The organism is Buttiauxella sp. AC142, from assembly GCF_979253435.1.
On sequence record NZ_CEEDCH010000003.1, the window covers coordinates 1 to 57,671 of the forward strand.

Annotated in this window: 61 protein-coding genes (1 of these 61 running past the window's edge); 16 read left to right on the plus strand and 45 right to left on the minus strand. The window is 42.6% G+C overall.

Annotation, left to right across the window (positions count from 1 at the left end; translation table 11 throughout):
• Positions 1–334 precede the first annotated feature (334 nt).
• From AC0IWZ_RS22950 to AC0IWZ_RS22975, 6 genes are all read right to left on the minus strand, one after another.
• On the minus strand, positions 335–823 hold the full coding sequence (locus AC0IWZ_RS22950; protein WP_471679287.1) for a hypothetical protein: 489 nt from the start codon (positions 821–823) through the stop codon (positions 335–337).
• Between the two features lie 86 nt (positions 824–909).
• Positions 910–2,169 carry a translesion error-prone DNA polymerase V subunit UmuC gene (gene umuC, locus AC0IWZ_RS22955; protein WP_471679288.1) on the minus strand — a complete coding sequence of 420 codons (1,260 nt, stop codon included), beginning with the start codon at positions 2,167–2,169 and terminating at the stop codon, positions 910–912.
• An 8-nt stretch (positions 2,170–2,177) separates the two neighbouring features.
• Complete coding sequence (umuD, locus tag AC0IWZ_RS22960; protein ID WP_471679346.1) at positions 2,178–2,597, minus strand: translesion error-prone DNA polymerase V autoproteolytic subunit; 420 nt, start codon at positions 2,595–2,597, stop codon at positions 2,178–2,180.
• A gap of 137 nt (positions 2,598–2,734) precedes the next feature.
• Positions 2,735–3,226: an Hcp family type VI secretion system effector gene (locus AC0IWZ_RS22965; protein WP_471679289.1), complete on the minus strand. Its 492-nt coding sequence runs from the start codon at positions 3,224–3,226 to the stop codon at positions 2,735–2,737.
• 263 nt (positions 3,227–3,489) lie between these two features.
• Positions 3,490–4,017, minus strand: a complete 528-nt coding sequence (locus tag AC0IWZ_RS22970; protein WP_471679290.1) for a DUF2778 domain-containing protein — start codon at positions 4,015–4,017, stop codon at positions 3,490–3,492.
• 198 nt (positions 4,018–4,215) lie between these two features.
• Positions 4,216–4,473: a hypothetical protein gene (locus AC0IWZ_RS22975; RefSeq protein ID WP_471679291.1), complete on the minus strand. Its 258-nt coding sequence runs from the start codon at positions 4,471–4,473 to the stop codon at positions 4,216–4,218.
• A gap of 598 nt (positions 4,474–5,071) precedes the next feature.
• Between AC0IWZ_RS22975 and AC0IWZ_RS22980 the strand changes: the two genes are divergently transcribed.
• The 5 genes from AC0IWZ_RS22980 to AC0IWZ_RS23000 all read left to right on the plus strand — a co-directional run bounded on the left by AC0IWZ_RS22980 (position 5,072) and on the right by AC0IWZ_RS23000 (position 7,687).
• Positions 5,072–5,458, plus strand: a complete 387-nt coding sequence (locus AC0IWZ_RS22980; protein WP_471679292.1) for a hypothetical protein — start codon at positions 5,072–5,074, stop codon at positions 5,456–5,458.
• 56 nt (positions 5,459–5,514) lie between these two features.
• Complete coding sequence (locus AC0IWZ_RS22985) at positions 5,515–6,615, plus strand: DGQHR domain-containing protein (protein WP_471679293.1); 1,101 nt, start codon at positions 5,515–5,517, stop codon at positions 6,613–6,615.
• Between the two features lie 61 nt (positions 6,616–6,676).
• A complete protein-coding gene (locus tag AC0IWZ_RS22990) occupies positions 6,677–6,961 on the plus strand; it encodes a hypothetical protein (protein WP_471679294.1) in 285 nt (94 codons plus the stop codon).
• A gap of 142 nt (positions 6,962–7,103) precedes the next feature.
• The gene (locus tag AC0IWZ_RS22995; protein ID WP_471679295.1) at positions 7,104–7,385 is read left to right on the plus strand and encodes a type II toxin-antitoxin system RelE/ParE family toxin; all 282 of its coding nucleotides are present in this window, start codon (positions 7,104–7,106) and stop codon (positions 7,383–7,385) included.
• Entirely contained in the window at positions 7,385–7,687 is a 303-nt protein-coding gene (locus AC0IWZ_RS23000; protein ID WP_471679296.1) for a HigA family addiction module antitoxin, read from the plus strand. The genes AC0IWZ_RS22995 and AC0IWZ_RS23000 overlap by 1 nt, the downstream gene beginning before the upstream one ends.
• A 71-nt stretch (positions 7,688–7,758) precedes the next feature.
• On the opposite strand, the gene AC0IWZ_RS23005 is transcribed toward AC0IWZ_RS23000, so the two are convergent.
• On the minus strand, positions 7,759–8,706 hold the full coding sequence (locus AC0IWZ_RS23005; protein WP_471679297.1) for a hypothetical protein: 948 nt from the start codon (positions 8,704–8,706) through the stop codon (positions 7,759–7,761).
• A gap of 1,507 nt (positions 8,707–10,213) precedes the next feature.
• Between AC0IWZ_RS23005 and AC0IWZ_RS23010 the strand changes: the two genes are divergently transcribed.
• The 4 genes from AC0IWZ_RS23010 to AC0IWZ_RS23025 are packed head-to-tail and all read left to right on the plus strand — an operon-like array spanning position 10,214 to position 12,693.
• Entirely contained in the window at positions 10,214–11,314 is a 1,101-nt protein-coding gene (locus tag AC0IWZ_RS23010) for a DNA-binding protein (protein WP_471679298.1), read from the plus strand.
• A gap of 17 nt (positions 11,315–11,331) precedes the next feature.
• A complete protein-coding gene (locus AC0IWZ_RS23015; RefSeq protein ID WP_471679299.1) occupies positions 11,332–11,838 on the plus strand; it encodes a hypothetical protein in 507 nt (168 codons plus the stop codon).
• Positions 11,828–12,397, plus strand: coding sequence for a hypothetical protein (locus AC0IWZ_RS23020; RefSeq protein ID WP_471679300.1), 570 nt, complete (start codon positions 11,828–11,830; stop codon positions 12,395–12,397). Before AC0IWZ_RS23015 ends, AC0IWZ_RS23020 begins: the two co-directional genes overlap by 11 nt.
• A gap of 2 nt (positions 12,398–12,399) precedes the next feature.
• Positions 12,400–12,693: a hypothetical protein gene (locus AC0IWZ_RS23025; RefSeq protein ID WP_471679301.1), complete on the plus strand. Its 294-nt coding sequence runs from the start codon at positions 12,400–12,402 to the stop codon at positions 12,691–12,693.
• Between the two features lie 74 nt (positions 12,694–12,767).
• Here the strand turns inward: AC0IWZ_RS23025 and AC0IWZ_RS23030 are convergent, their stop codons facing one another.
• Together AC0IWZ_RS23030 and AC0IWZ_RS23035 are read right to left on the minus strand one after the other, a co-directional pair.
• Positions 12,768–13,475, minus strand: a complete 708-nt coding sequence (locus tag AC0IWZ_RS23030; protein WP_471679302.1) for a nucleotidyl transferase AbiEii/AbiGii toxin family protein — start codon at positions 13,473–13,475, stop codon at positions 12,768–12,770.
• Positions 13,468–13,668, minus strand: coding sequence for a hypothetical protein (locus AC0IWZ_RS23035; RefSeq protein WP_471679303.1), 201 nt, complete (start codon positions 13,666–13,668; stop codon positions 13,468–13,470). Before AC0IWZ_RS23035 ends, AC0IWZ_RS23030 begins: the two co-directional genes overlap by 8 nt.
• Positions 13,669–14,072: 404 nt before the next feature.
• Here AC0IWZ_RS23035 and AC0IWZ_RS23040 point away from each other — a divergent pair, with 404 nt between their 5' ends.
• Complete coding sequence (locus AC0IWZ_RS23040; protein ID WP_471679304.1) at positions 14,073–14,969, plus strand: hypothetical protein; 897 nt, start codon at positions 14,073–14,075, stop codon at positions 14,967–14,969.
• 2 nt (positions 14,970–14,971) lie between these two features.
• Entirely contained in the window at positions 14,972–15,136 is a 165-nt protein-coding gene (locus tag AC0IWZ_RS23045; protein WP_471679305.1) for a hypothetical protein, read from the plus strand.
• 104 nt (positions 15,137–15,240) lie between these two features.
• On the opposite strand, the gene AC0IWZ_RS23050 is transcribed toward AC0IWZ_RS23045, so the two are convergent.
• The 6 genes from AC0IWZ_RS23050 to AC0IWZ_RS23075 form a co-directional block, all read right to left on the minus strand.
• Positions 15,241–15,423, minus strand: a complete 183-nt coding sequence (locus tag AC0IWZ_RS23050; protein WP_471679306.1) for a hypothetical protein — start codon at positions 15,421–15,423, stop codon at positions 15,241–15,243.
• Between the two features lie 21 nt (positions 15,424–15,444).
• Positions 15,445–15,765 (minus strand): hypothetical protein, encoded by a 321-nt coding sequence (locus AC0IWZ_RS23055; RefSeq protein WP_471679307.1) that lies wholly within the window; start codon positions 15,763–15,765, stop codon positions 15,445–15,447.
• 33 nt (positions 15,766–15,798) lie between these two features.
• The gene (locus tag AC0IWZ_RS23060) at positions 15,799–16,074 is read right to left on the minus strand and encodes a hypothetical protein (protein ID WP_471679308.1); all 276 of its coding nucleotides are present in this window, start codon (positions 16,072–16,074) and stop codon (positions 15,799–15,801) included.
• 4 nt (positions 16,075–16,078) lie between these two features.
• Positions 16,079–16,753 carry an AAA family ATPase gene (locus tag AC0IWZ_RS23065; protein WP_471679347.1) on the minus strand — a complete coding sequence of 225 codons (675 nt, stop codon included), beginning with the start codon at positions 16,751–16,753 and terminating at the stop codon, positions 16,079–16,081.
• Positions 16,754–16,907: 154 nt separating this feature from the next.
• Entirely contained in the window at positions 16,908–17,678 is a 771-nt protein-coding gene (locus AC0IWZ_RS23070; protein WP_471679309.1) for a Dcm methylase, read from the minus strand.
• 3 nt (positions 17,679–17,681) lie between these two features.
• Positions 17,682–17,903, minus strand: coding sequence for an Hha/YmoA family nucleoid-associated regulatory protein (locus AC0IWZ_RS23075; RefSeq protein WP_471679310.1), 222 nt, complete (start codon positions 17,901–17,903; stop codon positions 17,682–17,684).
• A gap of 170 nt (positions 17,904–18,073) precedes the next feature.
• Between AC0IWZ_RS23075 and AC0IWZ_RS23080 the strand changes: the two genes are divergently transcribed.
• Together AC0IWZ_RS23080 and AC0IWZ_RS23085 are read left to right on the plus strand one after the other, a co-directional pair.
• Entirely contained in the window at positions 18,074–18,628 is a 555-nt protein-coding gene (locus tag AC0IWZ_RS23080) for a hypothetical protein (protein WP_471679311.1), read from the plus strand.
• 184 nt (positions 18,629–18,812) lie between these two features.
• Positions 18,813–19,424, plus strand: a complete 612-nt coding sequence (locus tag AC0IWZ_RS23085) for a hypothetical protein (RefSeq protein ID WP_471679312.1) — start codon at positions 18,813–18,815, stop codon at positions 19,422–19,424.
• A 92-nt stretch (positions 19,425–19,516) separates the two neighbouring features.
• Here the strand turns inward: AC0IWZ_RS23085 and AC0IWZ_RS23090 are convergent, their stop codons facing one another.
• From AC0IWZ_RS23090 to AC0IWZ_RS23140, 11 genes are all read right to left on the minus strand, one after another.
• Positions 19,517–19,945 carry a hypothetical protein gene (locus tag AC0IWZ_RS23090; RefSeq protein WP_471679313.1) on the minus strand — a complete coding sequence of 143 codons (429 nt, stop codon included), beginning with the start codon at positions 19,943–19,945 and terminating at the stop codon, positions 19,517–19,519.
• Positions 19,946–19,991: 46 nt separating this feature from the next.
• Positions 19,992–21,854 carry an ArdC family protein gene (locus tag AC0IWZ_RS23095; RefSeq protein ID WP_471679314.1) on the minus strand — a complete coding sequence of 621 codons (1,863 nt, stop codon included), beginning with the start codon at positions 21,852–21,854 and terminating at the stop codon, positions 19,992–19,994.
• Between the two features lie 32 nt (positions 21,855–21,886).
• A complete protein-coding gene (locus AC0IWZ_RS23100) occupies positions 21,887–22,066 on the minus strand; it encodes a hypothetical protein (protein ID WP_471679315.1) in 180 nt (59 codons plus the stop codon).
• 7 nt (positions 22,067–22,073) lie between these two features.
• A complete protein-coding gene (locus tag AC0IWZ_RS23105; protein WP_471679316.1) occupies positions 22,074–24,494 on the minus strand; it encodes a DNA topoisomerase in 2,421 nt (806 codons plus the stop codon).
• A 5-nt stretch (positions 24,495–24,499) separates the two neighbouring features.
• Positions 24,500–24,865, minus strand: a complete 366-nt coding sequence (locus AC0IWZ_RS23110; protein ID WP_471680538.1) for a hypothetical protein — start codon at positions 24,863–24,865, stop codon at positions 24,500–24,502.
• A gap of 63 nt (positions 24,866–24,928) precedes the next feature.
• Entirely contained in the window at positions 24,929–26,476 is a 1,548-nt protein-coding gene (locus tag AC0IWZ_RS23115) for a toprim domain-containing protein (protein WP_471679318.1), read from the minus strand.
• A 1-nt stretch (position 26,477) separates the two neighbouring features.
• Positions 26,478–26,900, minus strand: coding sequence for a hypothetical protein (locus AC0IWZ_RS23120; RefSeq protein WP_471679319.1), 423 nt, complete (start codon positions 26,898–26,900; stop codon positions 26,478–26,480).
• The gene (locus AC0IWZ_RS23125; RefSeq protein ID WP_471679320.1) at positions 26,897–27,379 is read right to left on the minus strand and encodes a hypothetical protein; all 483 of its coding nucleotides are present in this window, start codon (positions 27,377–27,379) and stop codon (positions 26,897–26,899) included. Before AC0IWZ_RS23125 ends, AC0IWZ_RS23120 begins: the two co-directional genes overlap by 4 nt.
• Positions 27,372–27,956, minus strand: a complete 585-nt coding sequence (locus AC0IWZ_RS23130; RefSeq protein WP_471679321.1) for a hypothetical protein — start codon at positions 27,954–27,956, stop codon at positions 27,372–27,374. Before AC0IWZ_RS23130 ends, AC0IWZ_RS23125 begins: the two co-directional genes overlap by 8 nt.
• Positions 27,953–28,438: a hypothetical protein gene (locus AC0IWZ_RS23135; protein WP_471679322.1), complete on the minus strand. Its 486-nt coding sequence runs from the start codon at positions 28,436–28,438 to the stop codon at positions 27,953–27,955. Before AC0IWZ_RS23135 ends, AC0IWZ_RS23130 begins: the two co-directional genes overlap by 4 nt.
• Complete coding sequence (locus tag AC0IWZ_RS23140; protein ID WP_471679323.1) at positions 28,422–29,330, minus strand: hypothetical protein; 909 nt, start codon at positions 29,328–29,330, stop codon at positions 28,422–28,424. The genes AC0IWZ_RS23135 and AC0IWZ_RS23140 overlap by 17 nt, the downstream gene beginning before the upstream one ends.
• A 94-nt stretch (positions 29,331–29,424) precedes the next feature.
• Here AC0IWZ_RS23140 and AC0IWZ_RS23145 point away from each other — a divergent pair, with 94 nt between their 5' ends.
• Positions 29,425–30,951, plus strand: a complete 1,527-nt coding sequence (locus AC0IWZ_RS23145; RefSeq protein ID WP_471679324.1) for a DUF5710 domain-containing protein — start codon at positions 29,425–29,427, stop codon at positions 30,949–30,951.
• A 22-nt stretch (positions 30,952–30,973) separates the two neighbouring features.
• On the opposite strand, the gene AC0IWZ_RS23150 is transcribed toward AC0IWZ_RS23145, so the two are convergent.
• From AC0IWZ_RS23150 to pilM, 11 genes are all read right to left on the minus strand, one after another.
• Positions 30,974–32,089 (minus strand): site-specific integrase, encoded by a 1,116-nt coding sequence (locus AC0IWZ_RS23150; RefSeq protein ID WP_471679325.1) that lies wholly within the window; start codon positions 32,087–32,089, stop codon positions 30,974–30,976.
• A gap of 1,009 nt (positions 32,090–33,098) precedes the next feature.
• Positions 33,099–34,382, minus strand: coding sequence for a shufflon system plasmid conjugative transfer pilus tip adhesin PilV (gene pilV, locus AC0IWZ_RS23155; RefSeq protein ID WP_471680539.1), 1,284 nt, complete (start codon positions 34,380–34,382; stop codon positions 33,099–33,101).
• A gap of 75 nt (positions 34,383–34,457) precedes the next feature.
• A complete protein-coding gene (locus AC0IWZ_RS23160) occupies positions 34,458–35,399 on the minus strand; it encodes an ATPase, T2SS/T4P/T4SS family (protein WP_471679327.1) in 942 nt (313 codons plus the stop codon).
• A 17-nt stretch (positions 35,400–35,416) separates the two neighbouring features.
• Positions 35,417–35,947, minus strand: coding sequence for a type 4 pilus major pilin (locus tag AC0IWZ_RS23165; RefSeq protein ID WP_471679328.1), 531 nt, complete (start codon positions 35,945–35,947; stop codon positions 35,417–35,419).
• A 69-nt stretch (positions 35,948–36,016) separates the two neighbouring features.
• A complete protein-coding gene (locus AC0IWZ_RS23170) occupies positions 36,017–37,102 on the minus strand; it encodes a type II secretion system F family protein (RefSeq protein ID WP_471679329.1) in 1,086 nt (361 codons plus the stop codon).
• Positions 37,103–37,135: 33 nt separating this feature from the next.
• Positions 37,136–38,638 carry a GspE/PulE family protein gene (locus AC0IWZ_RS23175; RefSeq protein ID WP_471679330.1) on the minus strand — a complete coding sequence of 501 codons (1,503 nt, stop codon included), beginning with the start codon at positions 38,636–38,638 and terminating at the stop codon, positions 37,136–37,138.
• Positions 38,639–38,649: 11 nt separating this feature from the next.
• Positions 38,650–39,252 (minus strand): type IV pilus biogenesis protein PilP, encoded by a 603-nt coding sequence (gene pilP, locus AC0IWZ_RS23180; protein WP_471679331.1) that lies wholly within the window; start codon positions 39,250–39,252, stop codon positions 38,650–38,652.
• Positions 39,236–40,750, minus strand: coding sequence for a type 4b pilus protein PilO2 (pilO2, locus tag AC0IWZ_RS23185; RefSeq protein WP_471679332.1), 1,515 nt, complete (start codon positions 40,748–40,750; stop codon positions 39,236–39,238). The genes pilP and pilO2 overlap by 17 nt, the downstream gene beginning before the upstream one ends.
• Positions 40,751–40,757: 7 nt before the next feature.
• The gene (pilN, locus tag AC0IWZ_RS23190) at positions 40,758–42,500 is read right to left on the minus strand and encodes a PilN family type IVB pilus formation outer membrane protein (protein ID WP_471679333.1); all 1,743 of its coding nucleotides are present in this window, start codon (positions 42,498–42,500) and stop codon (positions 40,758–40,760) included.
• Positions 42,493–43,704 carry a toxin co-regulated pilus biosynthesis Q family protein gene (locus AC0IWZ_RS23195; protein WP_471679334.1) on the minus strand — a complete coding sequence of 404 codons (1,212 nt, stop codon included), beginning with the start codon at positions 43,702–43,704 and terminating at the stop codon, positions 42,493–42,495. The genes pilN and AC0IWZ_RS23195 overlap by 8 nt, the downstream gene beginning before the upstream one ends.
• Before the next feature lie 88 nt (positions 43,705–43,792).
• Positions 43,793–44,254, minus strand: coding sequence for a type IV pilus biogenesis protein PilM (gene pilM, locus AC0IWZ_RS23200; protein WP_471679335.1), 462 nt, complete (start codon positions 44,252–44,254; stop codon positions 43,793–43,795).
• An 86-nt stretch (positions 44,255–44,340) separates the two neighbouring features.
• On the opposite strand from pilM, the gene AC0IWZ_RS23205 reads away from it, so the two are divergent.
• Positions 44,341–44,814: a lytic transglycosylase domain-containing protein gene (locus AC0IWZ_RS23205; protein ID WP_471679336.1), complete on the plus strand. Its 474-nt coding sequence runs from the start codon at positions 44,341–44,343 to the stop codon at positions 44,812–44,814.
• Complete coding sequence (locus tag AC0IWZ_RS23210; protein ID WP_471679337.1) at positions 44,811–45,491, plus strand: prepilin peptidase; 681 nt, start codon at positions 44,811–44,813, stop codon at positions 45,489–45,491. The genes AC0IWZ_RS23205 and AC0IWZ_RS23210 overlap by 4 nt, the downstream gene beginning before the upstream one ends.
• A 1-nt stretch (position 45,492) precedes the next feature.
• Here AC0IWZ_RS23210 and AC0IWZ_RS23215 read toward each other — a convergent pair whose 3' ends face one another.
• The 8 genes in view from AC0IWZ_RS23215 to AC0IWZ_RS23250 are tightly spaced (at most 60 nt apart) and all read right to left on the minus strand, a layout consistent with a single transcriptional unit that may run on beyond the window.
• Positions 45,493–47,088: a hypothetical protein gene (locus AC0IWZ_RS23215; RefSeq protein ID WP_471679338.1), complete on the minus strand. Its 1,596-nt coding sequence runs from the start codon at positions 47,086–47,088 to the stop codon at positions 45,493–45,495.
• A gap of 8 nt (positions 47,089–47,096) precedes the next feature.
• Positions 47,097–48,221: a M23 family metallopeptidase gene (locus AC0IWZ_RS23220; protein WP_471679339.1), complete on the minus strand. Its 1,125-nt coding sequence runs from the start codon at positions 48,219–48,221 to the stop codon at positions 47,097–47,099.
• Positions 48,221–49,363, minus strand: coding sequence for a hypothetical protein (locus tag AC0IWZ_RS23225; protein WP_471679340.1), 1,143 nt, complete (start codon positions 49,361–49,363; stop codon positions 48,221–48,223). Before AC0IWZ_RS23225 ends, AC0IWZ_RS23220 begins: the two co-directional genes overlap by 1 nt.
• A gap of 9 nt (positions 49,364–49,372) precedes the next feature.
• On the minus strand, positions 49,373–50,509 hold the full coding sequence (locus AC0IWZ_RS23230; RefSeq protein ID WP_471679341.1) for a hypothetical protein: 1,137 nt from the start codon (positions 50,507–50,509) through the stop codon (positions 49,373–49,375).
• A 2-nt stretch (positions 50,510–50,511) separates the two neighbouring features.
• A complete protein-coding gene (locus tag AC0IWZ_RS23235) occupies positions 50,512–51,255 on the minus strand; it encodes a hypothetical protein (RefSeq protein ID WP_471679342.1) in 744 nt (247 codons plus the stop codon).
• A 9-nt stretch (positions 51,256–51,264) separates the two neighbouring features.
• Entirely contained in the window at positions 51,265–51,978 is a 714-nt protein-coding gene (locus tag AC0IWZ_RS23240; RefSeq protein ID WP_471679343.1) for a hypothetical protein, read from the minus strand.
• A 1-nt stretch (position 51,979) separates the two neighbouring features.
• The gene (locus AC0IWZ_RS23245) at positions 51,980–52,453 is read right to left on the minus strand and encodes a type IVB secretion system protein IcmW (protein ID WP_471679344.1); all 474 of its coding nucleotides are present in this window, start codon (positions 52,451–52,453) and stop codon (positions 51,980–51,982) included.
• Between the two features lie 60 nt (positions 52,454–52,513).
• Positions 52,514–57,671, minus strand: partial view of a strawberry notch C-terminal domain-containing protein gene (locus AC0IWZ_RS23250; protein ID WP_471680541.1) — the 3' portion only. Its footprint extends 1,130 nt past the window's final position; 5,158 of the gene's 6,288 nt are visible here — the last part of the coding sequence; its start codon lies beyond the right edge, outside the window; it ends in the stop codon at positions 52,514–52,516.

A 57,671-nucleotide genomic window follows, 5' to 3' on the forward strand; every position in this document is an offset into this window, starting at 1 on the left:
TAATACCAGGCCGTTGTGATCTGCCCGTATCGATGCCGCCAGTGTCCCGGATGCCGCCCGGAAACGCGTGAAATCTTGTTCAAAATAGCTGTGGCTGTCGCAGCTGATAAACGACATGGCCAGCGCATCCAGCGCGAAGCCGGTGTTTCAATGAATCGTTGTTTTACAGTGAGTTAGGTATTTTTCATTGCAAAATATATTGGTGAGTTTTTTTGATGGTGTCAGGCGGAGCGTTGCGCTACGTGAAATCTGAGATTTTGCGGGGGGATTGGGGGCAAGAATTGACGAGAGAGCGCCTGAAAAAACACCACCTCGTCGCTTACCTGAGCCGGGGTTACTTCATTTTCTTTATCACACCGGACAATAACGCAATCACATCATTAAGCTGGCTGTAATCATCGGCTGTTGAGAAATAATCATAATGATTGCCTGTCATTAAATCATGGTGCATTTTATCGGTTTGTTTTGCTGTCTCAATTTTCATTGCATTATATTTACCAATAAAATCTTCACTCTTATTTGCAGGCATAAACAAGCATATCTGATAAGCTTTCTGATCACAGGGGTGATAATTTTTAAGTGCCATTTCAGTAATTATACTTGTATCATATTGGCCTATATTCCGGTTATTACGGGAGGTGCATTCTTTATATTCATGCAGGAACTCATAGACCAGTGCCAGTAATTTTTCTCTGCGCCATTCATTCAGGGATTTTGCTCGGTTGTCTTTTGCTATCATCCAGTTAATCAGCGCCGACACCGCCACACCAATAAGCGAACCAGCCGCCCCCATCAGAGCAACATTTAAGACCGTTAATTCCATTCAAAGTCACCTATCACGCAAATTTAAGTATCACTCAGGATACGCGCCAGACGCTGCTACTGCCAGCTCTGGCGACAATGTACCGCTTATTTAATGACAGCAACCGGAAGCTGTTTCCAGTTCGTAGTATACGCCGGGGAGAGCATTTCGCGCTTCATCTGCCAGCCTTTGTTGATCCCTTGTCCGGCAAAATTAATTCCACAGGAAGCCTTCTGGTTTATCTGGTCTATCACGCGCATGAGCGCGGCGCTGTTCGCCCTGGGTGGCGTTTCATCAAACAAATCAATCTGGCCTGTTCCGGGCGTGAAATCGTTGAGCATGATCCCCGCTTTCTGATACCTGTACCCGTCCCGCCATATTGATTCAAGCGCCCGGACTGCTGCAGCGACAATATCGCGGGTGTCCTGCGTTGCCAGCATCAGGAGCTGGCTGGCGTTGTTGCTGTAGTACGGATCGCGGGAAAAGGGGCTGGTACTCATAAATATCGTGATATGTCGGCAAAACTGCCTGTCGGCGCGTAACTTTTCGGCTGCACGTTCAGCATACTGACAGACCGCTTCATGCATGGCCTGTAACGTGGTGATCCGCTCGCCAAAACTGCGACTGCAAATGATTTGTTGCCTGGCGGGGTGCGATTCTACAGATACGCATGAAATCCCGTTAAGTTCCCGTACAGTGCGCTCAGTAACCACGCCGAACGTCTTACGGATGAACGGTAAACTGGCATCAGCAAGCTCCAGCGCGGTATGAATACCCATTGCGCCAAGCTTCTGGCTGGTTTTCCGTCCAATACCCCACACCTCGGAAGCCGGGAGCAGGTGCATTAACTTCCGCTGGCGGTGCCGTTCAGTGAGCACCACCACACCGCCCGTTGCCGTCCATGTTTTGGCGGCATGATTAGCCAGCTTTGCCAGTGTCCGGGTTTGCGCCACGCCGATCCCGCAGGTCAGCCCGGTATGCTGATAAACGGTGTCCCGTACCCGTTGACCGTAATGTTGCAGGGATTCGCTGGCCTCGATGCCGTCTACCAGCAGGAAAGCTTCATCAATGCTGTAAACTTCTGTTTTAACTGCTAATGAGTCCAGAACGGAAAATACTCTCGCACTGAGATCACCATAAAGTGTGTAGTTAGAACTGAACACGGCGACATTGTGTTTCTGTATCAGCGCCTTGATCTGGAAATACGGTGCGCCGCGCTTGATACCGAGGCTTTTTGCCTGGCGGTTGAGCGCCACACAATTCCCGTCGTTGTTCGAAAGAACGCAGACGGGCTTGTCTTTCAGATCTGGCCTGAAAAGCTGTTCACAGGCCGCATACATCGAGTTTACGTCACACAGCAGGTACATGATGCCTCCTACAGAAAATCATGAATGCTGTGCGTCACAACCCCGAAAATTTCCAGGTCATCAGGATCGGCGTAAATCGGGCTGTAGGCCGGATTCATGGGCATCAGACACAGGCGGGGATGGAGGCACAGTTTTTTGACCGTAAACTCACTGTCAATACAGGCAATCACAATGCTGCCATGTACCGGAGTCAGTGACCTGTCCACAACCAGCAGATCACCAGACTGAATCCCGGATTCGACCATCGACTCGCCGGAAGCGCGGAGGTAGTAAGAGGCCGAAGGATGGCGAATGCAGTATTCGTTCAGATCAAGTGTGGAGTCGATATGGTCTGCTGCTGGGCTAGGAAAACCAGCCTCACATCTGTAGGAAAACAACGGTATTTTTAGATTAACTGACTGATCGGGGGAGTAAATTTCTGCTTTCATCATAAGACACCAAACAACTGTACATTTTTACAGTATAGCGAGATGAAAGGAATGCGACAATCAGATGCTTTTTGTCATTGCGCCAGGACGGGTATAAAAGGCCGATGGCTCGGCCTGTGCGAATTTGAATAATTTCGCTACGCAGTATTTCTTTCTGTCCATGCGTCTGAATACTGGATATTACCGTCTACATATTTCCATGTTATTTTATCGTACATGAGAGAAACAGATTCCATGTGATTTAACTGTGAGTTCCCGGCTAACTTAGTATTGGGTACACCAGGATTAACACCGGTAATTTTCACCCCTTCCATTGTAATGGTGAAATAACATACTTCCTGACCAGCATCATTTATATGATAAAAACGTATTTCTGCACTTTTTAACGTTTGTCCTGTTGCTACAGCCTTATATAAATAAGGGCTTGAACTGTCAAACTCTTTCTCAAACATAACAGGGGAATGAGAGCGAGTGCCAGTAATTTTGCCATTGGCACTGTCAACCGGAAGATTCAACCCATGACTGAATCCAATAACCTCAATACTTCCTTCACGGTCTTTTACATCTACAGAACCTTTAATATCCGCGCCACCATCATCTTTTAACCATAAATATGGGGGGATTGGCATTTTAGAAACTCCTTATTTTTCTGATTAATTTCATTAAGAAAATGTAAATTATTGTTGTAATAAGCAAGACGGTAACAAATGAAATATAGAAATAACTATCGTAAAGTGTTTCAGCATTTACGTTATTATAACCTTTGATAACCTCTGTCACTTTCACGGCAAACTCATGATTTATCCATATCTCGGGTTCACCTAATGAACGGCCTACAGTAATCAAAAGTCCAATATAGAATATTATTTTGAGAAGCCATAAGCCCCACTTTTTAAGGGGCTGGACAACTGTTGCTAATTCCATTAGCTATCACCTCCACAACACCACGCGCCATCAGGGACTTCATGCAGGGAACTTCAACGGGGACTGCTCGCAACAAAGCATTTCTGACAGAGGCATAATCAGAATTATTAGGGAGCGTAATACAACCCTCTGATATATGCCCTGGATGTAAACGGAAAAGACCTCGATGGACATTATTAATCCATGTTCCATCATCAATCCCCCAATCATCTTTATACAGTGCAAACCATTCATCACGCCCGAATGCTGTCCCGTTCACCGTTTTATTCCAGAGATCCTGCGCATCAGCTTTAAGCCCTGAAAGAACCCCTCCAGAGCCACGCTCCACAATCCAGTATTTACCCGGTGGCAAGGGGCCACTTTTGAGTACATCCCCACATGCGCCTCTGTTACGGTATATACCCCCACCCGAAAATGCCATGAATGTACCTACACCGTAAAATGTAAGAGGTGAATAATCCGCATCATTCAGAACAAACTTTCCATGTAGCGCCATAAAAACCACTTTAAAATTGTAGGTATTTGTTTTTCATCGTATATCGGTTAAAAGGATAGAAAAAGGCAGAGAGTGCTATTTGGACTGCGAAAAGTCTTAATTTTTGCGCGGTAAAAAAGAAATTGTGGACAGAACAGGCTGTATGTCCAATGAGGCAGGGAGTTAAACGAGAGGTAGAAAAAAGCCGTCCAAGCGGCCTTAAATTCTTGGATCGAAGGTGATAACCCTCTTTGCTAACTCAAGACCTTTTGCGGTCGAGTGCTTAGGATGCGCACGAAGTATTGTTGCTTTCCCTGTATGGGAAATATCAAATTCACAGCCGCATTCCATACACTCGTCCGGGCGACTAGGCACGTCCCAATCCCTGACGTTCTCAATCTGCACATTTACGATAGAAGAACAATTAGGACATTGTATAGGCATTACTTTCCCATCAGGCCATGCGTATTTTTTCATATACTTTCCCCACTCATTATTGTTAATCCAGTTTACCAGGATAGTTTACCGTAATGTGCCCCGGAGCGCGTGAAATCTTGTTCAAAATATCTGTATCTGTCGCAGCTGAGAAACGACATGGCCAACACGATCGATGTACAACGGGCGATAAGACGAATTGTTTTTTAACAGTAAGTTAAGACTAACTCTTGGTAATTATAATCGGTGAGTTTTATTGATAGAGGTATGGCTTACAGTACATGTTGTCTCCGACCGTTCGATTCCTTTATCGCTGCTATATAGTAAAAATCTAAAACCGGTCTGGCAGTGGGGGGGAGGGTAGTGTGACGGATAAACACTGTAATTTCCGGCGATTGTAGAGCGGTGATCACTTTAGATACGGCATAGTCGCCTTCCATGCCCATGGGCATAAATTCACATACAGTGCTGTCGATGATCCGTCCTTGTCGTTTTGAAAATTCGAGGTGAGAGTATCGCGAAGCCACGCGTTAAAAACTTCCCTGCTTTAAATTGCATAATATATTTAGATATATATTGCAATAGAATCAAGTCAGAGCTATTATTACTCCATCGAAACAAATAAAACGCCGGAGAAATGATGGGATACTTAAACGAATTAACTGAAAGCAAATTCAAGAATTTAACCTGGTTTATTTCTGACGTGCAGGTCAACGTGGCAGAGGAAGAAGATGGAAAGGCTTTCGTCGGTGGCGATGTGTTTTACAAACTTGAATCTGATCGTAACAGTGAAGAGGATGATGAGAATCTTCCTTTATTATGGTTCCAGTTCACAGCGGATGTAGATAACTCTGGTTTTAAATCAGAAGTTACAAATATTGAAGCCTTTGACGATTTCGATGTTTCTTCAAATTTAATTTCTTTTTGTCGTGAGGATCACCATTTGGCTGAAAATTTAATGAAAGATGTCATTAAATCATCCAAATGGCAGGAAGAAGTTTATCAAGCAATTCGGGCACAATTTTAAATAAATTCTGGCGGCAGGACTTCTACCTGTCGCCAATAAATTGAAGGCTATCCAAAATGAATACCACCACGAAAAGCACTCTGCCAACTCCAAAAGCACAAGCAACGGAAGAGTATTACTACCAGTTACCAGGCGTCTACGGTCTACAGGGGGGAACGACAACCATTATGCTCAATGTTCCAGCCCGAACGCTGGCAAGCTTGCTGAGTAGTGACAGCTTAGGTCATGCACTAGAACGTTCTCAGCGCGAAATAAACTCTGGACGGGTGAAGAAGTTTATAGCTTATCTAACTGATTCCGCTAAAAGCGGTACGCCGTTTATTATCCCTGCATTAATCGGAAACTGTGATAGTGAGATAGACTTTCAATGTATCGGCAATTCAATGATTGGTATCGCAAAAATCCCGATGGAAGCAACAATTAAGCTTTTTGACGGACAGCACAGAGCAAGAGGCATTATTGAATTTATCCGTAACTATGATATTTCTCTAAGTGTTCCGATCCTACTAACTGTCAAGCTACCACTGAAAACTAGACAGCAATTTTTCAGTGATATAAATAATAATGCTTCTAAACCATCAGCAACACTTAATATGGCCTATGATGGGCGTGATGATGTAGCACAGTTAGTTATTGGTATATTGCGCCGTCATGCTATTTTTTCAGAGATTACCGATTTTGAAAACAATATCGTACCTTCAAAAAAACCATATTTTGTGAGTTTCAAGGCTATCTGTGACGCAACATCTAAATTCATCGGTGCCGGTGACAAGAAATTACCAGAGGAAGATATCGAGGCTATCTGGCAGTCATGGGCATATTTAACAGGGATTGAAGATATTAAAAATAGCACGAAACAAAATGAATATAAGAAGGACTACATTCAGTTCCATGCTGTAATGATTAATGCTTTTGGCTATGCCGTTGCCGAGTTGCTAAAAGAAAATGATGCCAATGCTACCGTCTCAATGATTGAGCAACTAGCGGTTAAGGCCGACACCTGGAAAAAAGAAGAATATTTCCTTATCAAAAATTGGGCTGGTACATGTGTTGATGTATCTAAGGAGCGGCCTGTCATTATGGCAAATGTACCGGCGCAGCGCAGCGCAGCAGCCAGGCTGGTTGAGTTGATTAGACGTGGATCTTTCAGCGTCTAACTATAAAATACAGAGGCGGGAATTCCCGCCTTTGTTTACTGACATACAGGAGTTGTAAAGCGTGGCAAATATAACCGTGGATGTGCAGGCCATTCAGGAATGCCAAGCCGAAGGAATGACCCAGGCTGCAACAGCCGATAAATTAGGGATCAGTCTTACCGCCGTCTGCTATCACTGGAAAAAACAGGCAACCCGAGGCCGTCCCAAGGGCAAAGGCAGTAATGCAGAGGAGATTGCGAAGCTGATCAGCGAAGGAAAAACAGATCGCGAGATTGCCGAAACATTGGGTATTGCCGTTTCAACCGCCAACCGCCAGCGTCGTTCACTGTTAAAAGCGCCTGAGTAATATCCTGAGTTGGTCTAATACCAGTAAAGCCTCCTTATATAGGGGGCTTTCTAATTCTGAGGCATTAAAACCAAGAAAGTGTTTCTCATCGAGATACACTTTTGTTATGCTGTTTCTTGTCGGGAAACAGAAGGGGCGAGCTTTGATTAAAAGCTGGAAGCACAAAGGATTACAGAAGCTCTATCTAAAAGACGACGCAAGCGGAGTGCTGGCAAAGGATGTTGAAAGGCTAAAGCTACGTTTGCAGGTTCTGGACGAAGCAGTGACAACGGATGAATTTAGAAACTACCCAGGCTTTAAATTCCACCCTTTGAAAGGTGATAAGCAAAACCTTTACGCCATCACAGTCAGAGCAAACTGGCGCATTACGTTCGAATTTTCAGAAGGTGATGCATACATACTGAACTTAGAGGATTATCACTGATGACTATGGTCAATCCCCCCCATCCAGGGGGTTTGATTACGGAATACCTGGAAGACTATGAGGTGTCCTTACGCGCCCTGGCGAAGGATCTTGGCGTATCTCCGTCAGCCCTCAGCAAAGTTGCAACAGGTAAAGCCGCAATCTCTCCAGAAATGGCGCTCCGCTTGGAGGCCGGTTTAGGTATGGCAGCTCGTTTATGGCTGGCCATGCAGGCGGCATACGATCTAAACCGTGCCAGAGGGGAGGTAGACCTCTCCCATGTTGTCGCCTCGCCACACGGTCACGCTGAGACAGCACACTAAACAAAACGCCCGCGAACAGCGGGCATTTTGATGACGCATACTCCTACCCGGCAACCAAAACTTGCACCATGTCAGTTGAATCTTCCGTGTTCACGATCATATATTTTTGCATCACAACAGAGGTCATAAAGCCACACATCCCATGGACGGTCAAAAAAAACAGCCTGGCTTACTAAGCCTTGCGCTTCGATAAATTCACTTTCTTTTTTGAAAAGATCCCCTAAATAATCACATTCATTTTCGTCATTTAAATTAAATATTATATAGCGACAACCAAAGCCAATAAGGTCTTTTAAATATTTTTTTATATACTGGCTTTCCCATCTAAATGTAAACTCATTGAACTCAAGCGCATCGACTAGGGTATCTAAATGGTAGACTTTTCTTAGTTTGCAATTAATTTTGGAGGCAATAAAACGAAGTTTTTTAGGATAGGCATCAGATAACAAATCAGAACAAATCAGAGATAACCGCTCAATATCGTTATTTCCTACAAAACTAGATATTTTTCTTAGAATAGAATTCCCCACAAAATATTTATCACTGGTTGAAAGATGAATGAGCGAAGATAGTTCATTGGTCAAATTAATACCTAGTTCAGATAAGGTGCGCTTACAGTGCATATCAGCAGGGGATGGCAAGTATTTATTCTTAACCAGGAAATAGATTCTGATTTCTGAATATACATCATTAATGGCTCGACGGGCGAAAACATCAAACTCATTACCAACAATGGATTTAATTTCTTCTTGTATCTCGTCGTATGAAAAATCACCCACTGTAAACTGACACTCTATATGCTTGTCTTTACCACCCCAGACATAGTTTTCTGTCACTGAACAGTAGTTAATACAAAAACGTCTGATTTTTTCCTGTAAAGCGTCATGCTCAGATAAATTGATTTCAAACCAATAATCGTTTGGTTCATCTATATCAGAGGACATTAAAACAAAGCGCACAACAGGGGACTGACAAAAAAATCTCAAATATCGGGAATTATAATCCTTATCAATTTTCATGAATCACCTTATTATCCAGGTTAAACCAAATGTACCCAAAAAGACTGTTTAAATTGGCAGGAAATTGATTTTCTAAAAACAGATCGCTATATCATAAAGTGATTCAATAAGCGACCAGGCAAAAATTACAGTCCCAACCATGATATAAAATAGGTCAGGGTAAAATCCAGTATCCAATGCACAGTCTGCATCACACACAATAAATACCTCCAAAGATAAGATAAATGAATTTAACATTACTAATTAGGAAGTTAAGGTACAAAAAAACCCGCAAAAAGCGGGTAGTTTTGGTCAGAGGTAATGCATCACTGACAACTGCATAATGTAGCTAAAAGTGGTGGCCATGTCAGTTTTACCGCATTACTGGTAGGTTGCCTTAGCGCCTCACTACATCACAAAATTAAACTAACATTGAGCTATAGTTTTGTCAAATCAACTAAGCTATATGCTCTAAAATATCATTATCGGCAACAAGATCGACATCACATATATTTGATTGAACAAATACAAGTGCTTCTCTTAATGTGGTGAAGCTATTTCTGGTATCTACGGAACCATACACTAATTTCTCAACATTAAATTCATTTTCTTTCTGGTCAGGTATTGATAATAAATATGCACAGTTTTCAATGCGAAGATTTCTAATATCAAAGGTTCTGCTTCGCAAATAGGTATCACTGGTGCAGTCATTCCGAAAATCAGGCCGTCTTGTGCCTGGTCCATGCATGGATACGTAAGTCCAACACCCTGGCTGGGTGACTCACTCATTCAAAATAATTGCTACCGTCGTCATCTTTGTTTCAGTTGGCCAACTCGCTCGATGAACAGCCGGTGCAAGCTAGATTTCGTGTTTTACAGTGAGTTACAGATTTAATCGTATGAGAAATATCGGTGAGTATTTTTGATAAAGCTAGAAACTACGTTGCGCTACGTGAAATCTGAGATTCTGGCAGGGGGATTAGTGGAAAGAATTTACGTAGGAACGTCTTGTTGAGTATTGATACAACCACATTCCCGTAACGCTTCTGGTTGCTTTGCTGGCAGACATCCAGATACTAAAAAACCCGCCGAAGCAGGTTGTTAGTGCCGGGCTAATGGATGAGGAGTTAGCCCAACAAAATTCACAGTGAACCAATTCTGGCAGCATTCCGCTTTGAGTCCTCAAGTCCTCACACTCTATACTCAGGCCGCCTACGCCCAGATCCACTGCAAAAATATTATTACCCCAAAATGGCTGTGTGCAAGCACTACAGCTACACGCCACAACAACCTTATTCTTACACAAAAAATTGGTTTCGATGCCGATCATCACAACTTATAAAACTTCTGATAATAGTAGTTATCGGAAGTTTATTTGATTAAAGGTACTATGCAGTATCATATACGTTCATATATCATATCCGTATCAGGTCACTCTACAGGCACAAAATGAGCAGGTTTCGCTCGTTTCCATACTGTTTGGAATCTTTTATAATGATGTATGTGCGTATATGAACGGATATTTCCTATGACAAACCCTACTGACCTGTACCCCACAGCCGTCGAAGCTGTATCGACAGCTTTAGCCGGTGGCGGCAGCAAGACCGCATACGATTTAACGAAGATATGTTGCGATGCCATTACCCGTACCGGGCAACGTATACCTTCCTGGATGACCATCAGAACATTGATTGGTAAAGGAAGTGCAAATGACATCAACCGAGGCAAGGCTGATTACCTGGCTGAATTGGGGGAACAAGTCCGTAAGCAAGATGATTATCTTGCAGCGATACCGGAAGAACTTATCAGGCCGTTTTTAGACATCTGGAGTCATGCAAGGAAACTTGCTGACGCCGGTTATGACGAAGCCAGACGGATTGATGAGGCACGTATCGAAGAAGCCAGATCCCTCGCTGATGACGCGGAAGAAAATTTGCTTGTGTCTACTCGCCAGGTTGAACGATTAGAAAGTGAGGTTAAGTTTGCCAGCAAGAATACAGCCCTACTCTCTGACCAATTAGCTGAAACTAAAGCTAACGCAAAAAACAATGAAAAACGTTATGAAGCCAGGCTTGAAGAAAAATCACAGCAATACACTCAAGCACTAGCGGAGCTGGAGTCTGAACAAAAGGCTCATGTGTCCACACAGGAAGACTTACAAAGCCAGATATCCCAACTGCAGGGTTCACTTGATGAAAGTAATGCGGCTCTGGTTAAAACCAAACGGGACAATGAATATCTTGACCGTCGTTGTTCTACAGAAGAGGAAAATGCAAGAAATGCTCGGGCATCACAGGAAGAAATAGCCACCAGGTTTGAGTCACTCACAACTGAGTTTAAAACTCTATCTTCCAGGTTTGAGGCGCTTTCAACTGAGCACGGGACGCTTAGAGAAGAACTGGCCGCAAGTCGTGCAGCCCAAATTGTAATGTCTGATGATAATGCTCGCTTACGAGAAGAAATCGCAGGCTATAAGAAGGAAGAACGCTCGTTAACTGCAGAACTTGTGAAAGTGAAAACTGAACATGAGCAGTTAAAAAAATTATCCAACTCAAAACGAACGAAAAAAGCTTCACCAAAGACCACTGCAGGAACTGCAAAACCAAGCAATAAAAAAACGGTTAGCTGAAATACTGGAGGCAAACAATGAACAAAAACATTGAACTTATGCAACACGCATTGGGAATAAATGAACACAAGCGCGAACCGTATCGTAATTACTTTCTAGCCAGTAGTGGAAATCCAGATAACACGGCGTGGCGGCAATTGGTCGAGCAAGGCTTTGCCTCTGTCGGCCAGGCACCAAGCTGGTCATGTGGTGATGTTGTTTACCACGTAACAGACAAAGGTAAAGTTGCAGCAATATCGTCTCTACCAACACCGAAGAAGAAAACTGCTTATGATGAATACCTTCATGCAGATTATGGTTGTTCTTTTTCTGAGTGGCTTTGCATCAATCAACCCGAAATTGAGCAGCGTGAAACAGGATTTTTCACAGGCAAATATGAATACCGGATGTATCGATACGCACGATTTAATTGGGATACATACCGTGATGTAGAAGGCGACTGGCAACCAACCAAAAAGGCAGCAAAAGCCAGCTATAAAGAAGCCCTAAAAGACCGTAAGGAAAAACTACGCAATGAACAATGACAACGAAGTCGAATCATTAATCAAGAAGTTACGGGAACGCTACAACCCTATCGAAATTCCTAAATGCAGTAAATGTGACGGTGAATTGACTCTTCAACGTTCTGGAGGTGGTATCAACACTTGGGCGTGTTCTGGTCAAATTGTTGATGATAATGGGTGGCATTTCGCACCAGGACGCGGCATAGCAGATGAACACTATCAAGAGTCACAATGGTATGACTGCAGTGGCGGTGGCGACAAGGACGTACTCAAATTGATTACGGTGTTGGAGCAGACGCAGCAGCGCTCGAATAAGTTTGCGACCGAGAACGCTGACCTTCATTACCAGGCCACACAGTATCGCCAGCTCATCACTGAGCTACAAGCCAGATTAGAAACACCTGTTTTCATTCCGGGCAGAGTAAAACCTGCTGAACTTGCCGGTTCTGGCGAAAGGAAGGAGCTATTAGGGTTTAACCGAGCTTGTAATGAATGTGCTGATCTTATTACTGGAGCTGGATTTAAAGTAATCAGGGGCTACAAGCCGAAAAATCAGTTTGGACTTGGCGGGGATAAATGAGAATGAATACAGAAGAATTAAAGCAACATATTGCTACCAGCGATGAGTCTGCATATGAATTGTTGTCAGACTCAATGCCGAACGCCTCAAGCCGTTTTTATCGTATTACGAATAATCTGGCAAAACTCCTTGAAGAAGTTCGCCAGCATTACCCTGATGCGATTTATTACACGACAGGTGGTGATGGATTTGGCCTGGTATTAGGTGAAACACATAGCGGTAAAAGTGACTCACCAAATAATGAGTTACTCGCGCTATCGGCTACAAAACTAACAGTTATGGGTGGCGACTGGTAACGCAGGTCATGTATAAGTTTCATTATGTCACAACCAAATATAGCAGCGTCATTATTATGGGCTGCTATCAAATGTTAATAATTATAATCTAAATCGTTTTCGTTTTTTGGAAAGTCCAGATTGAGTACGGAAATAATAATATCCTGTGCTTCTGGCTCAATTTTCAGGTGTTTTATGTAACGGTCAAATACAGGCCGCTTATTAATCATCTGACGGGTACTTTCATAAGCTTGAGTGACTACCAGGCCATATGCACCAACGGCTTTTTCCATGGCCTCTTCTGGTATATCTCCCCACATATGCTGCATCATCGCCAGGTCAATAATGTCCTTTGCGCCTGATTGCAGGTCAGTACCACGATCAGTGTTTGCTAACAATTTGCAGGCAAACAAATCAACCTTACTCAGTGTCGGTACACCACATATTACTCCCCCCTCCTCTAAATCAATATTGGCTTCCCGAACAAACTCTAGACGTATGTTCGTATCATCAATTTTGACGTATCCACGTACACCATCACGATCTGCGCGGATGTCACCAACCATTTCAACTGATTTATTAAATAGCGGGGAAAAATCAGTACCAAAAAGTAAGGAACGGAGCTGGCTGTACCCCTTGGTTGAACTGCAAAGAAAGTCTACATCTACTGATTCGCGATACTCATTGCAGCTCATAACAATGGCCGTACCGCCACCAAACAAACAGGATGTATCCCGAAGAACGTCTACGTTAAAGCTCTCTAGCAACGTCGCTATTTTTTGGTGATGTGGATGTTTAAACATTCAATACCCCATTACCTACTTCCTTCACCAGGCGCTCAAGGAGTGCCTTCTCATGAGGCTGTAGTTTGTCCTGCTCGATGTATTTCCAGTTGCGCTCGTAGAACGCAAGCGCTTCCTGATCAGTAAATTCCGCGCTACTGTCAATGAACCAGGCCGCTCGCTTGAGTTGAGGATAATCTGCTATGTGAATCATGCTTTTCTCCATACATAGTCAAATGGAAAGCCTGTACATATTATAACTTACATTCGATTTTAATCACAACCTCAAAGAAATTAACCGCACACGATCAAATCCCTTTTCGAGAACGTATTTACAACCCAATTAAACATTAATAATTCATAAACCAAAAAAAATACTTCAGTAGTATTAATAGAGCTTTTAAGTAAATTGTTTTATTGCTAAAGTAAATATTATAGAAAATATATCGACGTTGCTCGTATTGGATTTTTATCGAGTCCTTTACTGGAATACGAAAGAAAATCAATTTCGACACTTTTACGACAAAAACACCTTGGAAAGGTAATTAAATCATTTTCACCTGAGATACCTAACTTATCCATGCATACCCATGTAAATTAATAATCAAGGAGTGCAATTTGAATTACCGATATTTCAGTGAGTATGACAGCAGCCTTGATGGTTTCGAACGCCCCTATCGCTGCGTTCTGGATTCAAACCCCACATTCGGTGATGAGTTTTCTCCACAAATGACAGAGGCTGAAATAGCGGCTGTTGTATCCAAATGGCTTGAATTTTATAGCTGGGATGTTTACCCCGAAGTCGTTTTAAAAGGTCACTCGAAAAGACCCGACCTCATCGCCTCAAAAAATCATTTAGTGAATGTCATCGAGACAAAAAAAGCCCTGGGACTTCCGGTACTGGAACAGGCATTAAGCTGGTTCACCTCTCAGTTTCACGACAGAACAGGATTACCCCACTTCATCATGATTGCTACAGCAGCATCCCGAGGCAGACCGAGCGATCTGATGAATCACTTATTGGCGCATTATGGTATCGGCTGGATAACTGTTGAAAAAACTCCAGCGGTTATGGTTGGACGTGGTGATTACCAGGAAAAGAGACACGGCGCGGAATACAGTTTGAGAGTACGCAAAGAAGGTAAACTGGTTCCGGGTTCAAGAACGCTTGGGAAAGTGCTCAGAAAACAACTAAACCCGGACACCCGTATTGCCACGCCCGGAACGACCGGCAGTGGTTGCTATATGACCGAATGGAAGCGCACGATGTTGCGTATTGAACAACTGATGAGTGATGGTGAATCGCGCACCATTGCTGAAATCATTCAGTGGTTAACGACTAACGGCGGCTACCATTGGGGGACGCGCTCATCCGCTCTCGCAGGCATCAATACAAGTCTGACACGCCAGAAATATAAGCAAATCCCTTACGGTTTTGAAGGAAGAAGCCATAAATGGATGTGGGACAAAGACGGGACTAAATCAGTGATTAAACAACCAGAGAGAGTAAATTGATCATGCATATTTTCAAAAATATTGATGTACATGGAAAAGCAGGCAAAGCGACCAAAAGTGATTTTGATAAATTCCTTTTGGATGTCGTGACTAATACAGATAATTCAAGAATTGCGGGTTATGTACTATGTGACAAAGGGGATGTAATTATTAAATTACCAAAGTAAAGCAGAGCTGATAACTGCCTTTATTTGATAAGGCACTGGATATCCTTTCAACCGGATATCCAGAATACTTAATAGGGATTCCGAACATTTAACCCGCCTTTTTCTCACTTACTTTGACGGTTAGTTCTTTCATTTTCCCAAATAGCTTCCTGCGCTTCGCTAAAGGCCAGCAGTTCTTCTCGATGCGCCTCAAACCCTTCTGAGTTTTCTAAATCCCAATACGGATCAGCCAGCCAGCTTTGCTTGAGTGCTTCTACTTCCAGGTTTGAGCGAATGACAGCTTCCATCGAAACCTCCAGATTATAGTGTTACCAGGCAAGCTGGTTGCTAGGTACGGTTTTTCCAGATGACTTATGGCCAACATCAAAAGTTAACACCCTGTCATGACCCTGTTTAACATCCTCAGAAACTGAATTAGAGATAATGTGACGAATCAATTGCTGCTGTGCGAAATACTTCCCTCTCGGAAGTTTTTCGCCCGTACCGAGTCGGTTAGACCAGTCTTTGAATGCCGGTGAACCACTTACTTCAACCATTTTCGGCATTTGTATCATTCGAGGCTGTAGACCCAAAGCAATGCAAGCCTCGTATCTCAATACACCAGAAACTACAGAAACTGATTCGTCCATTCCACACCTCAACCAGAACATTTGCCAAGAAGATTACGCTTTTAAATGACCCAATTTAACCAATGCCTCACGGCAGTATTTATTAGTTAATTCGGTCAAGGATGAGTTTTCCTCCAAAGCCAGCAAACGTAGGGCTTTGTGAACATCCCCATCAAATGAAATATTGGTTCGCTGTTTTGTTTTCGACGGATCATCCATTGCTGCGGCTTTGTCTTGAGCCTCTTTGATAATGCTATTGATACCGTCGTTGTCACTTGTACCCATGGTCATCGATGGTATTGTTTTGCCGGAAGAAACTTTTTCAGCCATGAGATTACCCCTTATCTAATTCATCAAAAATGTCGGTAATTTCACGTACCAACACCTGTATTTCACCTTTTGCTTGCCCGTCTGGCGTATCAAACACCGTTTCACCGGCCAGCATTGAAGACACGTAGGACTCACGCTGCTTGATAGCTGTTTTGAAGCGATCATGTCCTGCCTCACGCATACTATTAATCAGTACACTGAACATCTTGGCGTTTGGCCGGTAACGGCTAATTAAGATTTTTGCGATGAGCTGAGGTCTGCTTACCCTCATTGCTTCAACGATGGTATACACGTTACCAGTTGCTTCAAAATCTAGAGGGCTTGGACTCAGTGGAATGACGACCAAATCACTGATCATCACACATGCGGCAGTAATCGCACTCAGATGCCCCGCTCCATCAATAATAATGAAGTCGTATTCAGTACCCAGATCTTTTCTCAGAGAATAGACATCTTTTTCATCTTTACCCTGATAGATATCGAAAATTGCAGCGTCACTTTTATTCCATTTGACGAGACTTTTTTGAGGATCGGTATCAAGTACAGCAATCCTATAACCCGCCAGAGCCAGGGCAGTGGCGATGTTAACGGTAGCGGTGGTTTTTCCAACGCCTCCTTTTGAGTTAACCACTGAAAAGATCCTGGTAGGTCTTGTTGGGTACAAACGTGATAGTGGCATAGTTCCGGCCATGCTTTTCCCCTGAATTTTAGAGTTGAACGCTTACGCGCCTACACACAGACACTTTAGCACCTATACACCTTTACACCAATACTCAATTCATAAAAAAAAGCCACCATAAGGTGGCAAACACACAGCATTAAAGTGCTCAGATTCAGGGGACGATCAACCGTGAAGAACCGCGACGGGCATTTGAGGCAAAGACACTTAATGAGAAGCCCCGTGGTGTTGCTGAGCGAATCAGTTTCGTTTTACTAGAATTGCCACCCAATCTTTCATATTGTGCCGAATATCCCGCTGCATCTTTATTATCCGAACGTTTAGCACATTTAGAATCCCTATTGACCAATTCCCGTTTAATAGGACGACGAACGGGTTCAATAAAACCATTTCCTGAAAAAATACCCGTCTTCTTGGTGTAGGCATCGCGTGGCAGTATGTAATCAGGGAAATCGGGATGAACATCATCTTCTGGTAAATAGCACCCATATTCATATGGATGAAAGTAAAAGTTCGGCTTGCGCCAGATAGTGTTTAAAAGGCCAACAGGGTTTTCCAGCGCCCATGGAACATTTAATGACTGCCCCAGATACATGACCATCCGAGCAAGCTCCGTGGCCTCTGCCTGACATGCTGGATTCTCACGTAATTTGCGTTCAAAGTGCCTGGACCCTGAATTAGCCAGGTCTGTGCATTCTGGAAAGCCCAAAACTAGTTCAACGCCCTTCCCAACCATATTCATGATGTCTTTGACGTGCTGGCCGGTTGTGTAGGCATCAAACCACATTCCCACTTTAATGTGATTACCATCACGGGTAATGCCGGACTTATGCTGACCATCAAAACACCAGACTTCATAACCATCATCAAGCCATGGCTGAGCCATATAATCGGTGAAATTATAAAGAATAATGATTTTCTTCATAAATTAATCAATCTGTGCTCGCGACAGTTTTTCCCACACTTCACTAGGTACTTTTTTATAAAGACAGCCCGTGAGAATTTCGGCACGACAATGATCTGCCGCGCTCAGAAAATTCAATAACTCCACCCCTGTTAATGTTTTTTCAACTTGTTCTGTTTTGTCTTTTAACGTTTTGGCTGTAAGGCATGGGCGTAATTCTTTGAGAAAATCTACTTTTGTTCTCATGCAAGATTTCCTGTCTCATTAAATGAATAAATTTAAATTAAAAACCTAAAGAAAAAATAACGTGGCGTTATCATGAAAAAAACCAGATAAGGCAATTCAATAAAACATATATATTGATTAAATACTAGTATGATTTTAATATATATCTTAATCAATACAAGGAGTATTTCATGAAATATATTCCATTTGGAAAAAATTTAATTTTGGGACTGAGCATTATCCTAATTGGCACTACATCCTGTTTATCCGATACAGGTAATGAAATGGAAAATAACCTCATCTCTTACGTAACCTGCAAAAAAAATACATCGCCAGAAGAGTTTGTAAAAACCATTGAAGCTATTGGCGGTAAAAGTCTCATATCCGGCAATATGAGCCAGGTAACAGATTCTATCTTTACTTTACCAGCCACTATCAGTATCTGGGGCTATCCGGTGTCAAGTTTTTCACTTCATCAGGGCAGTAATGATGACGGCGATTTTAATGAATTTGCCGCTGTGATTCCCGCACCCGATAACCTAACTACCAGTGATGGCGTAGCGGCAATGGGGCATGTCAACCGTATCGCTGAAAACTATTTCATGAACCAGGTAGGAAGCAATGATTTAATAGTGCGACAATATGAAGACAGCATTTACATCAGTTGTGCCAATGATGTACGCACTCTTAAAAAGAGTATCAACAGAGAGTTAAAGCAACTCAACGAACGCCTGGGCGGTAGTTAATGACTTTTACAATACGCTACGCCAAAAGCAGTCACGGTGCAGGTATACTTGCTACCGTACTGATTGATAATGATTTAATCGATAACATCTCAGATAAAAGCGAGATAAACGCCTTGGCACATTACATACACGAAAATCAAAGTGCCAACTATCCTCAACCCATACTAATTGAACCGGTGTACGCATGAATCCATTACTGACACAATGGTTTACACACTACGAGAACAAGATACCGAAAACGTGGGACTCGCTGTCCACACAAGAGCTTGATGTACATACCATAAACGCATCATTGGTTTTCTGTGATGAATTCAGAGAATTAACAGCCCCGGCTAAAGAGTCATTATTACTTGAAATGATTTCATCTTGGTTAAACACAGGTAAAATAACTCATTCTGTCGATGCCAACACTCATGGCAGCGAATACGCTGAATTTATTGCTACTCATGCAAAATCTCTTCCCGAAATATCCGGGACATTTTGCATTGATTTAAAGAATGGGACATCAAGCAGCGTTGCTCTAATATCAACCAAAACCAAAAAAATTAAAAACAGCTTAATGGTCACTACATGTCGGTTTTCAAACAACAAATCAAAAATCAATACTATTCTGATTCCAAAAAATGACTTTTCGGTTTTATCAAATTTTGAAGCCGATCTTTTATATAAAAAAGATGCTCTTGGAATTGAATGTCACACAAGAAATAACATCACTACGACTCTGGAAGATGAAAATACACTATCATCATGGTTATTATTTGCAGCCTATAACATTCATAATCTTTACATTACTTAATTGCAATGATATATTTGAGTCGTAGTATGATTCCTCAGCCCCATTTATTTACTCGCCAACTTTAGTACAGCCCGTTTAATACGGGCTTTTTTTTATGGTAAAAGCCGAGCACTTTTATTTACATCCTCATCATCTGTAGTTGAAGAGAAATATTCATCACATCGCTGCGCATCGTAATAGACCAGTGCATCAAAATACTCAACGACTGATGTCGATTCTCTGACATCCACAATACCGTAGCGCCTCAGTGTCATCATAAAGCTGAAATAGTCTGATCTTGCCAACAGGGACACATCAAGGTTGTCTGCGGCCAATTCAATGCTCTGATTACTACGTAGCTTCTGATATGTCACCAGAATCAGTTCGCCCACCCCCTCCGGGAACGCGCCATTCTCCTCGATAGAAACGGCTACAGAAGAATTCAAAACTAAAGGCATACCTATAAGCGCGATACTTTGCGCAGACATGTGATCGATAAACTGTAACAGGGGTTTGATGTGCTCTCGCTTCACACTGGCCATAGCGTCACCATTAAATAAGGCCAGCTATTGCTGGCCTGGATTGTTGTTACGGTTGCGGGGAGTCATAAGGTATCGAGTTACCCAAAGGGGCGAACAACACCTCCTCATCTGCAGCGGAAGTGGTTTCCGCTACCACGACACTGCCAGGCTCACCGTCAAATACCGGTACAGGGATAAACTCGTCTTCGTCTTCATCATCCATATCGTAGCGACTCCCTCCTGATGCCACTGGTTGCGGCTCAGGCTCAATAATTGCCGGTATAATTTCCGGTTCAGGTTCCATTACCGACTCCGGTGGAACTGGCATAATGTAACTGGCCAACTCTGGATGGAATGTCTGGATCTGTTTAAGCAACATCTCACCATTCACAGGCACCCTTTCCTTGCTACCCCACAATCTTTCGGCCTGCAGTGATGCCATTGACTGCGCATTTTCAAAGGAATCCGTTTTATAGGTATCTGCCAGAATGGCCATATCGCCTTTTAATGAATCCATATGGGACATAATGGCCGCTTTCTGATCATTGTTAATATTACCTAGAACTGAAGCTTCATTGCCAAGCTCTGCATCCATTGCTTCCTTAAAATGATTCCAGACATCAACAAAGCACTTATGGTTTTTGAAACGGCCAATAGTGCTGATGGCATAATCAATCACTACCTGCTCTGTTACTGGCTCGTTACCCGCTTCGTGCCTTTTCATAGTGGTATGAAATAGACTTTGCTCCGTCACCCCACGCATAGAACGCATGTAACCTTCTGGCAAACTACCATCCTGAATGAATTGTTCCCCTAACATCCCCAGATAGAAAATCCATTTGTCACCTTCAAGCAAGGGAGATGCAGGAGCGCCTGGTGGCTCGGGTTGTGCGACTTCCGGGGTAAATGCTGGAAGCCCACCCAGGTCAGCCTGGTTTACAGGTTTGGTGTTAACTTCACCATTTTCAACATCAAGCACATTCTCCTTGATAAGTTCACCTTCAAGGAATTGACGCAGTTCAGGATCGAATTCAAACAGATAATCAACAATGCCCTCAACATCAGACGCTGCGCGGAAAATTTCGTTTTTATCATCTTTGAGGACAGATAAATAACTCTGTAGATAGGAGGCATGATTTTCAACGCCGCCATCAATAGCAAACATTGCCGTCAGCAAAGCTGCACCATACTCAGCGCGAAGTTCTTCTTTCGCGTAGGCCGGTGACGATGGATCTCGCTGCTCCCCCTGTTCACGCCGGTTGAGGCGTGTATGATGTCCTGTCCAGTGAACCAGCTCATGCAAAAGCGTAGCGTAATAGCCAGATTCACTTTTGAACGCGCCTTTTGGTGGCAACACAATCGTATCCGCGCTATGCGAGAAGAATGCAGCATCTTTGATGACATCGAGGCCATTGGCGGTCACAGTGCGATATTCAATCTTCGCGCCGGTAGCCGCAACCAGGCGTTCAACCAGCTCATTTGAATCAAAGGTTGGCTGCGCATAAGAGAGTTCTGGCAGACCAATAATGTCTTCACCGTTGAATTCCAGAAAAGTACGGCAGAACATTCGTGGACGTTCATTGTTATCCGATGCCTGGTTCCGTTCTGGTTCCGGTTTCGCGTCAGAATCAGCAGCTTTATCGACAACATTCCAGTATTCAACCAGCGCACCATGACAACCCTTGCGCAATGATAAACCCGCTTTTCTAATCTGATTCATCGTCATCCAGCGCGGATCAATAGATCCACGATTTGACTGAATTAATAACAGATTAAATTTATTGCCTCTTTTAAATGTTGTACCAGAGAATGGATTAAAGGGACGTGCCGCTACATTATTCCATCCTTTATCCCACGGAAGTGTTTGCCCGGACTCGATTAACTCAATAATCTGATCCGTGACTTCCTGTCGAAAATCACGCTTTGCCATAGATATTCCTTACGGGAATGAATTGAAAACAGTTAGGAGTTGTTAAAAACGATTTTTTCGCCGTCAAAAACAGGAATTCCAACCGTATCGGAATAATCCTTCTCTCCCTCTAATTCAGCCGGTACGGGATCGGCAGTATGAACTAGAGCAATTTCATCTTTATCAAAACCGAGATCGCTTAATTCATCACTGCTCACTTTTCCAAATTGCATATGAGCCTCAATTATCGAATGAAAATGTAACTTTCCCTGTTTTATTGTCCAGAGAAAGCGCCGCCGAAAAGCCTTTATTCTTACTACTCACGAATCCATTACGTGAATTTAGATACCCGGTTGTTAATAGAGTATTCAATTCGTCATCATTCATCGTGCGCCTGGCAATTATCATGGAAAGAGAAAAAGCGCATGGTTCACAAGCCAAAGCGGGATAATTACCCATAACTTTCATTAACGATTTCTTGCATTTTGGACATGAAAATTGACTGGCTACACTATCAGGTTTCTTAAATTCGATTTCTGCTTTGAAATCTTCTTTCAGTACAATTCTAGCGCTGTAATTACTTTTGGATTTTGAACTTGTGAAATCATCAAAGATAACTGAATGACGGTCGTTAATAATAGAACGAATTTCATTGTTTGTGAATTTCCGACCATACATATTTTTATGAATACGGAATCCGCAATTATTTTTACAACCGATGTGATCATAAAATTCATTTAATACACTGCTGCACTTAGGACAAGATGCATTTTCAAATGTCAGAGCTTCCGATTCGTTAACACCGCTCACCTGTGTCTTTAAAGCGGCAATCATCATCGAAGCCTGTTCTCTGATTTGTGTCATAAAATCAGTACGAGACATTTGCCCTTTTTCTACCAGAGCTAGGTTGTGCTCCCAATGCCCTGTTAGCTCAGGACTTGTTAATAGTTCAAGCCCACTGGCACGGCAGAAATTCACTAATTTAAAAGCCAGTTCTGTTGGTGCGAAACACCCCGATTTATCACGAATAATGTAGGGTTCAATCGGCTTGCCGGTTGCCGATTTAGACCGCAAAAGCCCTTCAATAATACCAGCCCGTGTAGCTTCGGTTCCCAGACCGGTTGCTTTCATCGCCTGTGCCAGGCTTTTATCATCGACCAGACGACCGGCGTTAATCATCGCAGTCAAAACGCTGGCATCGTCATAGCGTTTTGGTGGTGTAGTTTTCCCTGCGCTGGAATCCATATCAACCACAGACGGGATCTCACCGCTGCCAAGTGCGCAAAGCACATTGTCAGCCGGTCTTACTCCCATAATGGACTGCCAGCCTTGCTGGACTTGTACACGCCCCTTTACCACTAAAGACAACCCAGAAACTACGGTTGTTCTGATTGTTTCGTTGAAAATGGCATCTGGATAAAACACGCTGATAAAGCGGCGAACAATGAGATCATAAATACGGTGTTCATTTTCAGTTAAGCCAGATATGTCACATTGGCTACCCACAGCAGGGACAATCGCAAAGTGATCACTGATACGCTCATTATCGAAAACCGCTTTATTTGCTTGTACAATTTTATCCCCGCTTAACGCAACGGGAATAAGAGACTTATAAGGTTCAGCCGTAAGTGTACGGTTTAAAATGTCAATGACAGTCGATACATAGTCTTCGGGTAACGCATCTGATGAGGTACGTGGATATGTGACCATTTTATGCTTTTCATACAGCGACTGCGTTAGATCAAGCGTTTGTTGTAGTGTAAATTTAAAACGTTTACTGGCTTCTTTTTGTAATGCGCTCAGGCTGAATAATGCTGGCGATTTCGTCACTACCTTCTTTGTCTCATCGCTGGCTTTTTCGACGTGACCAGATTTGAGTTTCAGTAATAAATCATTTAACTGTGATTTATCAAAGATACGAGTCGTTTCTTCGCCTGCTGTTTCTGACGCAATTTTCAACCGAGCCTGGTAAGTCCCGTCCTGAACCTTAAAGGTGCCAGTTATTTCATTAAAATCTTTCGGTACAAAGTTAAGAATCTCGTTTTCTCGATCCACTATCATTGCTGTAACAGGCGTCTGAACACGGCCTGACCGCATATAGACCTTTTGCCGTGCAAGAATAGACAGACAGTCTGAAATGCCTTTGCTGGCATTCAGGCCAATCAAATAATCCGATTCGTTACGACACTGTGCCGCATCATAAAGATTACGGTATACGCCCCCATCAGCCAGGTTGTTGAAGGCTGCACAAAGAGAATTTTTTGTCATCGATGTGTACCACATGCGCTTAATCGGTTTACGAATACCGCAGGCTGCCACAATCAACCGAAAAATTAATTCCCCTTCACGCCCCGCATCGCAGGCATTAATAATGGTGTCAACGTCCTTACGATCCATTAGCTTCTTCAACAAAGAAAGCTGAGCGGAAGCTTTATCCCGTGGACGTAATTTAAATTTTTCAGTGAGAACAGGTAAACCCGTCAAGCGGTTAGCACCAATAGATTCCATTTCCTCACTAAAACATTCAACCAAATGACCAAAGCCGTTAGTAATAATGGCTGTATCACTTTCATACCATGTTTGATTTTTAGTAAACCCCCCAAGGGCAGAGGCAATATCTTTTGCAACAGAAGGTTTTTCAGCAATTATTACGGATTTCATACTTACTACCTTTTAGTGGAATTTATATACTCGAGTAAGCATGAATGAATGTCATCTAATTCAACCTGCACTTTCTGACAGTGAGTCAGTGCGCTGGTATATTTATCGACGGTTAACTCACTCTCGGTATAATTTTTACGGATAAAAGCAAGAATACGAATCATCAGCAAAGAATCATTGTATAGCGCGCCTAAATCTTTACTTATAATAAGCGTTAGAATATTTGCATAATGCCTGTCCATGGAATGGCGTTTCATATACTCATGAAGATGCCCCAAAGCGACCGGTTTAAAATTTGGATGCATATATACGGGAGTTGATTTATTATAATCTACATTATCAATAGCCGTTAAACCATCATCACAGACCATCGAAATTTTACGCCCCCCATCAAATCATCCTGTTCAATAAAACTCCCAGGAATGAATTTTGCGTTAGAGTTCATTTTCTGATTCATATTCATCAAAATTATCCTGTTCTATGTCATTATTAACAACACTAAGTTTTTGACCTGTATGATCATTAATGTCTAAACGACATAAATTAATTAATTCTTTAACCATTAACTGTGGATTGTAATTATTTTGAGTGAGATAACGTTCAACCAAAGTTGAAATATTCATATCATGAAATTTAGAAGAAGCATTAAACGTCCAGGACTGCCCTTTGTCAGTCAATGAAAAATCATCATTGATGAGTTGGCGCTCGATAAACTTATCGAGATGAGCGATCACTGTTGAAGGTCTGCCTAACTGATTCAAACCCATAAAATGTACAAGCGATTGTGCAACAGTCCAGGATTTCAACCCAGGCTGAGCTTCCTCATGCCAGTAGACAGGCATCACCGGTCGTTGACGGTGCCAGTTCATACCATGAAGTTCCGGCGGCAAGCGCGAAAGAGACGCAGGTGAAGCGGTTTCAATACGATACGGCAAACCGCATTCAAGTTGGTTGCGTGTGTTCGCAACCAGGACCGCAGATTCAGTGTCCAGATCGCTATAAGGTTTATTTAATGAAAGATCGGTTTTTAACGTGGTTGGAGCTTCATGGCCAGTAGCTGATTCATCACGCACCGCCATCACCCGACTACCAATAAACCCGAGATTGTATTGCCGTGAAATCATTTCCAGCCGGTTAACTGATTCGGGCGTGACAGTACGCTGAGAAGATCTCGGGTATGTCATGTCTCCGCGCTCATACAGTTTTTGCATCGCTTTGGCAATTTCAGACGGTGTACGACCAGTTTGCAAACTGGTTTTTACAAGCAAGTCGCTGAAATTATTAAACTGTGTCGAACCGGTTTCGATTGATGAACGTCCAGCCTGTAAACTTAGATTTTCAAATCCAGACGACTGATCTAATAAAACATCATCAGCATAAACCGGAATATTCGCAATCCACGGATCGCCTCCGTGAATATCAGGGATATGCAGTTGCTGCATAGCCACAACTGGTGAATATTCTGCTAACGCAATCAGGAGCGAACTTTGTACCCGCCCTACCGCTCCCCGCTCATCTGAGAGTCCTCCTACCAGGCGGTCGAATATACGCCGGGCATCGCCTCGATTTGCGGCATCGTCTGAACGGTATAGAAGCGGCACACTTCTTTTAAGCTCATTAAGGGTTAGTGCTTTAAGGGGCAAACGATATACAGGGCTGTCAGTGTCTTCCAGACAAGCATGAGCCACATCCCGTGCAATGACATCACCTTCATCGTCATTATCCGTAGCCAGATAAATGACATCAGCAACCAGGGCTGCAGTCCGTATCCGCTCAACCAGGTCCTGACGCTCAGGTTTAACATTGTAGGCAATTTCATTAAAATCTGAATCCACCCAGGGCGTATTTAACCCGTCTGGGTTTCCACAAATATGACCACACGTCGCAATAATTTCGCAGTGTTCATGATGTAGTTCATAAAGCAACTTTGCCAGATGCTTCAATTTACCAGGGGCTTCAATTATATAGAGACGTTGTGGCATATCACACCGTAGATTCAGACATCACTATTGACATAATATTGTCCACTTTATTAAACACCGAGCGGATATGTTCTGCATAACTTTCACCTGACAAAGAAATACTTTCATTCAGGAGAATTGCTTCATAATTAGCAGACTCATCAGTATCAGAAGTAATGGTAAGCGTTGCACCACCTTCCGGTTGATCCAGTAAGATGGTGGCATACATTAAATTAATTGAATCGTCCTCACTCCGTTCGTGCAGACTGATTTCAAAGAGTCCATCTGATTGACCAACAGCATATGATACGACATTAGCCATTACCGAGAATGAGCACTCATCCCGAAAGTCTTCATTTGGTGTAATTTTAGAAAATGTTTTTGACTGCGCCATTTGTTCGTAGATATAAGATCTTATGGACTCAGCAGAAGATGAAAGATTCATACAGGCTCCGGGATAGGGTTAAAATCGGCGGCATTAATCCATAATAAATAATCCCGCAACTTATCAAAATTATAGTCTAATTCCTCTAGCTTTATTACTATTAAATCAAACAAATGCATTGGATAGTTTGAAACAATTAACTCAATTTGTTCTTTTGTTAATGGATCAATATACCTATCTAGATTACTACCAATCAATTCATGATTACAGCTTTCATAAATAATAAAAGGTCGATGACCATGGTGCCCACATACTGTGGCCAGATTATAAAAAGCATTAACGCCACCGATCACCATATTGACTCTTTTTACTTTAACCAATAAGGAAGAAGGGTTGTCGTTTGGGGTGAGTGGCGAGTTGTGCAATCTCAGATACGACAAATGAGGGACATCAACCGTCTTTTTGTATGGTTCAGGAATGAACCCACTAAAATCCTCATCAACAACAAAACCATCAGCTCCATTAAATGAATTAAACATGTTTTCTCTTCTTTGGAATGCTATCAATGGGATGGAAAGAAATCGTTTCTATCTGGTCACGCTTAGACTCCCCTACCATCCATACCTGTTTCCAGGCATCAGAATGTGTCATCTCACGCTTCATTTTATCGATTACACGGCTCAGAGAATGATTTGCTAAGGTAATCTCCTGTTCAGACAGTATTTTTTCTAACACAACTAATACAGACGCAAGCTTAGCCAGTACATAATGACATTGAGTGATAACCGTCGAAGGAATGTCCATATCAAGTGCGCGAAGTTTTATAATCAATTTACTTAATATTTCCAGATCACTGATACCCGTCTCAAATCTCCCCACAACAATTAATTTCAACGACTTAGTATATTGAAGACGATTTATACCGCGCTGTTGTTTACTTTCAGAAAGATAAATCTCATTAACCCACGCCCGGTATGTCATGTCCTTACAGTCAGAAAGAGTAATATTAGCCATATCAAGGAATTTACCTTGTAGGTGTAATAATACATCATCGTGATAGGAAATATGTTCTGCCGGAGTCATCGATAAAAAAGCATCAATAATGATTTCATTCATATAGAATGCCTGAGAATTCTGCTATCACTTTCTGATAGTAATGATGGATTCAGATGTTGATAGGAAGTTTTTTCCAGCTCATTTTTCCAGGGTATATGCGATATAATCGTAAATTCTGGAGCCACAAAGGCACAAGCTTGTGCATAAAATGTCTGCAACTCAAGATGGTTTGTCTTAATAAAATTATCAAAAACATAGACCAGAACTGGTGCAACCTTTCCAAACGGTGATAAATCATCATTTTCTGGTTTTGCCACTATAGGCAGATAACGTTTATTTTCCATACGATACGTATACCCGCAACCTGGCTGTTTTAAACGGTGCAGAATGCTGTCACAGGCAACCAGGCTCGCATCGGTCAACATAATGCCCAATTCAGACTGTGCAAGCTCAGTCTTAAAGAAGTAAAATGCCTTCCCCGACTCCGCTGATAATTGATTTAATAAATTGCGGTAAAGACTTTTATCATTCTGCATCTTCATTGTTCTCATTGTTTACTTGAACCAAAAATCGGACATGTTCAACCATTTGCTTTACCGCCGACATAAACTCATTTGTTATTGCTGTGATTATCATCTCATTGCCCATTGAGATGTTTATTGTTCCCTGCCTATTCAATGAATAAATAATATCGCACAGTAATTCCATGCAAGTCATGTTATACGAATACACAACTGCCGAAGACACATTAGCATCAGAATATGATGTGAATACATCATCAATTAACTGATCCACTTTTTTAGAGAACATATCAACCAGGGGAATAAGTAGCTCATTATCGCTTTTGGCCGAAGGAAGCAAACTGTGTATGATCGCTCTTAATCTACCCCACACGCTCATATAAACGATATGTTTTACGCTTGAGATACTATGCCCTTTTGTGCCAGCAAGGTTTACCTGCCCCTCTTCATCGACAACATTAAATTCATACTTCTGTGTAATGAGCACATTATGAACTAATTCATGAATTTGTCCGATTGTAAGTGGCTCATAGCATTCACCTTTATTTTTAGCCTCAATAGCCAGGTTAAATTCATGTGATATAAAGTCTATAATTGAATTATTCATCATTCCGATCAATTGATGGAAATCATTTTGATTTTCATCCGGCTTAATGAAATCATAGAAAACATTGAACACATCAGTAATTCTGCGAGTTAAAGCCGTCATATTTGTTAAAAAATTATTTTCTTCTGACAGCCTGCCATTCAGGTAAATCATACTCATAATTCTGGACGATACGCGTAGAGAAAAACACAACCGTAAATTCCCTTCGATAATTCTCGCCTGTGTCAATTCATCAAGCAATACCAATGACGTTTCATCGAAACTAAACGCATTGGAAATTAATAATTCAGAATTAAAGCCACTCATGAATCTCTCCAGCCAAAAAAAACTGTCACTCAATATGATGATGCGATATATTTATATTATTAACACATATTATTAAACAGTAAAGAGGTGAGTATTGGAAACAACATTCGGCACTGATGCGCACACTATTAAAAATAACACCCTTAAACCTGTCACATGGAATAGTAAGCAGGTTGTAAATCCCCACATGCTAATATTAGGTGTTTCGGGTACAGGGAAAACCTACAATTTAAAGAAAATAGCGAGAGACTTAACTTTAAGCAATTCTAATAAAACATTCAGGATGCATGTTTTCGACGTACATGGTGACATTAATGTTGGCGAAGATATTACAAGTACAGTTGTATTCTCCGAAAGTACCCAATGGGGATTAAACCCATTAAAGGTGAATGCAGATCCCCACTTTGGCGGTGTACGAAAAAAAGTGCAAGGTTTTGTTACTACAGTAAATAAGGTCATGCGCTCACTAGGCACTAAACAAGAAGCAACTTTGCGAAATCTGCTTATTGATTTATACAGCCGTCATGGGTTTGATATGAATAATGCAGCAACATGGAAAGTTGATGATAATGCCACGGTGCTAACTGGCAGCGATGAAAACCGGCTCTATCTCGATGTCCCTTATGCCGAAAAAGACATGGCCAGCAGTCTGGGAGCAACATGGGACAGAGACTTACGCGCCTGGTATATAGCAAAAACTGCCTATTCAGGGGCAATCACTAAATGGGGTATTAAGCACACTGGCAGGACACACCCTACTATTGCCGACCTGCTTCGATTCGCGCGTCTGGTTCTTGAGCAAACGTATTTAGGCACCGGTTCAGAAGCTGTTGCAAACCTTGAGGTCGTCAATCGCCACGCTGGAAGACTTTTCAAAAAATCGCTTGAAGCAATGAAAAGCAGCGGCAAAGATCCAGATAGCAAAGCCGACGCTGATCTGGAGAAAGCCAAAGAAAAAGCACTTGAAAGCTATTCAAAATATATAGATAGCATCGCCACAGGCAGAGAGCTTGAAACCGTCATGAAATATGACAGCGTGGACGTGCTGAAATCGGTTGTAGACAGGATTGATAACCTGGATGCCATTGGTATTTTCAAACCGCACACACCTCCTTTTGATGAGGCTAAAAATGTCTGGCGATACGACATCAAAGCCTTACTCATGAATGAGAAGAAACTGTTCGTTATCTTCAAACTCGAAGAACTTTTCCTTCAAGCCATTCAACGCGGCGAACAGGACGACATCATTGATGTGATACTGCTCGATGAAGCGCACATATTCCGCGATGATTCTGATGACAGTATCGTTGATACAATTGTCAAAGAAGCGCGTAAGTTCGGCCTGGCGCTCATTTGTGCTTCACAATCACCAGGTCACTTTAGTAGTGATTTTCTTTCGCAGACCGGTACAAAAGTCGTACTCGGCCTGGATGAAACTCAATACAAGGCTGCTGAGAGCAAACTGATGATTCCCCCAGACGCACTTAAATGGATCAAGCCGCAAAAAAGTTTGCTTGTTAACTGTAAACGCAAAGCAAATATTGAAAATGGAAGCGCACAAGCGTGGAAATGGACAGTCATTAATTATACGCCGCAATCCCGTCAAACTAACAGCCAGTAACCTGTTACATATCTAATTGTGCTTATGAGAAAGGGTTAATGATGATTATTCCGTCATCATTAACTTTTACTTCGCCCGGAACAGGTATCTTCTTCCCCCTATGCGCTGCAATCGCTAATGTTTTGAGTAGAATTGATGACGCTTTTTCTATAGCGATTTCTTTAACTTTATCAGTAACGCTCAGATCCTCAAAATCACTGAATGTGATGACATAACCATTATCCTCTTTGGTGGCCACTGCCGGGTATGGAACAAAATAAGTTGCAACTTTGTCTACTGTACGCCCCTTGGCGTCCAGTTTTTTTACGAGCTGATAGGCTCTAAGATGTGTGTAGCGTTTAAGCATATTCAGCGATTTGTGGCCGGAAATTGAGGCAATCTCCATCACATTTAGCGTACCGAGTTCAAATAAGCGGCTGATAGCTTCATGGCGAAGATCATGAAAGTGGAGATCCTCTATCTTTAGCTGTTTCATAGTATTACGCCAGGCGCTCTTAACTCCGCTCGACTGATATTTAAATACCCGTCCACTTTGATGATACCCGTAGTCTGTCAATATTGACCGGGCTTTACGGGATAGTGGAACATCCCTTGAGGTTCCATTTTTCGTATATGGCAGGTGAGCTACTCCGATCTGCAGATTCACGTTGCTCCAGTCAAGAGACAAGATTTCCCCCTGGCGCATTCCTGTTTCCAACGCAAGCTTAAATATTGAATACAATTCTCCGTTATGAACTTTTAATAATTTAGATATTTTGCGTTCTTCTAATGATGTCAGTCTCCGTTCCCGCCCAGGTGCGCACTTAGGTTTTCTCACAGCCTCTACTGGATTCGATTTACAAGTACCCCATTCAGCAATAGCTAGATTATAGAGCGATGATATTAGTGCAAGTTCAAGGCGCACCGTATTACCACTTATAGGCTTTGCAGTTCTTGGGTTTATTTCTGACAACCTTAAATCTCTATACTCAGCAATATCAATAGAAGTGATTTCATGCATCAATATATTTGCAACCGAATATCTTTTAATTACATTTCGTCTATAGCTTTCTTGTTGCCAGCCATTTTTTTTGCATGAAACCGTATTAACGTATTTATCAAGAGCATCACACAATAGAATCGTTCTTTTTTTGCTCATTTTTATTCCCGCCGATGTTACAAAGGCGTGAACTTTACTTTCCTATGGTAGAAAGTCAAAACTGTCAATCCGGTGTGTGGAAATCACCAAAAGCAGAACTTGATAGTTTTGTTGTAGTCGGAGCCGCTGGGTGCAACAAGACTTACTCATATGCCGCTTGCCCTGTAGGAAATAAGCTTGTGAGTGGTGGTTATAGCCTTACCTACTTTTCGGGTAATGCATCCTCCGCGTACAACGCACCGGATGGTAGTTATCCCGATGTAGCAAATAATAGATGGGTAGTAACTGGCGCTGGCTCAAACAACAACTGCTTTGCAGCCTATGCGATGTGTTCTCGATAAAACTGTCAATCCGGTGTCTGGACAGGAAGTGGAAAGATCAATGCTCAAGGCTGTAATTGGTACTCTTCACCAGTTGCCAACGATAACTTTATTGGGGGGAAAGGTAATGGTTCAGTCTACTATAAGCCTGTTCAATGCCCTGCTAACTACATCATGACCGGAACACGGATGTATGGCATTGGTGATGGTGTTGATGAGGAACACGTTGATGCTTATTGTTGCCCATTTAGTTAACTGTCAATCCGGTGCCTGGACAAAACCTGTCTCTGGAAAGCCTGGATACTACTGCCGGTATACTTCAATGAGTGCTCGTAAGTCAGAGGATTACATTGGGTACACGCCCCGAACTGATCGCAACTGTCCTGTAATCTCACCCGGTCAATTACAAGGTGAGTGCGCTTGTATGAAAATCATGCTTGATTACTAGACAAAAAATTAAAGCCCTGGTGCTTAATACCGATGGGCTTCATTTCTCCATCAAAACCGGCCATGTAGCCTTATCAGTTATCTCATAGCGCACATGACAGGCACCTGCCAGTTAGTTGAATAAGAGCCTCCACAGCCATCACCTAATGTATTCCGATGACGACCAGTCGCCATCATGATTCATTTTGCCAATCTCCAACGGCCATTGAGAACCACACCGATTCGCGCACATTCTTACCGAGTTACTCTGGTGGTTTAGACCACGTACCGGATTGACAGGAAAGTATGCCGCCGTTTGCATCACGGCCTATAAGCCCATTCGGTGAACATCCCCACCCCTCATTGGCCACACCATTAAGCTGTAAAAACTCCCCCGCCGTAACACGGCCATTTGATATGACCGAGTTGGATATCACGCGGTTTGAGTTCATATCGCCACTGGCATCAATGTTTCCATTCGAACGCAAGTAATTTGTAAAACTTCGATTCGAGTTCATATCCTGGCTGGAATCAATGTTGCCGTTTGAATGCATATAATTTGAATACATACCTCCATTCGCAGTCATATTTCCATTTGCGTTTGAGTCACCCCGTGATTGAAGAAGATTAGCGTAAACACGGTTTGCATTCACATCACTGCCGGTACTAAAACCAGCATCTGCCTGTATAAGCCCAGATGTATAAACATTTTTACCACCATAAGCACGAATCCATGTGCTATCCGTCATATTCCACCCACCGCCCCACTTTTCGCTGTACCAGCCTGTGTCACCGCGTGTCCTGAACCAGTTTCCAGTATAGGTTTCACCTCTTGTATCTACGTCCTGTGCTTTGACGGTGCCAGACGCATTAACATTTTTTGCAGCGTTAATATCATTACTGCCCATATTCAGTGCCGTAGACATTGTATTTAATTCGGGATGACCAGGAACGGCTGAGCGGTATAGATAATCGTTACTGACTTGCCCATCGACGAAAAAGAGTGCAGTTGCCAGATGACCGGCATTATTTCCCAAGTTGTAGTTTGATAGTGGCAACGCCCATGCACCGAAGGCACCATTTACCATTGCCGGAGCTTGCTGGGAAATATACCCTCCCTGTGCGCCCTGCATTTTAGAAATATGGACGAGTTGACCTGTATCTATGTTTTGCCCTCCTGAACTAACCAGGAGTGTCTGTAGCTTATTAGGTTGTGGCTCCAGTGCATACACAGTGTAAGTTTGGCCGTATGGATTTTGGTTTGAAATGCTCGCAGGGAGCACATTTGCTGCTTTTAACATCGCTATAGTGATAACTGCGGGTTGTGTCGGTGTCGCATTAGCAAGAACAGTATCGTAATTAGCGGAAATGTATTTTTCAGCAGCTTGTGCAATCATCTGTCCATAATCAGCAGTCACACGATTGAGCTGTATATTACTAGTCTCATTCATATTTTGTGCAACTAAGGTATAAACAGTCAAGCCTATGGCTAAACTAACCATCGTACCAATGAGGGTAAATCCCTGATGAATCTTGTTAAGTTTCATCCTTTTACTCCATTTAGAAATTCATTGACAAACATTATGCGACACAATGAAACTTAATTGATTAAGTGACTAGGTTTAATCCTGTTCGTTCCAGATATAACTTTGTCTTTGCTCGAGCACTTTGCTGTCCAATTTATTAAAGTCTTCATTACTTATTAAAGCTCGAGTTGGCTTATCTATAATGAGAGAACTGGCAATCAAACGTCGAGAATGAGAATCTTTCGCGATGTTTTCTAAATTCTGATGAATCACTAAATTTAACCCCTCTGACAGAGACTGACGTGTTGTGACCTCACAGAGACGGTATAGTTTTTCTATTGCCTCTTTAATAGACCCGGAATGAATAGTTGAAATAATGAGATGACCATTAATTGAAGCTTTTACCACTTCGCTTGCCGTCTCACTGTCTCGAATTTCGCCAATAAAAATTATGTTTGTGCCGGTGCGCAACGTGCGGATCAGGAGTTCTTTGTAACCGCCATTAAACCGTGAAGCCTCTGACTGAAAACAAAAACCATTTCCATGACTGCCGTGAAGAGTAGTTTCAATTGGATCTTCAATTGCAATGCCGACGCCACCTAATAGATTTAATCTGTGCGCTACAAGCGATGCAGCAGTCGTTGTTTTACCATTAGCCATTTTCCCGGCGATAAGGATTAGTCCCGACAAATCCCTGGTGTTAATGAGTTCAACAACATCATCACGCAGCCCCAATTTCTCAAACGGCAAAATAGATGCTGATGACTTACGCAAAAAATAAATTGGGACATCCATCGGATCATTGAGAACCGTAACGCGATAAAGCACGTCGTCATAGCGCATTGAGTATTCTGGGGATTTGTTTTTCTCAAGCTTCTCCCTGCAACACTCTCGCAGTTTGATAATATCTACCTTTAATTCAGGCCAGACGGTTTTGCGTGTATTTCCTATAGTGATTTCAAAGGAGGAGGAAGAAATATATAAATCTACAAAATCAATCTCTTTTAAGCGTGAATTATCCATTAATAAAAAGGGCATTTCTGCCCTTACCCCGATTATTGATTAGAAACCCATGCAACTGTATTTGCAGAAGCGGTACATTGCGTCGTCGCTACGGCTGGACTAACCTCACCGGTTGTTGACGTTGAGTTGATTTTTGTGGACGCAAACAAGCTGTTTTTAGACAGCTTTGTAGCCATCTTAATACAAGCTTCACGCGGAACTTTAGCATAGCTGATTGTAAACGTTGCAGGTGAGGCTGTGCCGGTAATATCCACCGCACCACCCCAGACGTTTGTTACAGCCCCGTTCACGTTATTCATATCAGAAGGAATGCCATTACGCGCATCAATTTGTGTCATCAACGAACCTGCAAGATAGCCGCTCGTAGATCGACTATCCTTGGCACCATTAGCCAGGGCAACAACGTGTTGAGTCTCAGTGTTGATATCTGTAGCTGAGCCAGAGTCACCGATATTGGCAGCAAGAACCCCTACCCCCGTTAAAAATAATGCAATAAAAACCATCCATTCAAGAAGGGTATAGCCGCGATGAGGTTTTTTAAAATTACTACGGACTAAATACATAAGAATCTTCCTCTAATAAAAGGTGCAATAAATCATTTAAAAAGTTGATATTTAGGTCTTGAATATAAACTACCCATACATATTTTGAGTGCTCGAAAGAATAGAGTTAGAGCCAGTCATAACCAGCATCATTAAAGCACCAACTAAAAATAGCCCAAGCGCAAAAATCATATTTGCAATGGCATCAATTTTCTCAACAGACCTGTCAATCCACTCGCTGGAAAAATCAGTTAAGATTTCATCGATACGCCCCGTGTCAGAAAGTGCTTTAATAAGAGGTATTATGTCCCTGTCAGGGAATTCATAACCTGATATATCCAGCGCCTCACCGAGACTCTTGCCATTACTTGTACTGTAAATAATAGCGTTAATTCGTGCAGATAACCACGGGGAAGAACCATCTTTTATTAAAGAAAGACTATTTTTTAATGTTATGCCAGCAGAGAGAAGTACTGCCAAATTAACAAGAAAACTAGACCCATGAATTATCCTGTAAATATTCCACGGTGGTATTCTGTCAAGCTTAACACGCAGTTCACCAAATGAATGCGGCAAGGAGAAAACACATAATAATGCAAATAATATGATTACAATCGCTGTAAGTAATCCATAAGAGACTGTATATGATGAAACAGCATAAAGTAACCGTCCAGATGCGCCCCAGGTAGTGGGATCTGTTATTTTTGTCATCGGCGGTATGACTTGATATGAAACAATGTACATCAGATAGCCAATCATCATTAATAAAAAGACGGGGTACAAGAAGCATTTTACAATGGCCTTAGTAAACCGTCCCTTCGATTTTATTATGTTAATACATTGAACTAGTTGCTCGCTTACCGTGCTCGTTGCTTCACCGGCACGAATTAAAATCATTTCTTCATACGGTATCCATGGTGTAAGTGCTTTGGATAGAGGGGAGCCATTACTGTAAGCTCTTTTCACTTCTGCGATAATTCTCGCAATTGGATCATTAGGTTTACTACCATTTTTGCTAAAAACTTCATAGATCCTGTTTAATGCAGCATCAATACCAATTTTATTGCGTAACAACGTATCAAGAGTTCTATACACACTGATCCGCTTTTCAGTACCAAACTGAAGACGGTGAAACCAATGTGTAAAATTAAATTCTAATGACATGATCCCAAACATTTCAGACCCTCTTAAATAATCCAGATAGGAATATTAATCTTCATCTAAATCACCTTCTTCTTCCTCGGCAACTTTTGGATCAATATCACCCTTGATAATTCGCTCAATTAGATCCTGTTTTTTTGACTTGCCATTCAAATGTTTCAACCAGTATTCTCTCGCTTCATTAGCACCTGCAGTACGATAGGCATTCATAAAGCCTCTATCTGGGTGAATAATTTCTGCAATGACAGTACGTCCACTTAAACCTGTTTCATTACATTCAGCACATCCCGCACCAGTGACGCAAATATGCTTATAGTTTTCTTCATCCGGGATGACCTTTTTCACTCTGGCGATAAATGCCGGATCTTCGTAAATGTGTTCGTTACCCGACAAATGAACTTTACATGACGGGCATAACACGGGGATTAAACTCTGGTTCACCAGACCTTTTACCAACCGATAGTTGAGTATTTGGCTTGGAATTAACCCCATGTCATAAATCAATCTGTCCAGTATGGCGACAGCATCAAAAGCATGGACGGTGGAAAAAACTAAATGGCCGGTATTTGCCGAGTGAACTGCTGCTTTTGCTGAGTCAACATCACGAATTTCCCCAACCATAATGACATCTGGATCAAGTCGTAATAGGTTTGCAATCGACTTGCCCCATGACTGACTCACCTTGCTGTCATCATTAAAATCTTCGCACAATACCGGTGTCTGATTTGCACCTGGGATATCATTTTCAGGGGGGTTTTCAACCGTGATAAAATTCTTTTTACCATCTGATTCGGCAATCATTACTTTCATGATTTTTTCTAGGGTTGTTGTCTTACCTGATCCTGTAACGCCAGATATGAGACAAAGACCCAGACGACTACGAATCATTTTCTTCAAAACCAGAACTTGCTCATTTGAGTAACCTAATTTACCAAGTTCTGGAAGCGCTTCATCACTGGAATAAAAAAGACGAATCACCATCAACATCCCTTTATCTGTAGGTGTTGTGGCAATACGCCCACCATACAAACCTAATTCAGAAACGTATTTGGCACTTAGCCTCGCATCCTGCTTTTCCTTTTCTTTGAGATACGTATCGGCGTTATCACTCATCGTACTGTAAATAGTACGAAGTATCTCCATTCCGTCTTTTTCATTATAATTTGACGGGACTTTACACAGCCTTCCAAGTTGCCGACATTTAATGACGGTTTTTTCGTGGTCAACAACAATATGAATATCTGACACACGATCTTTAACAGCGACTCTAATCAAATTAATAATTGAGTTTTGTAACCGTGAATTATCCGCTTCACCCGCCGTCTTACTTCTGTATTTATCACGTAGTTCATCAGAAGTAATACTTACACGCTCAAAACGAAAATCCTTCCTTTCCAGTTCTGCCATATACTCCATAACTTCTATGGATGTGATACTGGTTTCTTCAACATACAAATATTTGGTCGTATCGTCATAAGCCAACATCCCACGTAAATTACTTTCCCTTGGGATAAATAGTTCGTGGGACGGTTCTGCTGTTGCAATATTCATTTTATTTTTCCTCAAGAACCTACGCTGTAGGTTTTCCCATTTTTTATGACCAGAACTTTGCTAACCGAGATACTTTTCACCATAAAACCTTCGGGAATTGAATCACCGGAGCTGGCCTCAACAGTCACGCCTCCATGCATTCTCAGTGAAGCCTGTAATCGGCCATTTGAGCCATACACGCCCAATAAAACCGGCAGATAAATTGGTTCTTCAACTTCTTTTTCTTTCTTTTTTTCAGCCGGTGCAGATGGCGCAACAGGCATTGCCTGAACAAGCGGATTCATAACACCCTGTTGTGTGTTGTTACTGGAAGACTCGCTAAAATCACCCTTTTTGGCTTTTGCCAATTGCCAGGCAGTTCTTACTTTCTCCAGTTCCGCTTTTAAAATCATTGTTTCGCCGGTTATTTTGGCAAGATCACTTAGCGGTGGAACGCCATTTAACTGCGTGTTTACTGCCGTTGCAGGAGTATCATTGTTCACCTCACTGACAACTGGAGGAGGCAAATTTACGCCATCTGGTTTATCCAGGTAACTTGAAGTAGGTTGCTCTGCAAAAATGGAAAACGAAAGAAGCAAACCTGTCACTAAACTAATTTTATTGATGCTTAACATATATTTTCCCCGTTAATTTCCATTTTGTATCTTTGATATTTGTTGTATCCATTGAAATACTTTCTAAACGGATCACTGGAACATTGAAATTCGCAAAAACATCAATCGGCATAGCTGGAGTTTCCATACCAAAGTCGATAGTGTCCCAGGGTGCTTGTTGTGGGACATTATCATTCGTCTGACCAGGTAAAGGAGGAATGACCTGGGCAACCACGGGTTTAACTTCATACGTTATCGCTAAGCGCTGGAATAACGATGTAAGTTCTCCCAACGCTGTCAAAGAGTCGATGACTTCTTCATTACCAGCCGGTGGCATTTCGTTATCCAATCCAAAAGAACCGCTGTTACCATCGACCTCTATTAAAGGTTCAATGGCAAACATTTTCTTTACCCCTGCACGAAAATCATTAACAGTTGTTCCCTGTTGTCGTGAATAAGCAACAGCAAGCATTTTTTCTTTGCAAACGGCATTGGTTAGAGGCCAGCCACCAATATTTATAGGAATATTCATCATTTTGGCATTGCAGACCTCCAGGAATGTTGCAAGTGAAGGTTGCGTGACCCACGGTTTCACCAGGTCAGTCTGGCTTATATTTAATCCCGTTTTCTTTCTAATAAGTTCGGCTTGTTCGTCAGCAATACGTTTGTTTTCTACTGCTATTCGCAAGTCTTCTTTTTCTTGCATCATTTTAGTATATGACGACCACCCCAAATAGGCCGACACTGCTATTGCGAGAAATAAAAGCAGAACTATTTCACGATTTGACAGACCAAAGGTAAGAGGCTTTAGACGATAATCACTTTTTATCTGGTCAACTAACAGTACACTTTCTAAATCAAGTGATTCTCCAGAGAGCTTGAATTTAGATGGTGCAAATATCCATTTAAATTCACTGTTACCACCGTGAAAAAGTGAAATAACCTTATTCGCTTCCAATAAGATTTTATCAAAAGACCCTACACGGTCAGTTTGAGGAATGATTGTGCCATTCAATGTCGCCAACATATAGTAGACACTATCATCATTGTTATCATCAAATACATCAACAGCATCTACATCTTTGCTGTTTTTACTTTTTCTCTTTTTAATATTTTTTTTATCTAGTTCCAGTATTACCATCCAGCATCGACCTTGCTGATTATCTTTAACAAGATAATCAGGTTTTTCACTGAGAAACATTTCAGGATTAGATTCGATGATGCCTGTGACTGTAGAAGCCATACTGAACATTTCTTTTGTCACACCGAGGCTCTTTTTGACATACCCCGCTTGAACCTGGTCTGGATGTTCACGAATAGACACAATATCCAGTTCGTTAAGACGCCCAAATGCCCTGGCTTCCTTCATCTTCGCTCGGGGATTATCAATTTTCTTCCATAGCAATCCCGTAACAAACTTTTTGCCTTTAAATTCGATCACACAAACATTGCTGGAATCACTATACCTTTTGTTATGCGTGACTTCTTTTTTCTTGAATAAATCTAATAATGTAATCATGTCACACCTACTCTATAACTGGAGTAATAATGACTACGAGGACATCTTTGTTACTTGCTCGGCTTCGTGAACCACCAAATCCCCACCATGAGGCATCACCGGCACCGGCTTTATTGCCATTATCAGCCGTTTGTTCAAATCCACTTAATACCAGTGTTTCGCCGCTATGTAATTTCACACGCTGGCTAAATACCCGGCTATCCACTTCTGGCATTTCAATTTGCGCCGACTCATCCCCGAGTTTTCGGATCTGTAACAGTGAACTGAGATTAATATTGTACTGGAGCAAGATATCCCGAGAATCATCCAGGATTGATGGCAGTAATGTCATATTAAAACCAGTCGTAACCGTACCCGGTGTTAAACTAGTTTCAGAACCAACGTTTGCAGTTTGTGTCGTCGTGCGCTGTGCCAGATAACTCGTTTGCCGTGCCACCTGGACCGGGGCAGGCTGCAGATTTAGTGTCGTAACCGATGGGCTAGTGACAACAGACACTTTACCTTGTTCGGAAAGTGCTTTGATTACTGCCGTGGTGCCATTGAATTTATCACCCGGATCGTTAATTGAAATAGAGCCTGTCGTCAGATTTGTAGCTACATCAGCAAAATTGTTGACGACATTCAGACCCAATTTACCCTGCAAGGACTGATATACCAGGTCCATGTTAAGGCTTAGTTCATCCGTATCTTTCAGCGAGACGGATAACACCTTAACGTTGAAAATAATCTGCTTGGTAATTTTTTTGTTAGTGCTTTTTAGATAGCCACGAATACGCTCAAGAACCTGCGGTGTATCCGTCACTGTTACACTGCCTGTGGACGGAGATAGGGATAAGCGGCCTACACCAGGAGTAAGCATAGATTGCAGGCTTGCCTTAATGTCTGCAATCAGGTCATTTTTCATACTAACAGAAGTTGAGGTATTAGTGCCGGAATCCCCGCCTAAACTGCTAGATGACCCTCCACCTGATTGGCCTGCGGAACCTGATGTTGTCGATGTACCTGCTTTTACAGTCGTTGAGGTATCTGTGACTGATGGCATTGCGGCAATTGAAAACGTTTCAGTATCAAGATATGAAATGACAACACCCTGGCCCTGCTCATATCGCCAGGATAAGCCCAACATAGCTGTAACTCTATCCAGCAGACCTTTTAGCGACCCCACATATGTCAGTGTAAATTGTCGTGAACTTCCTCCATCGCTACCCACATAGGATGTTGACATCTGACCGGCACCCGAACCCGGTACTGATGGAAGATTAACGCTGCTCGGTACACCGACAGTCGCCGGATCACCAATAATCGGAGCCGGTGGAGGTGGTATTGAACCCATACTCATCGGGGCAGGCGTAGAGTTTGAACTCCCCTCACCCGCGCTAAATGCAGCGATAGCATCGCTACTCAGCCTGACAGGGATATTACATTTTGATGTTATGGTACGGACGAAATCAAACAGCGTAACCGGAACTTTCGGGGCGTAAGTAATGTTGCAGGTCAGTGCCTGCGGGATTTGTTCAGATGCTGGGATCAATACAGGATTTGTATCAACCCACTCCCCTTTATTAATTGAAAATGAATTATCGTCTACAGATCGCTTATTCTGCAAACCGTTCATATAACTAGTAGCATCTTTACTATTATTCTCAACACGATCCAACGTGTCGTTAATTTTTTTATAAGCGCATGATGTAGCCATTGATGCACATAGCAGCATTGAAATTGTGCGAGAAATTAATTTTACTTTATGCATCGTTGTCTTTCCCTTTAGATGTCACATACATTAAACGCTGCTCTGGGTACGCTTTAACCTGGAATGGATATTTGGCTTTGTCATAAAGGGAAAACGCTTTTTTCATCGCATCCATAAAACCAACATCCCCTGTATCTTTCCCATTAACAGTGAATGGCGCAGTAATGTTGTAGTCTTTATCTGTCTGCCAGATTAAACGCCAGCCTTGTTTATCAGACCACTGCTGTACCGTGCTTTTCAGTGTGCTACCAACCTGAGCGCTCCAGCTCGACATAATGATGGGCTGTACATTCACAACAGGCGTAGGAGTAGAACCCGACAATGGAAGAACAGGAGTAACTGGAGCTGTCTTAGCGGCTGTTGTCGCCACAGTTTTATGAGTTTTATCAACTTCAAATGGGGATGTCGGCGTTAACGCCGTCGAAGGCATTGTGTTTGCCAGCGCTACCGGTACAACCGGTTTTATATTTGAAATTGATTTATCATCATTTTTTCTCTCACTGACGTACAACGTACCGCCGTTGACATCAATCACTGCTTTTAAACCATAACCATCAAGGGTTTTATCCAGGGCATTGACCCAGATAACTCCCTTGCTCCATGAAACAGGTTTATTTCCCGCTGCCCGAGCAACGGATGGGTATATCGCAACTAAATATTTTCCTGCTGCCAGAGTTTCAATGCCTCTCTGTAATTTCTTTTCATTACCGGAATAGGGCATTATGGTAAATATGTCTGCGGTAGGCTGACCAATAAAGGTAACATTATTAAATGATTTAATGAGTTTATTGATGTCGTCGTTATTTAAGACCACCGTTTTATTCAAGGTCACAGGTTTACTTGCTGTTGTTGTCCCTAATGAATTAGTAGTCATACTGCTGGCATGTTGTGTAGACACACCTGCGGTATTTTGTGCAAGTAGCATTGGTTGTGAAACGGCAACTGAGCGTGAGGACAATAAGCCTCCACTACCAGACGTATTCGTCACAGGTACTTTAACCATGCGGTACTGCACACCATTTTCAATAAAAATAGAATCCGGCATTCTTGTATTTTGAGTTGATGGTGAGGTACGAATTAGGCTTGAAGAATCACCCTTATATTCATAACTATTAACCACATCAAAACCAGCAAAGGAATTTTCGATACTAATAAAATTTACCGTAGTTAACGCCACTGCGAGAGCAATGAATTTAATATTCATGCCTGTTCCTCACTGAAACAAATATAATTGAATGACTTTTTTTATATTAATTCGGACGTAATATAAATACAAGTAGATACAAAGAATATTACCCATTAATTACATAAACAATATTCCCATCATTAAAAATAGCCGGTAAAGTGAATGAAGAATCCACTGTGCCAAATCGAGTTAATTTCCCACTCCTCACAGTGCCAACATTAAACGATTTATTGGTGTTATCACTCAGCTCCCTTTCCAGAGTGGCCGGGCAATACGAGTTACAGTAAACATAGGCTTTTCCAGCACTAAAATAATTCACTATTCTGGAATCTCTTTTTAGCCAGGCTGGCGTATTTAATGCAGCATCACTGATGTTTCCGCTCGCAGTAGGATGTGCAACCAGGTAGGTTTGTACCAAGTTACTGTAAGCAATCATTTGTGCCGCTAGACTACTAACTACCAGTGCTTCTGATGCATTATTACTTTGTCTGCTGTTTTCATCGCCCTGAATTCCAGATAATGAAAAAACCAACATAATGAGAGAAAAGATATAAATTCCATAATTCATTTAATTTACCCTTGAAATATTAATTCTGATAAAATATAAAATAACCCTGCCTTAATTTATAATCAAACTGATTAACGAGGTACTTTGTGGACTTACCACCAAAGCTAAGTGATTTTGAGATAACTCAGTTAAATCAACTTCAACCTTGCATACTTTCTGCATCTCAACGATACAAAGTTAACACGGAAATACTTAATGCCATTGTACTTACAGAAGGAACCCGACCAGGGCAAGTGTTGAAAAATACAAATGGCAGCACAGATATGAGTGTAATGGGTATCAACTCTATACACCTAAAATCACTTGTCGAATATAATATTGATAAATCCATTTTACTGGATCACCCTTGCGTTAATGTCATGATCGGTGCATGGCTGATGAAACAAAAGCTTGTTGAAGTAAATAATAATGATCCATCTCAGTTATGGAAAGCGATAGGGAATTATCATTCACGCACTCCAAAGTTTAATCAAATTTATCAAAAACTGGTCTGGCGGAACATGCTCAGATTACGCACTTATTACAAACAAACGGTTTACTCATTTGAGGGCGATAAATGATTTCCCTGGCATTAATTATTATCTTCGTACCGATATTAGCATTGGCATCAGTTATGGCTGGAGTTAAATACCCACTGATACTGATTAAAAATCACAAAATATCTTGCGTTGATTTTTTAAATACGCCCCTACCAACGGATGTAAAAACGGACATCAGTTGGCAAACTATATGCCTGATCATGATTTGCACAATGGGCATAAACATCAGTTACTTTTTTATCTACCCCACTCTTCATGATGGGTTCATTTATTCCGTTTTTTCAACATTATGTATCTCATTGATTATCTGTGATTTTAGACACAATTTACTCCCCGAACAACTTACCGTTCTGATGATAGTTACGGGATTAATTTACGCTCTATCTGATTACTATCCTTCAACACTTGAGGGAGCAATTAGAGCGGGGTTAACAGCAATCGCGATCATGATGACTCCTGCAGTTCTACTCAGGATTATCAAAAAAACGGAAGCAATGGGAACGGGCGATTATTATTTCGTGGCAGGCATTGCGCTATGGCTGGGCAACGAGAAAGTTTATCAGTTTGCTGTCATGTCCCTTGTAATCACATTTGGAACCTTTATTTACATGCGTAAAAAACAGATCCCGCTGGGCGTGGGTATGGGATTATCGGCAATCCTTTGCACAATAATCCCTCAACCCTTCATTACACTGTGAATCACATCGACGGGCTTAACTGTTCCTCTTTTCTGCCCGTCAGTGAAGCAATAAACCCTTTCAGCTTCTCCATCATTACCTGGATCATTTCACGCAATTTTTCAAACTGAGTCACGCCGTTCTCATCAATAACCGGTGACTCAGCAGCACTGGCCTCCATTTTTTCCCTGGATTCGTCCAGGACCGTTTTCAGCACTTCGCGCTCGTCTTCATTATCTGTGCGTTCATGACGTTCTGACACAGCAGTGTAACTGTCTCGCCAGTCATCCATTGCCTGCGTGGAACGCTCAACCGCATCCCGTAATTCTGGCGTGGTATCTAGAGCATCCTGGACCTCTACGTAAATATCACTCAAATCAGGATCATGCGGTAATGACTGAATCACTTCATCAACACTAATCCCTCGGGCAAGCGCGATATCGTCCAGTTTTCCTCGGACAGTATGCATAACAGGCTCACGCCATATGGCATTGATGCATTCGTGATATTCAGCCCCGTAAGCTTCCAGTTCACCAAGCAGATGATCTGTCACAGAAGAAGCCTGTGTTACCCCCTCTTCGCCCACGGTGTTATCAGGCGCTACAGTGGTGGCTACAGGTTCACCAGGTGCCGCGCTCGCCGCTGCGCGGCGTGAGCTGAAACTGTTGATACTACCTCCAAATGCTTTGAGTAAGTTTCCACCCTCGCGCAAAAGTGTTCCCCCCAGAACCATCCCACCCGAAAGGACACTACCAACACCTTCAATGACATGTGCGCCACCTTGCATAAGATCGGGTTTAGAACTGTTCGCATTGGTAACTGGCTGACCGGGCGCACCATGCATCATTGCACTTTGGTGTTGTTGTGTATAAGCGCCCTGGTGTTGATACCCAAATTCTGGCTGTTCGTTATGTGGAATTTCATATTGATTTGATTGCAAAACATCAGGTTGTTCGGGAGTATTTTCGTTCACTTTACCCGAGCCAAGTTTGTTTACGATATCATTCATAACGTCGTCAAATTCAGTCGCTAAACGATCACGTTCAGTCTCTGATAATTCTTCTTCTGACGTTGATTCAATCTCTTCTGACACGTTCTCAAAAGGGTTATTCTTAATGGCATTGTCCGGTGTTTCGTTATTTTCCAGTGCTACCGTATTGTCCACTGTTTCGGTATTGTCATGAGTACCGGCATTTTCCAGTGTTTCAGCCATCAGAGAACTGATATCAACTCGCTGCACATTCTCATCAAATGCCACTGAAATAGGTGATACGCTGTGTAATTCGGAAGCGCTCATCTGGATCTGACGTGAATAGATTTTTATCGTACTTTCACCATTTTCCAGATTTTGAACCAGGCTCTGATATTCAGCGAACACTTTCGATGCGCTTCGATAAGCCGGAATTTCTTCACCATAGGCAACCCGAGTTTCATCGACGAGAAAATAGGCATCAACATCGGCAAGATTATCCGGTGTAGCCATATCTATCTCTTCTGGAATCGGCTCCACTACAGGTAAATCTACTTGAGAGTTCAGGTCTTCTGCATCGGCCAATTTGATATGGCCAGCACAACCAAAATCAGGCAATTTATCTAAACTATCTTCATCGTAATTCATATTGACCCCTATTTAATTTGTACAACAGCACTGTTGGCTGCAGCATTAACTGCATTTAATTCGACCTGGGCTTTTACTGCTTTTGCTTTAATACTCGTGTATGTCGCTAAGAGTGCTTCAATTCGCTCTTTTTTCCGTGCAATAGCCACATCCATATAGTTTTCAAGTCCAACCGCACGTACATAATCGACCATCAGCGCTCGCTGTGATGCACTGGCCAGTTCATTATTCCAGTTGCTGTCGGTGAACCTTCTGAATGCCTCTGTCTCCAGCATTTCATTAGCTGACATCGTGCTGTACTCACCAATCGGCGCATCTGGCAAACTACCAAATGCGCCAGTGTCTCCAACTAAATCCTCCAGGCTTTTACCTTCTTCATTTGCCTGTGCCGCATCAGCGTTGGCTGCTGCGACCTGCACATCATCCACTCCTGCGGTATCTGGCCTCACACCATTTTCAGGCACACTGCCAAACAAGATTGCATACTGTGCTTTCGTATCAGCACCTAGCACTGCAGCATCAGCCGGGTGTCCATCCTGGATTGGATACGTATCGCAAAAAAATGGCGAGGGATCAGTTTTGTAACCAATGCCACTCTGAAATTTAGTGGTATTAGACAAAGAGGCTGGATTAAAAGAACGGTTTAACATCTGGGGATTAAAAGCTTTCGCTTTTGCATCATTTTTATTAGATGTGCCATAGGTAAAATGAAGGTGTTTTGTCATGCTGGTTGTTGGGGTATTACCGGACACACCAATTTGCGCACCGGCTTTAATTTGCTGCCCCACTTTTACGGTAATTCCAGACAAATGATAAAACGCAACGATGTCGCCATTATCACGTTTCATTAAAATGGCATTACCGGCGCTACCACGCGCACCGGAATACACGACAGTGGCATCCGTTGGAGCATAAACAGGGACACTTAGCCCGGACGTTGAAAAATCCAGACCATCATGCATATGGGGATTCTTGTTTGCTGACCCGAAGTTTGCATCACCGCCGCCACGCGCCTTTCCAAATCGCCCGGATACGACTTCTTTAGACGTGGGAGATACCATGCACGTAGCGGCTATAACTTGATGTACAGGCAACAGTGTTGCCATCAAGATAAACCATGAATAGCCTTTCATCACTGTACCGCCGAACGTGCTGAGTTAGCCTCGGCCTGACGGGCATTCTGATCATTACCCGCGCCAATTGTATTAGACAGCTCCGTAGCAGTAAGCGTGGCTAACTGTGCCTCCATTGTTTCGTATTGCTTATACAGCTTGGCTTTTAAAGCCAAATTAAGCGCCTTTACTTTAAGCGCTTCAATCATTACTCCGCGTTCGTTCTGTATGGCCAGAGTCTTCGACCAGTTTTGATATTCATCAGAATTACCGAAATAACGTGATACCTGTTTTGCGTACAGCACAGAAAGTGGCACTTCTTTACCTGACTCCATCCCATCGATACCCGATGTTTCCACCTGGATCTCTTTAAGTGCTGCCAGTGCCGGTGAAACCAGTGCATCTTTCCGTGTCTTAGCCAGAACATAAGATTGTGACTGTGCGCTTCCTGCTGCCTTCTCAGGTACAGGTTGATCCGGTATTCCTGCGATATTATTAATAAAGTCTACTTTTGCCTGATACGCGGCTTCACCTTCCATCGCCGGTTCAAACAACGTAGTGACCCGTGTATCAGCTCCAGGCTGGCTTCCTGTCGTCTCACACAGACCGGACTCCACTTCATCAGCAGTACAGTACGTTTTATGCGATTCAATCTGGTTTTTTTTGGCTTCTTCGCGGATTTGATATTTACCCGGTGCCGCCTGGATTTCAGAACGAACTCGCTCCGCTGCCTCACCCTGCATATCGGCATTTCTTGTCGCAATAACTGCACGCTCTGCGCTGATTAAACAGGGCTGATAACCCTGACCAAATTCGCCACCATATTCAAAACGTGCATTTTTCACACGCTCAGTCTGCGAAATTGTCTGCATACCCTGGGCAAGCATTCTGCCTGAATTCACCTGACTTTCAGCAACCTGATTTGCCGTCAATGCTTTTTGTTTTGTCAAAATAGCCAGTGCAGAACTCAGACGCTGGCTATCCGTTTGCAACATTGCGGAAAGTGAGGCATCAACACCAACCAATGCGGCTTTTATTGAGCTATACGCGGCTGAGAACGCCGGAATAACCATTTGTTCCTGATACTGAGGGGGACAGTATGCATAGCCCATAAAAGAGGCCGTCATAAGGCTTAAACCTATCGCCAGGCGCTGTCTTTTCATGGTTCCACCTTATTTAATTTGCTTGATAGCATTAACACGCATTAAATCATCGGCCTGACGATCAATAAGTGCCTGCGTAGGGGCAATCGCAGCCATTTGGAGGGCAGCAAGATTGGCTATCAGTCGTTGATTCTGCAGATAACTGCGATAGTTGATCCAGGCATCCATCCCCTCCATTTTTGCCCCTTCGACCAACAAACCTCGCGGTGCCTGATGCGTCAAAGACTCAGCCCATTTTGCTGCTTCTTTACCCCCGAAATATGCGTTTACACGCGCCTGCAGCATTTCATTTGGTGACTGATTATCAAATTCTGGCGAACGCGTATTTGCGGTACTGATGGCATTAAGTGAGTGAGAAGGAACACTCATAAGCGCATCTTTACGCATTTTTGAAAGTCCATAGGACTGCCCGGCTGTAGTGCGACCAGCACTTTTAGATATGGCTCCATCCGGTTCACCCAGGACATTTTGTATAAACGCATCACGACCTTGTGATGCCAAAGAGTTTTGGTCAGTTGATGTAAACAGCAACGCACCATTACTGTCCCCACCAGGTAGTTCGGAACGACTGCAAATACCCGCTTTAGCTTCGGATTCAGTACAGAATTTCTGACGATGATCATCCAGGCGCTTATTCATGGCATCAACGCGATTAACCAGTTTTCCCGGAGCATTATCCGCTCGATTCATTGCCTGAACGGTTTTACTTGTGCTGTCGCTAAACACCTTGTCCAGGCTTTTATTTTTCGCCAGTGTGCCGCACGGATCGAAACCTTGACCTGTCGCGCCTGAATAGTTAATCCAGGCTTCTGTTACCTGGTTATTCGTGTTTTGAGCCGTTTGAGCGTTAAGAAATTGAGCTGCTGACTGCGTTACTGAGTCAGATACAATGCTACCGGCCAGAGCTTCTTGCTTAGTGGCCACCGCCACACTTGATAATAAAAGCTCAAAAGTTGTCTGCATTTCTGCACCAAACGATGAACCAAAACCTGCAATATCCGCATTAACAGAAGTAACAAGTTGAGTAAGTTGGGTTTTAGTCCAAAGTTCTGCTGGGCCACCGCCATATAACGCCGCATAAATGGTACTGGAACCCAACAGGCCACATAGACCCAACGCAACTTTCGTTTTTCTTTTAAGTACCATCTCTACTCCTTAATTTCAGGCAAGCGCCGGTCAGTGACCTGACCAACGATGGCTGTAGCAATGAGGGAGTTAATTGAAGCCGTTTTAAGCTGGTTCATTGCTGCAGTTCTGCAAGATTCAGAATGACACTCCGTTGCCACACTCATGGTTTGATCGGTAATCATCCCTGCATAGGCGTAACCCGCCAATTCAGCATCAGGTGCCAGAGTTTTCGCACTTGAAAACCCCGAATAATCGGCATCCCACCCCTGCATCCCGTTGGCTTTTAACTGACAAAAACCTGCTTTGCTTTCTCCAACGGTGCAGTATTCGGACTTGTGAGTCTCGATTAGGCGCTGACTACCTTCCAGCGCACCGCTGTAGCGATCGTTGACGTAATTCTGAATAAGAATCTGCTGGCTTTGATTCGCAACCTGACGCGCCTGCAAGTTATATCCTGTCTGTAAAACCGCCTGGCACGAATTACTTTGAGGCTGACCAAAGTGGGGATCAAACGACACTACGGCATCAATAAGTCGATTCGACATATTGATAGTGCTCATGGCATCAGAGAGAGTTTTGTAAGTATTTACACGGGCTTCTGCCGCCTGATTAGCACTTACGCTTGTTTGCTTAGTTACTACACTCATCGCAGAAGATATCGTTTGTTTAACGGATTCCAGCGTCACCGTTGAAACCCAAGTACCAGCATGAGCGGAAGAAGCCACAATAGATAAAGAGATGAATAACACGTTGAATTTATTCATAATAAACCTTTATTTAAAAAGACTTCCGACACTCTGGAGATAATTATCCCCGGAGTCCGAACTGGACTGGCTCTCAGATTTACTGTCGCTGGCACTGTTGGACACAGAAGGAAGAGAGAAGGAAGTTGGCGAAGCGGAACGCTCAGCAAGCGTATTATTCTTTGAATTAAATGGATTTACGTTGATGTTGTAGCTAGTTGAATTACTGCCGTGATAACCAGACCCAAGCGAAGGATCAAGCTTGCTCATTTCTCCTGATAGTGCATTGTCAATACTGTCGTATTTCTTCACATTATCAATGGCGCTATTAATTGGTGACGTGACCATCCCTGAAATTTGGTCTACCGCTGAACACGCTTTTTTGGCAGCATATTTTTCAACAGCACTTTGTGCCGAGGCCATAATTGACCCAATTGAAGGAATAGCAAACGAGAGGTCAAACATGTTGCTAACCCCAGAAAAGCAATCGCTACTCACATTAAATAACGATTCAACATTTGGTGTAGCCGAAGCGATATCTGTGTGTGCAGCAATGGCTTGTTTGATGGCATAACCAATTGTGCCAGGAGTCTCCCCCTGCGCACAAGCTGCAGCCTCCTGCTTGAGACTGCTGTCCATAGCAGAGGCTTGTTCTGTAACACCTGTTGTTGCAGAAATGGAATAAAACGGCATAATTACACCGCCAAAAATAATTAATTTAATTATTTTTTTTAATTCTGACATATCACGCCCTTAACAGAAGTCTGAAAATCCGTTGGTAAACCGGTTCGGAATAAATCACATCCAGTAACCGCGCCCTGTCCATAACATCAAATCGTTGTTTAATAATATCTGGAGGTAAATTATCGCCCTGAAAATAAGCTTGTGTAAGCTCAGCGATTTTCAACTCTAGCGCATCAAGTAATTGAGGGTACTTTTCCGATATTTCATTGACCAGATACAAACAGCGAGATGTTGTAATACTGGACAAAATAAACAACACTTTATCCACTTCAATATGAAGACCTTTACCATATAAATTAAATAAATCTTCAATTTCAGCAATAACACTTAAATCTGAGGAGTTTTTTTCAAAATCTACAGTCCATACATCTGCAGAGTCCAGTTTATCAATAAAATGCTGTATCTTTCCATCAAGACTACGATCTAAAAAAAATTTAGATATATAGCTTCTTGATAAATCCACATTGGAAGTCATGAAATTAATCCTAAAAATAAATACCTCAGCATTGCACTGAGGTATTCTGCATTAAATTAATTATGAGTTACAGGACATTTCCTCATCAATGCGATTGGAACGTGAATTCTTCAAATCAGCATTTTGAGATTTTATACTATCCAGAACAACTTTGTCGGGTTTGTGAACATAAAACTTACCAACGTGACCGCCCGATTGTAAACGTGAAAGTAATTCTGGCAATACGTCTGGTTCTATTCTAGCAAGCATTACCGATCTATTGCCAGAAAGAGCAATACCCAAACTGTTATTATTACTGTCTTTGCCTGTTTTAAATATGCTTCCATTCGTAATTAAATTATTGTTTGCAGATTTAGTGCCGTTAATTGTCATTTCATAGTAAGACCCATCACGACGACCTTTAAAAAGAATGACCACAAATTCCTTCGCTGCTTCCAAAGAATTGTTATTGGTAATCTTCAAGTCAGCAGTATTGTAACTGGTGCCATTTTTTTCAACCCACTCCTTCGCGTATCGAACAGCATCGCCAGCATTTAGAGAAAGCGGGACATCACGAATATCACTCGGACTAAACTTTGATTTCACCAGGATAGCGCGTTTACGGTTGCCATTCTCATCAGTATAGAGAGCCGGATAACCCATGTTTTTTTGAGCGGCCATTTCACTGGCACGATAAATATTACCTTCAAGAGTATTACGACGAAGCGTTATTGTACCGCCTTGCGCTGCATCAAAACGTTCCTGGGTACGGTTATACGACTTTCTTTCCCAATGGTTATAGTCATCAATATTCTTACCTGGCTCAATCATAACATCTGGAAAAACAGTAAGTGATACCTCATCACTACGCAAAGCAGCAAGAGAAATAGTTTTTAATAATTCATGACCCGGTATAGCAAACATAAGCCGATATTTAGAAAGATGGAACCGATCCTTCTTATATTTTGGAAACTCAACATTGACAAGCATTGCTATATGGGTTTCATCACTGTCCAAATCTTTCAACTCTATCTGACGGCCAATCTTCAAACCCCTGATGTTTTCCAGCAAGTAATCCGAAAGTTCCAGCGCTGCCATTGCACCATCAACACTGGCATCTTTGTTAAGCGAACGAATATCCATGACATTCGTAACTGTCCTTTTAAGTGTTTCAGGCAAATGTGACTGTACATATTCGAATTGATTATCATACAAAGCTCTTGAGTATTTTTTTAAAAATAACTCAGGAGTTGGTTCTTCATCGCCCACCTCTGAGCGCCCAAGAGCATAAGCACTTTTGGTATAAATTGACATTAACTCGACTAATTTATTAAAGCGCAATGGCTCAATAACCATATCATATTCAAGAGTTAGCAACTTAACGGGTTCATCGAAAGAACTATCCGATGCGTTAATATTCCCGGACATCAACTCTTCTTCATTAATAATCCTTGCATTCCATTCAAACACTGACACTTTAAACGGGTTTTTATTGGATTGATCCAGTTCTTCAATTTTTTCCTTATAACCCTCCACTAACGTATCAAGTATCAATTCCTGTTCACTGACACGGATCATCATCAGTCGGCTCATCAGTTTATTAATAAATGGATAATCAGAATTGTAATTTGAGGATTCACCAATTTTAGGAATTTTAATATCCAGATTTTTAGCAATATCAGGATGTTGACGTAAATAATTTAACGCCACTTCATCACCAATGTGGTTCAACAGATCAACATCCCCTTCAAGGTTTTCACTTTCACGATTACTTGTTGTATTTGCTGATAATTTACGTAGTTTGGAATTGTGCATCATGGTCTGCCGTGACTCTGCTGGCAACCCACTTTCAATGTTTGAGATTAAGGGAGGACAAACCTGGTCTTTACGGTTCACACGACCCATCCACTGCAAAAACTCAGCAATGTTGGCCGCTTTCTGCAAGACAATAAACTGGCGCTGACGTGAATCAGAATCTGCAAATCGGTCAGTGGCGTGAAGTGATATCCCCGTGGAGCCAGAACGAGTGATGACAATGGCATCCAGCTTACCGTTTTGGAACGCGGCCACATTGGCCACAGCGTTTGCTTTAGCATGAGTTTCCACCCTCCACATCCGCTTGTCATCAACATACTCTGGCTTTAACGACGTTTTACGTCCCGAGACTTCATCCACCCGATACCCCGCATCAATTAATTCAGCTTTGAATACATCGATAGGAGACAAAGGCAGATCCGGTAATTCACGAATTTTCTCACGTAGCGTTTCCTGCGCCTCAAAATATTCCTCATCATCGGCTGCGTTCTGGACGGTGACATCCCCATAGCGACCCACAATTTTAATCATGGCGATGCGGTCTAACATAATTTCCAGTAAATCCCTGAATTGCGGCGTGTTATCAAATAAAACGTCTTTTGCCGCTTCCGACAACTGGCTTTCCAGGGCAATACTCCGTCCTATCTGTTCCGGCGTCGGGTTAACCAGGCTATTAATGATCTCCAGCTCATTTTCAAGTTCTTCGGAGCCACAGCGTAGAGCAACTAATGTTTTGAGTAGTGACTCACCGGTATTTTCCACAGCAACAACCGGCTTACGCCCCTCTTTGATTGCCTCCAATGCATCGGCAATAGCTGAGTCAGTTTTACAGCCAAGCAGGAACTGACGCGTAATTTGATAAAGTCGAGAACCAAAATTCATGCTACTGGCGCTCATTCTGCTGCCTTTCCGTGCATGTTCAGGTATTGCTCCCCACTCTTGCGTTGCGGTGTCATTAATACCCTTCACCACTTCTGACACATCGCCGGACAGGAACGACAGTTCAGACATTATCCCGGCGACAACATCCATGAGTTCGCGGTTTCGTTCTTCAATTTTTTCGTCTGGGAAACGCGTCTGGAACGACAATTTTGAATAGTCATGCTCACGGCGAATAATCGCCCCATCCATTGCCATATTCGTGGATATGGCTTCCTGGAGGCTTTCACCACCTAACTCCAGTGTATCGGCCAGCGTTATCGTATCGACGGAGGGTGGAAGGCATTTGCTGTAGAGTCGGAAGTTTTTAACGCCCTTGATAGGTGTTGATGATGCATAAATAGCCCCGCTTGAACTAAAAACAGCATCACTGACAATTTCGGAAATTTGTGAAGCCCCGGCTGCAACATGGGATTCATCAAGCAATAACATACTGTTGTCATCAGTAATCGAGAGCAGAAGTTCAGACTTTTTGTTTTTACTGCGGTCACGTTGAAACTGAGAATAGGTTGACAATACCAGGTCCACAGAACTATCAAGCTCACCTGTATCAAGAGCAGTATTTAGTTCATTTTTTTGTGTAGCCGGGTAGAGAACCTCTGATTCAGAACCGTAGACTTTGATATCAACATTATTGTTGAATATGAACACTTTTTTGAACAAGTGCTCGCTGCCAATATCCCGAATATCACGGAAAATATCGGTGAAAAGCTCAGGTTTAATGGTCAAAAAAACAGGGAGTTTATTATTCAGTTTGGCATGGCGAAGCATCGCTGCAACAAAGCGACCTTTACCAATACCCGTCTGATCGGCATTGATCATGCCTCGCCCTTCTTCCACAGCATTAATACCCAGAGCAATAGCGTCTACCTGTTCTGGGCTGAAATATTTTCCAAGGTCTGGAAGCGAATATTGAAGTCGGTTAGCAACGTATTTATCAACATCCCCCACTTTGGAAACAAGTTTATCCATAGCCGAATAAACTGCCGCACTCATGTTGATAGGGATCATCGTGGAGGTTGCGCCGACCTGGCTTGTCGCAACATACGGAGCCTGAAATTCATTGGTATGACGCACAACTTCCGGCTTAATCGCGGGGATCACTGCATCAGTGACGGTTTCTTCAACTTGTTCTGTAATCTCAACCGTTTCAGCCTGGACCGCTTGTACCTTCGGCTGTTCAGGCTCACTTACTTCTGCTGTTGGGGATTCTTGAACATCCAGATTAGGGGATACTTTTTTCACTCGCTTCACTGGCGCGGCACGAACCGGTGATGGCGAAATATCAAGAGGAAGCACAGCGTCAATCACATTGTCTTGCTCATAAGAAGCAATACAGGTACGTGACCATTCCCATAGTTCATTGTAGGTATGCAACACCTGGAGTTTCTCAGGTACGTTTGTCTCTTCTGGGAAAGGTTTTCTGTCGCCCACAACTAAAATTCTGACGTTGTACGCAGACCCCTGGCGCGAATACAAACGGCCATCAACCTCAACTGCCCCGTGAACGTCATAGTAGTCATGAAGATAATTCATGAAACTACGGGTACGACCTTTAATTTCCCCATCTGATTGAGCACTATCAGCCCCTAAAATCAGTACCGCCCTGCCGCCAGCTTTCCGGCTCTCCAGTGCGCGTAAAGCTATGAAGTGATCGAGACGGCTGACTTTTTTTAATGGATGGAATTCACGAATGTTATCCATTTGCCCAAATGGTGGATTTGCAATCACATAATCAAAACCATCCGGTTGGACAAATGCCTGCATAAAATTCGTATTAGTGGCATCAGCCTGAATAATATCAGCTCCGGGAATGGATTCACGCAGTGCCTGAACACGCTCAGGATCGAGTTCAACCAATGATTTGTGGGCATTAATATTAAATAATAAGCCTCCATTCCCTGCAGTTGGCTCCAGAACGCGTTTGTTAGCCGTATCATGGTCATTGCCCACTAATACCGATTGAGCAATAACACTCAGCGGAAGCGGAGATGAAAATTGCTGTAACGTCACACTTTGAGCGGTTCGCATCCGGGCGACCGGCAAACCAAAGTACAGGTTTTGAGACATAATGAATGACTCTTCTGGACTTAACCCGTCATTTTGTTCCATAAAAACACGGTATGCAGCGGCTTCAATCGCCTCTTGCACCTGGTGAAGCCGGTTGTCATCAACACCTTCACGGGTATCAAAAACAGTTGCAGCAAACTTAGTTACATCAGTCCAGTTTTTACGCTCACCCCGGATAATCTCGAGAACAAAACCTTCCGCGCATGAGCGCAACTCTTGGCCTGTTGTGGCGTATAAGAAATCAGCTTTCTCACCTTGTTCACTGCTAATACTCTGAGTTGCACTCACTCGAGCAAAACGGCCAACGCTGCCAGTAAAGACTTTTTGTCCTTTTGCATTAAGTCCCAAATAATCTGATTTCAGTGCAACACTGTTTAAATTGACTTCAAATTTTTCAAACGCTTTTTCCCTGAAA

What these genes read in the sequence shown, in the direction of transcription:
- AC0IWZ_RS23030 (WP_471679302.1), bottom strand. Translation starts at nt 13,475, where the DNA reads ATGTTTAAACATCCACATCACCAAAAAATAGCGACGTTGCTAGAGAGC.
- AC0IWZ_RS23210 (WP_471679337.1), top strand. Translation starts at nt 44,811, where the DNA reads ATGATTTCCCTGGCATTAATTATTATCTTCGTACCGATATTAGCATTG.
- AC0IWZ_RS23235 (WP_471679342.1), bottom strand. Translation starts at nt 51,255, where the DNA reads ATGAATAAATTCAACGTGTTATTCATCTCTTTATCTATTGTGGCTTCT.
- AC0IWZ_RS23045 (WP_471679305.1), top strand. Translation starts at nt 14,972, where the DNA reads ATGCATATTTTCAAAAATATTGATGTACATGGAAAAGCAGGCAAAGCG.
- AC0IWZ_RS23170 (WP_471679329.1), bottom strand. Translation starts at nt 37,102, where the DNA reads ATGTTTGGGATCATGTCATTAGAATTTAATTTTACACATTGGTTTCAC.
- AC0IWZ_RS23000 (WP_471679296.1), top strand. Translation starts at nt 7,385, where the DNA reads ATGACTATGGTCAATCCCCCCCATCCAGGGGGTTTGATTACGGAATAC.
- AC0IWZ_RS23245 (WP_471679344.1), bottom strand. Translation starts at nt 52,453, where the DNA reads ATGACTTCCAATGTGGATTTATCAAGAAGCTATATATCTAAATTTTTT.
- AC0IWZ_RS23110 (WP_471680538.1), bottom strand. Translation starts at nt 24,865, where the DNA reads ATGGTCTGTGATGATGGTTTAACGGCTATTGATAATGTAGATTATAAT.
- AC0IWZ_RS23240 (WP_471679343.1), bottom strand. Translation starts at nt 51,978, where the DNA reads ATGTCAGAATTAAAAAAAATAATTAAATTAATTATTTTTGGCGGTGTA.
- AC0IWZ_RS23005 (WP_471679297.1), bottom strand. Translation starts at nt 8,706, where the DNA reads ATGAAAATTGATAAGGATTATAATTCCCGATATTTGAGATTTTTTTGT.
- AC0IWZ_RS22985 (WP_471679293.1), top strand. Translation starts at nt 5,515, where the DNA reads ATGAATACCACCACGAAAAGCACTCTGCCAACTCCAAAAGCACAAGCA.
- AC0IWZ_RS23105 (WP_471679316.1), bottom strand. Translation starts at nt 24,494, where the DNA reads ATGAAATCCGTAATAATTGCTGAAAAACCTTCTGTTGCAAAAGATATT.
- AC0IWZ_RS23120 (WP_471679319.1), bottom strand. Translation starts at nt 26,900, where the DNA reads ATGAATCTTTCATCTTCTGCTGAGTCCATAAGATCTTATATCTACGAA.
- AC0IWZ_RS23050 (WP_471679306.1), bottom strand. Translation starts at nt 15,423, where the DNA reads ATGGAAGCTGTCATTCGCTCAAACCTGGAAGTAGAAGCACTCAAGCAA.
- AC0IWZ_RS23015 (WP_471679299.1), top strand. Translation starts at nt 11,332, where the DNA reads ATGAACAAAAACATTGAACTTATGCAACACGCATTGGGAATAAATGAA.
- umuD (WP_471679346.1), bottom strand. Translation starts at nt 2,597, where the DNA reads ATGAAAGCAGAAATTTACTCCCCCGATCAGTCAGTTAATCTAAAAATA.
- pilV (WP_471680539.1), bottom strand. Translation starts at nt 34,382, where the DNA reads ATGAAACTTAACAAGATTCATCAGGGATTTACCCTCATTGGTACGATG.
- pilO2 (WP_471679332.1), bottom strand. Translation starts at nt 40,750, where the DNA reads ATGATTACATTATTAGATTTATTCAAGAAAAAAGAAGTCACGCATAAC.
- AC0IWZ_RS23130 (WP_471679321.1), bottom strand. Translation starts at nt 27,956, where the DNA reads ATGAATGAAATCATTATTGATGCTTTTTTATCGATGACTCCGGCAGAA.
- AC0IWZ_RS23125 (WP_471679320.1), bottom strand. Translation starts at nt 27,379, where the DNA reads ATGTTTAATTCATTTAATGGAGCTGATGGTTTTGTTGTTGATGAGGAT.
- AC0IWZ_RS23075 (WP_471679310.1), bottom strand. Translation starts at nt 17,903, where the DNA reads ATGAGAACAAAAGTAGATTTTCTCAAAGAATTACGCCCATGCCTTACA.
- umuC (WP_471679288.1), bottom strand. Translation starts at nt 2,169, where the DNA reads ATGTACCTGCTGTGTGACGTAAACTCGATGTATGCGGCCTGTGAACAG.
- AC0IWZ_RS23090 (WP_471679313.1), bottom strand. Translation starts at nt 19,945, where the DNA reads ATGGCCAGTGTGAAGCGAGAGCACATCAAACCCCTGTTACAGTTTATC.
- AC0IWZ_RS23150 (WP_471679325.1), bottom strand. Translation starts at nt 32,089, where the DNA reads ATGAGCAAAAAAAGAACGATTCTATTGTGTGATGCTCTTGATAAATAC.
- AC0IWZ_RS23025 (WP_471679301.1), top strand. Translation starts at nt 12,400, where the DNA reads ATGAATACAGAAGAATTAAAGCAACATATTGCTACCAGCGATGAGTCT.
- AC0IWZ_RS23135 (WP_471679322.1), bottom strand. Translation starts at nt 28,438, where the DNA reads ATGAAGATGCAGAATGATAAAAGTCTTTACCGCAATTTATTAAATCAA.
- AC0IWZ_RS23070 (WP_471679309.1), bottom strand. Translation starts at nt 17,678, where the DNA reads ATGAAGAAAATCATTATTCTTTATAATTTCACCGATTATATGGCTCAG.
- pilM (WP_471679335.1), bottom strand. Translation starts at nt 44,254, where the DNA reads ATGAATTATGGAATTTATATCTTTTCTCTCATTATGTTGGTTTTTTCA.
- AC0IWZ_RS23220 (WP_471679339.1), bottom strand. Translation starts at nt 48,221, where the DNA reads ATGAAAGGCTATTCATGGTTTATCTTGATGGCAACACTGTTGCCTGTA.
- AC0IWZ_RS22965 (WP_471679289.1), bottom strand. Translation starts at nt 3,226, where the DNA reads ATGCCAATCCCCCCATATTTATGGTTAAAAGATGATGGTGGCGCGGAT.
- AC0IWZ_RS23100 (WP_471679315.1), bottom strand. Translation starts at nt 22,066, where the DNA reads ATGCAATTTGGAAAAGTGAGCAGTGATGAATTAAGCGATCTCGGTTTT.
- AC0IWZ_RS23020 (WP_471679300.1), top strand. Translation starts at nt 11,828, where the DNA reads ATGAACAATGACAACGAAGTCGAATCATTAATCAAGAAGTTACGGGAA.
- AC0IWZ_RS22975 (WP_471679291.1), bottom strand. Translation starts at nt 4,473, where the DNA reads ATGAAAAAATACGCATGGCCTGATGGGAAAGTAATGCCTATACAATGT.
- AC0IWZ_RS23095 (WP_471679314.1), bottom strand. Translation starts at nt 21,854, where the DNA reads ATGGCAAAGCGTGATTTTCGACAGGAAGTCACGGATCAGATTATTGAG.
- AC0IWZ_RS23215 (WP_471679338.1), bottom strand. Translation starts at nt 47,088, where the DNA reads ATGAATTACGATGAAGATAGTTTAGATAAATTGCCTGATTTTGGTTGT.
- AC0IWZ_RS22950 (WP_471679287.1), bottom strand. Translation starts at nt 823, where the DNA reads ATGGAATTAACGGTCTTAAATGTTGCTCTGATGGGGGCGGCTGGTTCG.
- AC0IWZ_RS23225 (WP_471679340.1), bottom strand. Translation starts at nt 49,363, where the DNA reads ATGAAAAGACAGCGCCTGGCGATAGGTTTAAGCCTTATGACGGCCTCT.
- AC0IWZ_RS23035 (WP_471679303.1), bottom strand. Translation starts at nt 13,668, where the DNA reads ATGATTCACATAGCAGATTATCCTCAACTCAAGCGAGCGGCCTGGTTC.
- AC0IWZ_RS23085 (WP_471679312.1), top strand. Translation starts at nt 18,813, where the DNA reads ATGAATCCATTACTGACACAATGGTTTACACACTACGAGAACAAGATA.
- pilP (WP_471679331.1), bottom strand. Translation starts at nt 39,252, where the DNA reads ATGTTAAGCATCAATAAAATTAGTTTAGTGACAGGTTTGCTTCTTTCG.
- AC0IWZ_RS23010 (WP_471679298.1), top strand. Translation starts at nt 10,214, where the DNA reads ATGACAAACCCTACTGACCTGTACCCCACAGCCGTCGAAGCTGTATCG.
- AC0IWZ_RS22980 (WP_471679292.1), top strand. Translation starts at nt 5,072, where the DNA reads ATGGGATACTTAAACGAATTAACTGAAAGCAAATTCAAGAATTTAACC.
- AC0IWZ_RS22970 (WP_471679290.1), bottom strand. Translation starts at nt 4,017, where the DNA reads ATGGCGCTACATGGAAAGTTTGTTCTGAATGATGCGGATTATTCACCT.
- AC0IWZ_RS23175 (WP_471679330.1), bottom strand. Translation starts at nt 38,638, where the DNA reads ATGAATATTGCAACAGCAGAACCGTCCCACGAACTATTTATCCCAAGG.
- AC0IWZ_RS23055 (WP_471679307.1), bottom strand. Translation starts at nt 15,765, where the DNA reads ATGGACGAATCAGTTTCTGTAGTTTCTGGTGTATTGAGATACGAGGCT.
- AC0IWZ_RS23165 (WP_471679328.1), bottom strand. Translation starts at nt 35,947, where the DNA reads ATGTATTTAGTCCGTAGTAATTTTAAAAAACCTCATCGCGGCTATACC.
- AC0IWZ_RS23080 (WP_471679311.1), top strand. Translation starts at nt 18,074, where the DNA reads ATGAAATATATTCCATTTGGAAAAAATTTAATTTTGGGACTGAGCATT.
- AC0IWZ_RS23230 (WP_471679341.1), bottom strand. Translation starts at nt 50,509, where the DNA reads ATGGTACTTAAAAGAAAAACGAAAGTTGCGTTGGGTCTATGTGGCCTG.
- AC0IWZ_RS23160 (WP_471679327.1), bottom strand. Translation starts at nt 35,399, where the DNA reads ATGCCCTTTTTATTAATGGATAATTCACGCTTAAAAGAGATTGATTTT.
- AC0IWZ_RS23115 (WP_471679318.1), bottom strand. Translation starts at nt 26,476, where the DNA reads ATGCCACAACGTCTCTATATAATTGAAGCCCCTGGTAAATTGAAGCAT.
- pilN (WP_471679333.1), bottom strand. Translation starts at nt 42,500, where the DNA reads ATGCATAAAGTAAAATTAATTTCTCGCACAATTTCAATGCTGCTATGT.
- AC0IWZ_RS23065 (WP_471679347.1), bottom strand. Translation starts at nt 16,753, where the DNA reads ATGCCACTATCACGTTTGTACCCAACAAGACCTACCAGGATCTTTTCA.
- AC0IWZ_RS23060 (WP_471679308.1), bottom strand. Translation starts at nt 16,074, where the DNA reads ATGGCTGAAAAAGTTTCTTCCGGCAAAACAATACCATCGATGACCATG.
- AC0IWZ_RS23140 (WP_471679323.1), bottom strand. Translation starts at nt 29,330, where the DNA reads ATGAGTGGCTTTAATTCTGAATTATTAATTTCCAATGCGTTTAGTTTC.
- AC0IWZ_RS23195 (WP_471679334.1), bottom strand. Translation starts at nt 43,704, where the DNA reads ATGAATATTAAATTCATTGCTCTCGCAGTGGCGTTAACTACGGTAAAT.